Genomic DNA, 57,538 nt, shown 5'->3' with positions numbered 1-57,538 from the left:
TCGGCGAGGACGTCGCCCGCGGCGACCCTCTCTTCGAGGCGGGCCGTCGCCTCGGGCCCTCCGCGCTCGGACTGCTGCGGTCGGTGGGCGTCGAACGGGTTCCCGTGGCTCCCCGACCGACCGTCGGCGTCGTCCCCACCGGAGAGGAACTCGTCCGGGCCGACCCCGCGCCCGGCGAGATCATCGAGACCAACGGGCTGACCGTCTCCCGGTTCGTCGAGCGCTGGGGCGGGCGGGCAACACATCGGAACATCGTCGACGACGACCCCGAGGCGCTGCGGGTCGCGATCCAGCGCGACCTCACGAAGGACGTCGTCGTCACCACCGGGGGGTCCTCCGTTGGTGAACGGGACCTCCTCCCCGAGACCATCGAGGGGTTGGGCGAGGTGGTCGTCCACGGCGTCGGGATCAAACCCGGCTACCCGGTCGCTCTCGGAGTCGTCGAGGGAACGCCCGTGATCGCGCTTCCTGGCTACCCGGTCGCCGCCATCGTCGCCGCAAACGCCGTTCTCCGGCCCCTGCTCGCGTGGCTCCAGGGAACCACAGTCGAGACCCATCCCGCGAGGACGGCCAGGCTCGAGCGCAAGATCCCGAGCGAGCCGGGGATCAGGACGTACGCGCGAGTGGAACTCGCCGGGAGCGAGGACGAAGACGGCGGGAGCAACGAGCGGGTCGCGACCCCGATCCGGGCCGGCGGCGCGGGCGTGCTCTCGAGCGCGGCGCTGGCCGACGGCTGGGTGGTCGTGAGCGAGGCGAGCGAGGGGATCCCGGCGGGCGAGACCGTCGAGGTCGAGGACTGGGAGCCGTAAGGACGTTTTTGTCGATCGGCCGCCAACGGCCGCCATGGACAGAACGGAGTTTCGCGACCTCGCCTCCCCGGCGGAGGTCCGGGAGACGATCAATTCCCTCGCGCTGGAGGGAGGGGTCGACCGGGTCTCCATAGAGGAGGCACAGGGACGCGTGCTGGTCTCGCGGATCGAGTCGGACCTCGACGTCCCCGGGTTCGACCGGGCGAGCCTCGACGGCTACGCGCTGCGAGCGCGGGACACGTTCGGGGCCGACGAAGCGGATCCCGCCGATCTCGCGGTCGTCGGCGAGGTCCATGCAGGGGAGGAACCCGACGTCGAGGTCGGCGAACGGGAAGCGATCGAAATCTCGACGGGCGCGGTGATGCCCTCCGGCGCGGACGCGATGGTACCAGTCGAGCGCACCGATCCCGGCCAGGGGCGGGTGTTGGTCCGGACCGCAGTCGCGCCCGGGGACAACGTGATGGTTGCGGGCGCGGACGTCGCCGCGGGTGACCGGGCGCTCGGCCCCGGCACCCGCCTTTCGGCCCGCGAGGTCGGCCTGCTGTCGGCGATCGGGGAGAGCGAGGTCCCCGTTCGGGCGCGTCCTCGGGTGGGCATCGTCTCGACGGGCGAGGAACTCGTCCGGCCCGGCGGGGAGGTGGACAGTTCCCGGGGCGAGATCTACGACGTCAACAGCTACACGATCGCCGCGGGCGTCTCCGAGGCCGGCGGCGACCCGGTCCTCTATCGCCACGCCGGCGACGACCCCGAGGAACTCGAGGGCGTCCTCCGGGAGGCGGCCGGGGAGTGTGACCTCGTGCTTTCGTCGGGGTCGACCAGCGCGAGCGCGGTCGACGTCGTCTACCGCGTGATCGAGGAGCGGGGAGAGCTCCTGCTCCACGGCGCGGCGATCAAACCCGGCAAGCCGATGCTGGTCGGCGAACTCGGCGGCGCGGCCTACGTCGGCCTCCCCGGCTACCCGGTGTCGGCGATGACGATCTTTCGCGTGTTCGTCGCCCCGAAACTCCGCGAGGCCGCCGGTCTCCCCGAACCCGCGACGGCGACCGTCGAGGGACGGATGGCCGTCGAGGAGCGCTCCGAGGAGGGCCGGCTCCGGCTCGTCTCCGTGGGACTCGTCGAGGGCGGCGACGGCGATCGGCTGGTCTACCCCGTCGACAAGGGAAGCGGCGCGACGACGAGCCTCGCCGACGCCGACGGCGTCGTCCGCGTCCCCCCCGAGACGGCCTACCTGGGGGCGGGCGAGGACGTCTCCGTAGAGCTGTTCTCGCCCTCGACGCGTCCGCCCGCGCTCCTCGGCGTCGGCGAGGCCGACCCGACCTGGAACCGGCTGCTCGATCGCCTCGAGAACCCCCGATATCTCCCCGTCGGCTCCCGGCCCGCCCGCCGGCGCTTTCGCGAGAGAGTCCCCGACGTCGCCGTCCTCAGCGAGGCCGATGCCCGCGAGGCCGACGGCGACCGCCTGGCAAGTTGGGACCGCGAGTGGGGGCTGGTCGTTCCGCCCGGAAACCCCGACGAGCTCGAGGGCCTCTCGGATCTCGTCGAGCGCGACCTCCGGCTCGCGACCCGATCGACCGACGCCTCGCTCCGGGCCGCCCTCGACGACCGTCTCGAGGCGGTCGCCGACGAGCGCGGGGCCGATCCGCGGGAGCTCCGCGAGTCGATCGCGGGCTACGGGCTCGGCCTGGCCGGCGTCGAGAGCCCGGCCCGGCGGGTTCTCGCGGGCGAGGCCGACGCCGGGCTCGGGCTTTCCGACACCGCGGCCCGACTCGACTGCGGGTTCGTCTCGCTGGGCCACGAACGCCTCCGACTCGTCGCCGACCCCGACCGGCGGGCGAAGTCGGGAGTGGCGGAACTCGAGGCAACGATCCGGGAGAGCGACCTCCCGATCGAGCCCGCCTGACAGCCCCGCGGACAGTCTCCGGGAGCGGGGGCGCGCTATTTACCGGCGGACGGTATAGGTGGCGCGATGCCAGCGATCACGGAGTTCCGGCTGCCGGCGGCCGACGTCGCCCTCGAGACCACCCTCGACCGAGCGCCGGGAGCGACGATCCGCCTCGAGCGGTCGGTCTCGATCGGGTTCCCCGCGGTACTCGTCTCGGGGAGCGCCCTCGAGACGATCGACGCGGCGCTCGCGGCCGACGGCTCGGTCGACTCCTTCGAGCGCCGCTCCCGGAGCGACCAAACCCTCTACGACGTCGCCTTTGACCCGCCCGCCCGGGACCGCCTCGAGGCGGTGCTCGCGGGCGAGGGGACCGTCCTCGAGGCGACCGCCGCAGGAGGACGGTGGCACCTCGAGCTGCGATTCCCCGACCGCGAAACCCTCTCCCGGAGCCACGACCGCCTCGCCGAGCGCGGGATGGAGGCGACGATCGGGCGGATCGCGAACGTGACCGACGGCTCGGGGGCCGGCCGGGCCGGCACGGAGAGCCGGCTGACGCCCGAACAGGAGGAGGCGCTGTCGGCGGCGTTCGAACACGGCTACTTCGAGATCCCTCGGGCGATCTCGATGGAGGACCTCGCCGCCCGCCTGGGGATCTCCCACCAGGCGCTCTCCGAGCGGCTCCGGCGGGCCTACGGCACGCTCGTCGAGGCCGAGTTCCGGACCGCCGCCGGGGAGAGACCGAGCCTGGGAGCGCCCGGCTGAGACGCTCGGAGACGTCGTCCCGAAATCGCCCTACGGCAGCCCTATTAGTCCGCGGCCAGCTCGTCGAAGCTCTCGACGCGGTAGTCCCCGAGCACGCACCGCCCGCGCCGGTCGTGGCCGACCCGCTCGACGTGGATCGCATCGAGGCCGGCGTTCCAGGCCGCGCCGACGTCGTTCGAGCCGTCGCCCGCGAGCACGCCCCGGCTCCCGTCGGCGACCCCGAGGTCGGCCATCGCGCTCTCGACGGGTGCCGGATCGGGCTTCCAGCCGGTCTCCTCGGTACAGCAGACGACCGTGTCGAACCAGTCGCCGATGTCGAGACCGTCGATGACCGGCTCCGCGAGAAAGCGCTGACAGTGGGTTACCAGGCCCACCGGCCCGTCGAGATCGGCGACGAAGGCGGCGTCGGGATGGAGGTAGGTCTGTTCGGCCCGGACGAGGGGGTCCTCCTCGGCGTGAAACGCCTTCCAGAACGCGGTCGGCTCGATCCCCCAGGCCTCGAGCTGGCGGTCCCGCGAGCCGCTCAGGCCGTGCCAGAGCACCTCGGCCTCCCGATCCGAGAAGGGCCGGCCCAGCCGGTCGCCGACCGCGTCGAACACCTCGCGGGTGTAGGCCCACTCGACGTCGATCAGCGTGCCGTCCAGGTCGAGCAGCCAGAAGTCGTAGGCGGGGACCATGCTGTATGCAGGACACGGGAATTGGGTCCCCGAACGTAAGAAATTGTCGCCGGGAACGGACCGTCCGCCCGACTACTTTCCGGATACCGACGGGTGTGTCGGGCGGCTACTCGGCGAGTGTCAGCATTCCGCTCTCGGCGCAGTCGCCGGCGGTCACGGTCCACTCGTTGTCGCCGACCGAGAGCTCGCCACACGGGACGGCGTGGAAGCTCGCATAGCAGTCGCCGGGCACGACCTCCACGGTCACCGACTCGGAGACGTCGCCGGCCTCGAGGGTGATCGTGACGTCGGCGGCGTCCTCGCCGTGGTTCCAGACCCTGATATCGACGCTCGCAGACTCGCCGCGAGCGATCGAGTCGGGAGCCGACACCGAGAGCTCGAGGGACGGGTCCTCGTCCTGGCCGTCCTCGGGCTCGTCGCCTCCTCCGTCTTCGTCCCCTTCGGGCTCGTCTCTCGCCGGCTCCTCGTTCCCCGAGTCTTCGTCGGCGGGGTCCTCATCTTCGGGCTCCTCCTCGGGTTCGTCCTCCGAGTCCCCGGACTCGTCGTCTTCGGAGCCATCGCCGTCGTCGAGACCGGACCGAAGTGCGAGCAGTTCGTCATTGCGGCTGACGTAGACTGTGTCCTCGTCGGCAGCGACCCAAGTGAACCCGCCGTGGGACCATTCGGAGCCGTCGAACGCGTACTGCCACCGTTCCTCGCCGGTCGAGAGGTCGTAGGCCACGATCCGCTCATCCGTTCCTTCCCCTCCGACCTTCGGGGTAGCATGTGCCGTTACTCCGGTGTCGCCGACGACCACCGGGACGCTGTACGGGAAGATGGCATCACCCTCGTACTGCCACGTTTGCTCAACGCCGTCGGAAAGATCGTACGCCGTGAACTCGTAGGGTCCGTTGGTGAAGAAAACCCCATCCGTGATTAGTATGTCTTCTGCAAGGTCCGACACGACCCGTTCCTGGGCACCCATCGGATAGAGATACGCAATCTGGTCGCCGCCCGACCAGACGGCGACGTGACCCGACCCTGCAGTGAGCGTCTCTATGTCCATGAAATGGCTCAGCGACCATTCGGTCTCGCCCGTTTCCGGATCGAACGCTGCGATTCCCGAATTGCCGCTATCGGGAAGCGGTGAACTGGCGTAGACGCCCTCTTCATCTGCGTCCCCGAGCGTCACTTCCTCGCCGGTCTTCTCGAATTCGTCCTCACCGAGCTCCCAACTGACCTCGAAGCTGTCGCGTTCCCACCGGATCGAGCCGTCGTCGGCATCAAGGGCGTAGAGGGTTCCCTCGGCGGAGGTGTAGACCGTTCCGTGTGCGACCGCGATCCCGTTCCCGCCGACCTCGCTTTCCCATCGCTCTTCTCCCGTTTCGGCATCGAACGCCCGAATCGACTCCCCGGCAGTGTACACGGCGTCGCCCTCGACCACGGGTGCTCCGCTGGCCCCGATGTCGTCCGTCTCCCACTCGAGCGACCCGTCCTCGGCGTCGAGCGTCGAGATGCTCCCGTTCTCCTGAGTGTGGACCCGGTCGCCGGTCGCGACGGTCGTATCGATCCGGTACGATCCGTTGTATCGCCAGGCGACCCCGTCCGGCCGCCCGAAGTCCCCATTGCCGGAACCGCCGCCTTCCGCTCCGCCCTCGCCGTCGTCGCCCTTCTGGGCGGTCGCCGTCGACCCGAGCAGTCCACCCGCCGCCAGCGTCGTCCCCGCCGCCATCAGTGTTCGCCGATCGAGTTTCCGCATACTCGATGATTTCAGACTACCTACTTATCTCCTGTGCTCACATTCCAGTGACACGAACGGCGACGTCGGTCGTCGCCCCCCACGACGGTCCACTACCGACCCAATCTATGGCTCCCGGATCTCGAGGCTCGAGCCGAAATACTTGGTCAGCACCTCCGAGACGTTCTCCGCGTTGAACGCTTCCAAGTCGTCGGCGACCGCTTCCTTGAACCGCTCGAAGGAGTCGGGGTCGGCCTCCAGGGCCCGGAAGTCGACGGACTCGACTTCGATTCCGATCTTTTCGGCCAGCAAGCGCCGGACGTGCTCCCGATCGGAAACCTCCCCGCGCCAGACGAGTTCTCGAAACTCGAGCCAGCCCTCGCTCCCAGGTTCCGGCGCCGAGAGCAGACACCGGCGTTCGATCGTCGGCGGCTCCAGCGAGATTTCCGGGGGAGTCTCGGGACGCAGTCGGACGCCGAAGGCGTACCGAATTCCCATCTCAGTCGCCGTCGTAGGCGCCTTCGACCAGTTCCGCCATCTCGACGTCGGCATCGGTGATCCCGCCCTCCTCGTGGCTCGTAAATCGGACCTCGACCTCCTCGTACTCGATCCGGATCTCGGGGTGGTGGAACTCCTCCTCGGCGATCTCGCCGACCTCGCTCGCGAAGTCGACGCCCGCGAGGTAGTCGTCGAACCCGTAGCTCCGGACGATCTCGTCGTCCTCGCGGTGCCACTCGTCGGGAGCCTGCTCCTCGATCTCGTCATCGGAAAGGAGTTCTGCCATGTCCGATCGCTCGCCGGCCACGCGGATAACGGTTGTGCCGGCCGCGTCGGCCCGCCAGGGGCGACGACCGTCTCAGTCGTCGTCGACTGCCTCGAGGGGACGCTCGGAGCCGGAGTCCTCGAACGTGGAGGCCGGGGAGTCGGCCCCGAACTCGGGGTCGAACAGCTGGAGGGCCGTGCTGATCGTGGCCCAGTCGTCCTCGGCGGCGGCCTCCCGGAGGCTCTTCGTCGGTGCCGCGAGTAACTGGCCCACGAGCGAGTCGGCCATCGCCTTGAGGACCTCCCGGTGGGCGTCGGTCACCTCTCCGTTCTCCTCGAGCCGGGCGATCGCCGTCTCGACCTCCCGGCGCTTGGTCCGTTCGGCGCTCTCGTACATCGCGGCGATGACCTCGTCGGCCCGGGCGCGCTTGTACTGCTCGACGAGGCGGTCGAACTCCGCGTCGATCATCGCCTCGACCTCGCGGGCCGCCTCGACCCGCCGGCTGCGGGTGTTCTCCGTGACGGACTCGATGTCGTCCAGGTCGTAGACCGCGACGCCGGGCAGGTCGCCCGCGGCGGGCCGGACGTCCCTGGGCTGGCCGAGGTCGACGACGACCGCCTCTCCCCCCGACTCGAGGTCGTCGGGCTCGACGACCGGGTCGGGGCTTCCGGTGGCGGCGACGACGACGTCCGCGCGGGGCGCGACGCTCCCGACGGCGGGCAGGGCGACGGCCTCGCCGGGAACCTCGAGCTCGGAGACGACGTGTTCGGCGTGGGGCAGGGTCCGGTTGGCGACGATCAGCTCCCCGACCCCGGCCGCCGCGAGGCGTTCGGCCGCCAGGCGAGCCATCTCGCCGGCACCGACGACGAGGGCGGTCGCCCCCGCGAGGTCGCCGGCCTCCCGTCGGGCGAGCGAGACCGCCGCCGAGCCAAGCGAGACGACGCCCTCGTTGATCGCGGTCTCAGTGCGGGCGCGCTCGCCGACGTGGATCGCCTTCGTCACGCTCGTCTCCAGCAGGTCGCCGATCCCGCCGACCCCGCGGGCGTCCTCGTAGGCGGTCCGGACCTGGCCGATGATCTGGTCCTCGCCGACGACGACCGACTCGAGGCCCGACGCAACGCGCAGCAGGTGGCGCAAGCTCGCGTCGTGGCCGGCGTAGACCGTCGCCGCCTCAGGAACGCCCGCGAGGAACTCCGCGAGCACCGCCCGGCCGACGCTCTCGTCTGCGGCGACGACGTAGGCCTCGATCCGGTTGCACGTCGAGAGGACGTATGCCTCCTCGACGTCGGGGTGGGCGAGCAGGTCGGAGACGGCGGTCCGCTGGCTGTCGGGACTCGCCGCGGCGATGTCGTCGACGCTCGCGCCCTTGTGGGTCACCCGGGCGCTGGTCACGACGCCGGCGTCGATCACCCCGACTCACCCCCGCCCTCGAGCCGGTCGAGTACGTCCTCGATCACTTGCCGGTCGTTGGGGGCTCCGGTACGTAAACCTGTCCAAACGGCGGGCGAGGCGACCGCGTCGCCGACCAGTTTCCGGCGCCGGTCGGGGGCCACCCCTCGTGCCTTGAGCTCCGTCCGAAACTCCCCCAGGAACTCGGCCATCGCGCCCGCACCCTCGATCTCCTCTTCGAGTTCGCGCCGGAGGTGTTTGCTCAGTGCGGGGGCGGCACCGCCGGTCGCGATCGCGACGACGATGGGGTCCTCCCGGACGGTGGCGGGAACGACGACGCTCCCCTCGCCTCGATCCCCTCCCGCCCGATCCGCGCGGTTGACGAGGATCCTCCGGTCGCGGGCGGCATCGGCGACCGCTCCGTTCAGCTCCTCGTCGTCGGTCGCGGCGACGACCAGCGCCGGCTCGACGCGTTCGAGCCAGTCCTCGATCGCTTCCCGATCCGGTGCTCCCCGGACCAGTTCGGCGTCGCCGAACGACGCATCGGTGAACTCGGGGCTCACGACGACGGTCCGGGCCTCGCGGGCGAAGCGCCGGGCCTTCCGGGCGCCGACGCTCCCGCCGCCGACGACGAGCACCGTCGACTCGCTGAAGTCGTGAAAGAGCGGGATCATGAGTTCAGTTCGCGTCCGGAGCGCGCTCGGCGCCGGACCCGGCCCCTTCCGCCTCGCCCCCGCGATCGCCGTCGGTGTTGGCCGTCGCCCGTTCTTCCAGTCGAATCCCGGTCTTCTTCAGGATCTCCGTCGAAAAGAGGGTGTTCCAGTCGTCGTCAGCGACGTCCCAGAACCCCGCCATCCGCTCGCGGACCGCCTCGATGCGCTCCTCGCTCTCTCCCTCGCTCCGGCCGTGGGTCATCGCGAAGAAGTTGTACGGCCAGACGCCCTCGTGGCGCGGGCGCTCGTAGCAGTGGGTGACGAACGGAAGCGAGGCGATCGCGGGGCCGACTTCCTCCACCAGATCGTCGGGGACGTCCCAGACGGTCATCCCGTTTTCCGTGTAGCCGAGCGCGTAGTGGTTCGGGACGACGCCGACCCGCCGGATCTTTCCCTCCCGGTCGAAGCGTTTGATCGTCGCCCGGACCCACTCGGCGTCCCGCCCGATCGCCGCCGCGACGTCGGCGTACGGCGTCGGCGAGAGCGGAAGGCCCCCTTGAATCTCGACGACCAGATCGCGCTCGGCCGGCGAAAGCGTCGTCCGGTCCGTGGGTTCGACGTCGGGCCCCTCATCCGAAAGGTCGATCCCGTCCTCGAGTGGCCCATCGACGTAGAACTTCGCCTCGACGCGGAACTCCCGTCGTTTGGGGAGGTTGTAGACCTTCTGGCCGGTCTCAGCTTCGATCTCTGCGAGAACCTCGCCGACGCGATCTTCGTCCGCGACGCTGACGACGAACCAGACGTTGAGATACGGGTGTTCGCGCTCGTAGTTGTGTGCGACCTCCCGGAAGTCGTTGATCGCCCCGACGACCTCGTCGAAGCGCTCCTCGGGCGCGTGGGCCGCCACCAGGGTCGCGGTTCCACCGATCTCGCTCGCGTCCACGAGCGCGCCGAACCGGGAGAGCACGCCCCGCTCGTCGAGGTTCCGGATCGTCTCGAGGAGTTCCTCGGAACCGATCTCGACCCCCTGCTCGTTCATCGCTCGGGCGGCGACCGCGAAGGGGTCGGAAGCGACCGGGAACCCGCCCTGGAAGGCATTGACGACGGCCCGTTCGCGCTCGGTGAGGTCGACGCTGTCCATGGTCGGGCTGGGGGGTGGCGAGCCTAACCGTTGTCGGTTCCCTAGATCGCGAGCAGGGGAACCATGACGAGGACTCCGAGGGCGAACCCGCCTGCGAGTTCTCGGAGCCCGCCGCCGGGAAGTCCCTCGCCGATCTCGCGGGCCTCGGGGACGAACTCGCTGGCCACGAGGTAGATCATCGCGCCCGCGGCAAAGCCGAAGCCGACCGCCAGGAGGTCCCGGGCGAGTCGGACGAAGGCGAACGCGAGGACCGCACCGACGGGTTGGGGGAGACTCGAGAAGATCGCCCACCAGACGAGCCGCCAGTCGGCGATCCCCATCGACCGCAGCGGGATCGCGATCGCCGTCCCCTCGGGGACGTTGTGGATCGAGATCGCGACGGTCATGAAGAGCGCGAGCAACGGGACGGTGATCCCGAGAAGGGGGAGTCCGCCCTCAAGCCCGAGGTCGGCGAAGGAGACGCCGATCGCGACGCCCTCGGGGAAGCTGTGGACGGTCAGCACGCCCAGGATGAGCGCGAGCTTCCGGCGGTCGGCCTCCGCATAGGCCCGGGGACCGACGTCCGCCCCCGATAGGGCCCGGCGAGCGACGACGACGAGGACCACGCCCGCTACGATCCCGGCCCCGAGCTCGAGGGGCGTTCCCGCGGCCAACCCCTCGTCGAGCAGCCCGAAGGTAGAGGCCGCGACCATTACGCCCGAGGCGATCCCCCAGAGGACGACGTTGCGGCGGTCGCTGATCGTATCGAAGTAGAGAAAGGGGAGGGCGCCGATCCCGGTCGCCAGCGCGGTCACGAGGCCGGCGACGAAGACGATCGCGAGGTTCTCCGCGAGGCTCACGCCGGCTAGTCGGGAGAGGGGTACCTAAAGGCTCGTTCGCTCTCAGGCGGGCCGGAACGCCGATTCCTCGCAGCGGTCGCACTCGTCGCGGCCGTTCCGGATCGGGCCGCCGTCGGCCAGTACGTACATGACGAGTTCGGACGCGCAGTTCGTACACTCCCCGCGAACCTTCGTCACCCCGCCGTAGCGGTGCATATCTATAACGTTCGTTCTACTGGTATAAGCGTTACTCCTTCACACGCCCACTCGTCTCACGGGTGGACCTGGTTCCGCAATCCCTCCGTCGAGCCGTTCTCGGCGATCCGTTCGGCGTTTCCCGCGACGATGTCGGCCAGGCGATCGTAGTAGGCGGGGGTGTGGCCGGCGTTGTGGGGCGTGATCCGGACGTTCTCGAACCCCCACAGCGGGTGCTCTTCGGGAAGGGGTTCGGGATCGGTGACGTCCACGGCGGCCCCCCGGATCCGGTTCGATCGCAACGCCGAGACCAGCGCGTCGGTCTCGACGACGGGCCCCCGGGCGACGTTTACGACCACCGCGTCGGGATCGATCGTGACGAGTTCCTCGCGGCCGATCAACCCCCGGGTCTCGTCGGTCAGCGGACAGGCGAGCACGAGGTAGTCCGTCCGGGCCAGCGCCTCGTGGATAGCGTCCTCGCCGAAACCGACGACCTCGTCGGCCGGCCCGCCCTTCTCGGCGGTGTAGCGAACCCCGATGGTCTCGACGCCGAAGGGCTCAAGCCGCTCCAACACTGCTTCCCCGATCGCGCCCATCCCGACGACGGTCACCGTCGAGCCCTGAAGCTCCGTGGCCTGATAGTGGCGCCACTCCCGGCGGCGCTGTCTGCGCTCGCCGACGTGGAACCGACGAGTGAACGCGAGGATCGACCCGAGGACGTGTTCGCCGATGTTCGGTCCGTGCACGCCCGACGCGTTGGTGACCGTCACGCCCCGTTCTGCGAGGGCGTCCATCGGGAGGTGGCCGGTGCCCGCGTACGCACACGCGAAGACCGCCATTTTCTCGGCACGGGAGAGGAGGTCCTCGTCGATCGTCATTCCGGTGACGATCCCGGCATCGCGGATCTCCTCGCGTTCGGCCGCCGGGGTCCGGGCGAGCCGGACGTCGTAGTCGGGAAGCCGCTCGCGAAGCGCCTCGGCGTACTCCTCGACCGGCGTCCCGTGGGTGCCGGTCCTGAGGACGAGCAGGTCGCGTCGGGCCGTCATACCCCTTCGATGGAGGGTGGGGCCAAAAAGGTCCCTTCGTTCGTCAGTACCGACCGAAAGAGGGGGCGTCACGACGGCCGGGGCGATCGACGACCGCGCCGGCGGCCGACCGACGGAAACCCGGTAGGGGTTGAATCCGTTTGAACGCCATCCATCGGTACCCACCGTTATGGCGAGGGCGTCCGAATCGGCGATATGGAGCGCTCCGTCCACCTTCCCGTCGCCGCCCAACCGGACGTCGAAACGGTCGTCGGCTTCGCCCGCTCGTCCGAGCGCGAGGGCTACGACCGCGTCTGGCTCCCCGAGACGTGGGGCCGGGACGCCGTCACCATCCTAGCGACGATCGCCCACTCCACCGATGAAATCGGGATCGGCTCGAGCGTCCTCCCGATCTACTCGCGCTCGCCCGCGTTGCTCGGCCAGACCGCCGCGACCCTCCAGGAGGTTTCGACGGGGCGGTTCCGGCTCGGAATCGGGCCGAGCGGCCCCGCGGTCATCGAGGGCTGGCACGGCGTCGAGTTCGACCGGCCCCTCCGGCGGACCCGCGAGACCGTCGAGATCGTTCGGAATGTGCTCTCGGGCGAGACGGTCAACTACGACGGAGACTCGTTTACCCTCGCCGGACTCCGCTTGCGCTGTGACTCGCCCGAGGAACCCGTCCCGATCGACGTCGCCGCGATGGGTCCGAAGGCGGTCGAACTCGCCGGCCGCTTCGCCGACGGCTGGCACGGGATCGTGCTCACGCCCGAGGGGATCGAGGAGCGGCTGAAAGATCTCGCCCGCGGTGCGGAACCTCGGAACAGGGATCCCGAGGACGTCCGGGTCACGATCTCCGTGACCGCCTGCGCCCTCGAAGACGGCGAGCGCGCCCGCGAGCTCGCACGCCGGCACATGGCCTTCTACCTCGGTGCGATGGGGACCTACTACCGCGACTCCCTCGCCCGCCAGGGCCACGGCGACGTCGCCGAGGCGGTCGCGGCCGCCTGGGCCAGCGGCGACCGGGAGGAGGCGCTCTCGCTGATCTCAGAGGACCTCCTCGACGAACTGTGTGCGGCGGGCCGGCCGGAACGCGCCCGCGACCTGCTCGAGCGGTTCGCGGCGATCGACGGCGTTGACGACGTCGCCGTCGGCTTCCCGCGGGGCGCGACGGAAGCGGAGATCGAGGCGACGATCGAGGCGCTCGCTCCTTAGATCGGCGGCTCGTAGCGCTCGCGGCGGCCGTCGAGAACCGAAAACCGCTCCTCCCGATGGGTTTCGAGCCAGGCGAGCAGCCGCCCGGCCCACTCGAGTTTCTTCGCTTTCATCGGGTCCACCGAGGAGTCGTCGAGGTCCCAGCCGACGAACAGCAACCGAGACGCGCCGAAGTGATCCGCGAGGAAGGCGGCCCGATCGCCGTCGGTGAACCCGCCGAAGTTCTCGACGGGAGCTCGGGGTTCGGCCTGGGTCGTCGCCAGGACGGAACCCGGAGAGCAGTCGGGGACGACCTCGCGAACCAGGTCGACGTTGTCGCCGTGGGCGTGGACCGCGACGGGCGTCCCTCGCCGGGTGAGCCGGCGAACGGTGTCGGGGTTCTTGTCGAGGTCCGTGACCATGCAATCGACCCCGACGCCGCCATCCTCGAGCCGATCGACTGCCGTCGAGGCCGCGACGACGAGGTCGGCCCCGCGGGCGCGCTCGAGGGCATCCGGGTCCGTCAGCGAGGGACCCGCACCCGCGATCGCGACGGTCGCCCCCGAAAACGCCGGCAGGCGCTCGCGATCGAAGGGGTCCGTGAGACCGACGAGGACGTCTCGGGCGCGCTCGTCGGCTCGCCGGTCGAAGCCGAAGTCGGCGAGGATCTTCCGGTAGACCGGCTCCCACGTCTCGAACTCCATGCGTCCGGCGGTTGACGCCGACGGCACAAAAAGGGGTCCGTGCCCCGCCGTCACTCGAGCACGTCCCGAAGCGCCTCCCCGACCCCGTCGAGGCGGCTTCCGATCGAGCGCAGGTCCGAACGGCGTCCGGCGAGCGCAACCGTCCCCCCGAGGGAGACGGCGGTCGCTTCGGTCTCCCAGGCCGCCCGCTCGACGGCTCCCCGCTGGGCGGAGTCCAGCCCGTCGATCCGGACCAACCGGGGGCTCGCGTCCGCGATCGCGCCGTCGGCGTGGTCGGCCACCAGGGCCTCGAACTCGCTGGGTTCCATGGAGGTCACGCTGACCCCCCCGTCCTCGCTCGAGCGCCGATCGGCGAACTCGCGACCGATCGCCGCCGCGTCCCGGGTTTCGGCGACGTCGTGGGTCCGGAGGACGTGGGCGCCTCGCTCGACGGCGAGCGCGGTCGCCGCGAGGCTGACCGGCAGCCGTTCGTCGGTCTCCCGGCCCGCGATCTCGCCCAGGAAGTTCTTCCGGTTGATCGAGACCAACAGCGGGCGGCCGAGCGCACGGAACTCCGCCAGCCGGCGGAAGGTTGCCCGGTCGTCCGCGAGGGTCTTCGCCTCGCTCCAGCCCCCGAAGGCGGGATCGACGATCGTCTTCTCGGTTAGTCCGTTTCGCTTCAACGCCTCGTATATCATGTCGGCGTAGTCGGCCGAGTCGGCCCACTCCGGGGACTTCCTGGCGGCCCAGTCGATCTCCTCGACGGCGCCCGGCCGCCGTAGATCGTCGGGGCTCGCCATCTTCACGACGGCGGCGTCGTGATCCCGGCAAACGTCTGGCATCTCCGGGTCCGTGAAGCCACAGACGTCGTTGACCATGTCGAACCCCCGCGAGAGGGCCTCGTCGGCGACCGCGCCGTACCGGGTCTCGATCGAGAAGACGGCCTCGCCCGAGACCGCCTCGACGGTCTCGCAGGCGACGTCGAGCCGATCGAGTTCCTCGTCCTCGGAGAGGACCTCGAATCGCTTGTTCGCCGACTCGAGCCCGACGTCGACGATGTCCGCCCCCTCCCCGATCAGTTCCTCGTCGACGTAGGCGGCGGCCTCGTCGGGGTCGTCGTGGACGCTGGGATCGTACGGCGACTCCTCGCTCACGTTCAACACGCCCATGATCCGCGGGGGGTGGTCGTCCCCGATTCCCACTCCTGCGGCCTCTACGCTCTCCATGTTGGTGCTCCGGGAGCGCAGACAAAAATGGATCGCGGTTCCGGCCGGTCGGGAGTCATAGGAGCGGAGACGACGATGTGCCGTTCGGTTGCGCTACCGGTGTCGCGACCGACGGCGCACTGACTCGTTTCCGACCCGATCAGTGCTCGACGAACTCAAGGAGCACGCCCCCCGTCGAGGCGGGGTGACAAAAGGCGACCCGGTGGCCCCAGGCTCCCTCCCGGGGCTCCTCGTCGACGAGTTCGACGCCGCGCTCTCGGGCGCGCTCCATTGCGCCTTCGATCCCTCCGTCGCCGTCCTCGACGCGGACGGCTAGATGGTGGATCCCCGGGCCGCGCTCGGCTATGTAGTCGGCGACCGCTCCTCCGCCGTGGGGCTCGAGCAGTTCGAAATAACCGTTTCCGAGATCGAGAAAGACGACGTCCATCCCGTCGAAGCGTTCCTCGTGGACGACCGCACAGTCCAGCAGGTCGGCGTAGAGCCCGGCGAGGGAGGCGGCGTCGTCGGTTGCGATCCCGGCGTGGTCGAAGCGCATCGTCTCCCCTTTGTCCGACCGCGAGGTGAGCGTTACGCTCCCCGGTCGGCCGGTCTCGAGGGCGGGTCGGCCGAGGACACGAAACGGAGTTCGTACGGGTTGATGATGCGGTTTTCGGAGAGCCAGCGAGGGTTTCCGGCTGGCGGCTCCTTATCAGTAGCCGTCGTGAACGCCGAGTCCACCACCCGATGCCATCCGACCCACACGGCAGTTTCGAGGACATACGCGACGGAATAGACGGCGATCCGATACTGAAAGCGTTCGAGTACGCGATCCCCTACTGGTTCCCGCTGCTCGTCGGGTTCGTCTCGACGATGGTAAACCGCGCGGCGCGGCTGTTCCCGGCGCTGATGCTCGCCGCGGCGATCGACCTGGCGGTCCGACCCGGCGGCGGCGTCGACGAGTTGCTCGCGGCGACGGGGCTGATCCCGACCGAACCGCTCGCCGAGGAGGCCGTCGGCGACCGCCTCTCCCTGCTTTACTACCTCGGCGGGCTGACGATCGCGGCCTACGTGATCCAGTCGGTGACCCACTTCACCTCCCGCTACTTCTTCCAGACGACCGCCCAGCGCCTCCAGCACGACCTCCGGATCGACACCTACGACCACATGCAACGGCTCTCGCTTTCGTTTTTCAACGACCACCAGACCGGCGGGATGATGGCGATTCTCAACAGCGACGTCAACCGGCTGGAGGACTTCTTCAACAACGAGCTCCGCCAGATCACCGAAGCCGTGATGATCTTCGGGCTGGTCGGTGCCTGGATGCTGTACACCGCGCCCGAGCTCGCCGTCTTCGTGCTCGCGCCGGTGCCGATCATCGCCGTCGTCACCGCGAAGTTCATCATCTGGATCGAACCCAAGTACAAGCGCATCCGCGAGCTCGTCGCCCGGCTGAACACCCGCCTCTCGAACAACCTCGGGGGTGCAGCGATCGTCAAGTCCTTCGACCGCTACGACGTCGAGAACCGCCGGGTCGGGAAACAAAGCGAGGGCTACCGCGACGAGAAGATCGGCGCGATCACGGTCAGGAAGGCCTTCTTCGCCTCGCTTCGCCTGATCGTCGGCGCGATGTTCGTGATCACCCTCGTCGTCGGCGGCCGGTCGGCGATCACCGCCGGCGGGCTCACCGCCGGCACGTTCGTCACCTTCTTCCTCTACCTCCGGGAACTCGACGGGCCGATGACCCGGATCGGGAAGACCGCGAACAACTACCAGAAGGCCAAATCCAGCGCCGAGCGCGTCTTCGGCGTCCTCGCCCACGACTCCGAGGTTCAGTCGCCCGACGACGGCACCGAGCCCGACGAGATCGACGGCGAGGTCGCCTTCGAGGACGTCCGTTTCAGCTACGCCGACGACGGCGAGGAGATCCTCCACGGGGTGGACCTCGAGATCGAGGCCGGCGAGACCGTCGGCTTCGCGGGCACGAGCGGCTCCGGGAAGTCCACCCTGCTGAAGCTCCCGCCCCGGTTCTACGACGTAGACGAGGGCTCGGTCAGCGTCGACGGCACCGACGTCCGGGAGTACGATCTCCAGGCGCTTCGCGACCGGATCGGGGTCGTCGAGCAGGACCCCTACATGTTCTCGGGGACGATCCGGGAGAACGTCGCCTACGGCGACCGGGAGGCCTTCGAGGCGCTCGTCGATGGCGAGGCGGTCCCCGACGAGGTCGAAGGCCGGATCCGCGACGCCGCGAAGGCCGCCGGCGCCCACCGGTTCATCGCCGACCTCCCCGAGGGGTACGACACGATGGTCGGCGAACGCGGCGTGAAGCTGTCAGGGGGTCAGCGCCAGCGGGTCTCGATCGCCCGGACGATCCTGAACGACCCCGACGCGATCGTTCTCGACGAGGCGACCAGCGACGTCGACACCGAGACCGAGACGCTCATCCAGGAGAACCTGGACGAACTCACCGCCGACCGGACCGCCTTCATCATCGCCCACCGGCTCTCGACGATCCAGGATGCCGACCGGATCGTCGTCATGGACGAGGGCGAGGTGATCGAGACCGGCACCCACCGCGAACTCGTCGCGGAGGGTGGCGCCTATGCCGACCTCTGGGCGTCCCAGACCGGCGACGGCGAGAGCGAGGGGGTCGGCGAGGACGACCGCGACCGTCAGCGCCCCGTCGAGGCCGACGACTGACCGGTCGGGGCGAGATCGGCCGTGGCGCCTACACGGCGTCGGGCTGGTACTCCCCGAACTCCCCGCGGAGAACGTCACAGATCTCCCCGACCGTCGCGTACGCCTTCACCGCGGCGACGATCGGGGGCATCAGGTTCGCCCCGCCCGCCGCCGCGTCGGCGAGGTCGGCGAGGCGGGCCTCGACGGCCTCCCCGTCGCGGTCCTCGCGGACGGACTCGAGGCGCTCTCGCTGGCGGCGCTGGTCCTCCGCGGTGACCTCCTCGACGTCCATCTCCGACTCCTCGTCGACCTCGAACTCGTTGACGCCGACGATGATCCGCTCGCCCTCGTCGATCTCGCGCTGGCGGTCGAAGGCGGTGTCCTGGATCCGCCGTTTGACCCAGCCGCTCTCGACGGCCGGGAGCATCCCGCCCCGGTCCTCGACGTTCTCTAAGATCCCGTAGGCCTCCGCCTCGAGTTCGTCGGTGAGGCTCTCGACGTAGTAGCTGCCGGCCAGCGGGTCGATCGTGTCCGCGGCGCCGGACTCGTGGGCGAGGATCTGCTGGGTCCGCAGCGCGGTTCGAACGGACTTCTCGGTCGGCAGCGAGAGGGCCTCGTCTTTCCCGTTCGTGTGGAGGCTCTGGGTTCCCCCCAGAACCGCGGCCAGCGCCTGGTAAGCCACTCGAACGACGTTGTTCTCGATCTGCTGGGCGGTGAGCATCGAGCCGGCGGTCTGGGTGTGGAACTTCAGTTGCGTGGATTTCGGATCCCGGGGGTCGAAGTGTTCCTCGACGATGTCGTGCCACATCCGGCGGGCGGCACGGAACTTCGCGACCTCCTCGAAGATGTCGTTGTGGGCGTTGAAGAAAAAGGAGAGCTGGGGTGCGAAGTCGTCGACGTCCAGTCCCGCCTCGACGGCCTGCTCGACGTACTCGATCCCGTTGCCCAGCGTGAAGGCGAGTTCCTGGGCCGCGGTCGAACCGGCCTCCCGGACGTGATAGCCCGAGATCGAGATGGTGTTGAAGTTCGGGACCTCGGCGGCACAGAACTCGAAGACGTCGGTGATGATCCGCATCGAGGGCCCCGGCGGGTAGATGTAGGTGTTCCGGGCGATGTACTCCTTCAGAATGTCGTTCTGGATCGTCCCCCGCAACTCCTCGCGGGGGACGCCCTGCTCGTCGCCGACGGCGACGTACATCGCCAGCAGGACCGAGGCGGGCGCGTTGATCGTCATGCTCGTCGAGACCGAGTCCAGGGGAATCTCCTCGAAGACGGTCTCCATGTCCGCCAGCGAGTCGATCGCGACGCCCGCCTTCCCGACCTCGCCCTCGGCCAACCCGGCGTCGGAGTCGTACCCCATCTGGGTCGGGAGGTCGAACGCCATCGAGAGCCCGGTCTGGCCCTCGTCGAGCAGGTAGTGAAACCGCTCGTTGGTGTCTTCCGGCGTCGAGAACCCGGCGTACTGGCGCATCGTCCACAGCCGCCCCCGGTAGCCGGTGGCGTACACGCCGCGGGTGTACGGCTCCTCGCCGGGAAACCCCAGATCCTCGCCGTAGTCGAGGTCTGCGACGTCCTCGGGGGTGTAGAGCCGGTCGACCTCCTGGCCGCCAGTATCCGTCCGGAAGCTGTCCCGGCGCTCGCCGAAGCGCTCGAGGAGGGGCTCGACCGTCTCGGCCTCCCACTCCTCGCGGCCCTCGCGGATCTCCGCCAGGTCGTCGGCGTCGAACATACCGAACGTGTTCGCCGGCGCGGGGCTTCAAGGTTGAGAAACGGACCCGGAAGCCCGGGAGCCGGCCGCCGACCGGGAGGAACTGCCTCGCGAGAGTTTCACCGACCGGTGTCGTACTTGTAGGTCGCCGTGTCGGGATCGATCCCGAAGTCCTCGGGGGTCTCCTCGCTTCCCTCCTCTTCTCCGTCCTGCTCGCTCGCGTCCTTGAACGCCTCACGGAGCCGCTCGGGCATCCGGAACGTGGCGGGGTCGATCCGCAGCGGCACCGCCTCGGGATCCGAGCGGTCGCGTTTCTCGTCGAGGCGCTCGTCTACGGCCGCCGGTAGCTCCGACCGATCGATCCGTCGGAAGCCCAGCCGTTCGAGATAGTCGGCCTCGCCGGTCAGCGCGTACACCGCGTCGAACCCGTCGTCGGCTGCGTACTCGAGCAGGCGTTCGACGACGTGGGCGCCGACGCCCTGGCCGCGCCAACTCGAGAGGACGCCGATGCTCGTCAGCTCGCAGGCGTCGTCGCCGTCGTCGGTCGCCTCCGTGTGGACGCGGATCCGGCCGAACCCGGCCTTCTCGCCGGACTCCTCGTCGATGGCGACGACGTAGTCCCTGGAGCGAAAGGCGGTGTCGTCGAGGCCCATTCCCTCGATGTGGTCCAGAAGCCAGACCTCCTCCCGGTTTTTCGCGTCCCGTACGTACATGGTCGGCGGTAGAACCTCGCCGCCAAAAGCGTTTGTGGGCCGGCGCGAGGCGTGGAATTTATCGGGGCAAGCTACTTCCCCCGAGGTGAGAATTCGTGATATACGGATGCCAGACGACACCGCCGACATCGTCCACCGGCCCTCCCGGGAGTTCGCCGAGTCGACGAACGTCGCCGCGTTCATGGAGACCTACGGGATCGACGACTACGACGACCTGATCGAGCGGACCTGCGCGGTCGATGCGGAGGGCGAGGCCGGAATCGACTGGTTCTGGGACGAACTCGTCGAGTATCTGGGCATCGAGTTCTACGAGGAGTACGACGCCGTCCGGGACGACAGCGGGGCGCGACGCGCCCCGGAGGACGCGAACGGCGACGCCGTGAGCCGCGGGGGCCCACAGTTCACCGACTGGTACCCCGGCGGAAAGCTCAACGTCGCCCACAACACCGTCGATCGCCACGCCGAGGTCGGAAACCCGGCGAGAAACCGGGTCGCGACGATCTGGGAGGGCGAGGACGGCGCGGTCCGGGAAACGACCTACCACGAACTCCACCGCGAGGCGAACCGGGTGGCGAACGCCTTAGAGGAACGCGGGATCGAGACGGGCGACACCGTCGGACTCTACATGCCGATGGTGCCGGAGGTCGTCTCGATCCTCTATGGCTGTCTGAAGGTCGGTGCGATCGCGGTACCGATCTTCTCGGGCTTCGGCGTCGATGCCACGGCGACCCGGATCGCCGACGCGGAGTGCTCGGTCCTCTTTACGGGCGACGGCTTCTACCGCCGGGGCGATCCGGTCTATCTGAAGGGCGCGGCCGACGGCGCGATCGAGCAGGCGGGCCACGTCGAGCACACGATCGTCTTCGACAGGCTCGGATCCAAAGACGACGATCGAGACCAGATCCCCTGGACCGACGAACGCGATGAGTGGTGGGCGGAGACCGTCGGCGCCGCCGCCGACGCTTACGACACCAAATCGCTCCCCTCCGACCAGGAGTCGATGTTGCTCTACTCCTCGGGGACGACGGGTACACCGAAGGGAATTGTTCACACCCACGCCGGGGTCGGGACCCAGTGTCCCAAGGAACTCCACTTCGGCTTCGATCTCAAGCCCGCCGATCGCTTCTTCTGGGTCTCGGATATCGGCTGGATGATGGGGCCCTGGACACTGATCGGGGTCCACAGCTTCGGCGGGACGGTGTTCATGTACGAGGGCGCGCCCGACCACCCCGGGCCCGACCGGTTCTGGGAGATGATCGACCGCCACGGGATCACCCAGTTCGGGATCTCGCCGACGGCGGTCCGCGCGCTCCGCAAACACGGCACCGAACCCCTGGAGGGCCACGATCTCTCCTCGCTGCGGATCCTGGGTTCGACGGGCGAACCCTGGGACGCAGAAAGCTGGCAGTGGTTCTACGAACACGTCGGGGGAAGCGAGGCGCCGATCATCAACATCTCCGGGGGGACCGAGATCTGTGGCTGTTTCCTGATGCCGATGCCGAACCAGCCGCTGAAGCCCTGCACGCTCGGCGGGCCCGGGCTGGGGATGGCGACCGACGTTGTCGACTCCGCAGGCGAGAGCGTGGCCGACGAGGGCGAGCGGGGCTTTCTCGTCGCTCGGGACTCCTGTCCCTCGATGACCAAATCCCTGTGGTCGGGCGACGAGCGCTATATAGAGGAGTACTGGTCTACGTTCGAGGACCCGCCGCTGTGGGACCACGGCGACTGGGCCCAGGTCGATTCGGACGGGTTCTGGTTCCTCCACGGTCGGGCCGACGACGCGCTCAACGTCGCCGGCCGCAAGGTCGGCCCCGCCGAAGTCGAGGGCGCACTGATCGACCACCCCGCGGTGAATCAGGCCGCCGCCGTCGGCGTCCCCGACGAGACGACGGGGACCGCCGTCGTCGCCTACGTCATCACCGAGGCGGGAGTCGAAGAAAGCGACGACCTCCGGGAGGAACTACGCGCACAGGTCGCCGGTGCGCTCGGCAAACCGTTCCGGCCCCGCGAGGTCCTGTTCGTCACGGAGTTCCCCAAGACCCAGAGCGGCAAGATCGTCCGCCGGGCGATCGGGGCGACCTACACCGGCTCCGACCCCGGCGACATGAGCAGCATCGAGAACCCCGAGTCCCTGGACGACCTCCGGGAGGCACGCTGACCGGGCGGTCGGTGCCGGAACCGAAACCCCTACCCGCGAACTCGCCGTCCGGACGACAATGGTCCAGACGCTCCGAGAGGACCGCCGCGAGCGGACGACGACGCCGGCAGTCGCTCGCGGTCGCCAGGCCGCCCCCTGGGGCGCGACCGGACCGGAGGGACGTTCGTGAGCCGTCCCGGGAGCGACCGGTCGGTAAACGTCATCGACGGCGGTCTCGTTCGGCCGCTGGTCGTCCTCTCGGTTCCGATCGTGCTGACGAACCTGCTCCACGTCGGCTACAACCTCGCAGACACGTTCTGGGTCGGCCGGCTCGGCCAGGAAGGGGTCTCGGCGCTCTCCTACGCCTGGGCGATCGTCTTCCTGATCATCAGCTTCGCGATCGGCTTTACCGTCGCGGGCACCGTCCTCGTCGCCCAGAACAAGGGTGCCGGCAACGTCGATCGCGTCGCCGGCGTTGCGGGGCAGACGGTCACCTTCACCCTGCTCGCCACCGGAGTCGTCGGCGGCGTCGGCTACCTGTTCGCGCCCCAACTGCTCCAGCTGATCGGCGCCGATCCGGGTTCTCTGGAATACCGCTACGCCCTCGAGTACGTCCGGATGGAGTTCCTGGGGATGCCCTTCGTCTTCGCGTTCTTCATTTTCCAGTCGCTGCTCCAGGGCTGGGGCGACACCCGCACGCCGCTCTATCTGATGGCCGCGAGCGTCGGGATCAACGTCGTCATCGACCCCTTCTTCATCCTCGGCTTCGAGAACAACCCGGTCTTCGCTTGGGTCGGCGCGGAGAGCCTCGAAGCCGCCCTCTTCGCGACGACCGGCTTCGACGGCCTCGACGTGATGGGTGCGGCGATCGCGACCATCATCTCGCGGGCGCTGATCGCCGCGGTCGGCCTCTGGCTTCTGCTCTCCGGGCGCGTCGGGATCGAGCTTCGACCCTCCGACTTCCTGCTCGAGCGCGAGACGGTGAAAAAGATCGTTTCGATCGGTGCGCCCGCGAGCGTCGAGGTCAGCACGAAGGCCGCGAGCGTCACCGTCCTGACCGCGCTCGTCGCCCTCGTCGGCGCGGAGGCCGTCGCGGCCTACGGGATCGGGACCCGGGTGACCTCGATGGTCGTCCTTCCTGCCCTGGGACTGGCCCGTGGCGTCGAGACCGTCGTCGGTCAGAACCTCGGGGCCGGTCAGGTCGAGCGGGCCAAACGCGGCGTCTACACCGGGGTCGCGATCATCGCGGGCTCGCTCGCGCTCTTCTCGGCGTTCGTCTACACCTTCTCGACGCCGATCATCGCGGTCTTCGTCACCGGCAGCGGCGCCGACGTCGTGACCGCGATCGGCGCCGACTACCTCCGGATCGTCAGCCTCTCCTACGTCTTTTTGGGGGTCTTCTACATCGTCCAGGGAGGGTTCCGGGGCAGCGGAAGCACCCGCGTCGCGATGGCGTTCGCGATCGTCGGCTTCATCGTCTTTCGGGCGACGTTCGCCTACGCGCTCGCCGAACCCTTGGAATTGGGCGCCACCGGCATCTGGTACGGCGAGGCGATCTCCAACGTCTGCATGGTCGTCCTCGCCGGCGCCTACTTCCTCCGGGGGACCTGGACCGAGGGCGTCGTCGATGCCGACCGCGGGCCCGGCGGTCCCAACGAGGGTTCCGACCTCGAACCCGCAAGCGGTGCGGGCGGCGCCGGACCTACCGACAGTACGGATTCCCTCGAGAACCGCTGAGCCACGAGTCGAGTTCGATTCTCGAGAGCGAAACCCGATCCGGCCCATCCTCGTCGTCTCCACCACCGATCGCGACGTCGGCCTCGCCGTCGAGGACGACCGTTCCCCCCGCCACGAGCGGCGCGAGAACGCCTGCCGCGAACGCGCGGGGATCGGCGAACCCGCCGGCCGGGCGGACCCGCGTCCCCTCTCCGAACTCGTGTTCGGCGGCGACCGCGTGGGCCGTCTCGAACAGGTCGCGGTGGCTGTAGGTCGCCCCGCCGTCGGCCACCATGGGGGTGTCGGGGTCGAGATCGACGGGGGGAAACGAGGGGTTCTCGCTCCAGAGGCCGGCCTCGAGGTCGTGGACCGCGGGGTCGTCGGCCTCGCCGCCGTAACCGACCCGCTGGGCGCCCCGTGGAAGGTCGTACTCCTCAAGAGTGGCGACGGGCGCGACCAGGGCCCGGACCTCCTCGCCGAGTTTTTCCGGAGGGGCGAACCGCACGGTGCTCGAGAGCAGCGCGGTCCCGAACCCCGCGAGCAGGGCGATGGGGCCGTCGCCGACGACGCCGACGCTCACTCCCTCGCGGACGCCGGAGTGCCGGAGGAAGTTCCCCGCCTTCCACGTCGAGGTGAACAGCCAGTCGTAGTCGTAGGTCCGGCCCTCGCGATCGACGAGCGCGGGCGCCTCGCTCCGGCGCTCGCGGACGAACAGCTCTCCGGCCGTCTCGGTCATGGAGGGAGCTTCCGACGCGGCGAGCAAAAGGCCGCCGGTCGAACGGGAGGTCAGTCGGCCGCGACCGGCGCCTCGGATTCGAGGTCGGTTCCGAGCACCTCGAGGAACGAGGCGAGCCAGGCGGGGTGGTCGGGCCAGGCCTGGCCGGTCACCAGGTTACCGTCGCGGGTGACCTCGTCGCGCCACTCGCCGCCGGCGCCGACGACGTCGGCCTCGAGAGCGGGGTAGGCCGTACACGCCCGGCCGTCGATGACGTCCGCGGCCGCGAGGATCTGGGCGCCGTGACAGAGCGCCGCGACCGGCTTGTCCGCCTCGAAGAAGTGCCGGACGATCTCGAGTACCTCGTCGTAGGTCCGCAGGTACTCGGGCGCCCGTCCGCCGGGGACCACGAGCGCGTCGTAGTCGGCGGGGTCGACCGCCTCGAAGTCGTGGTTCAACTCGAAGTCATGGCCGGGCTTCTCGGTGTAGGTCTGGTCGCCCTCGAAGTCGTGTATCGCCGTCGGGCAGACGTCGCCCGCGGCCTTCTCGGGACAGACCGCGTGGACCTCGTGGCCAACCATCTGGAGGGCCTGGAACGGCACCATGATCTCGTAGTCCTCGACGAAGTCACCCGCGAGCAGCAGGATACGCTTGGCAGTCATGAGTTTGTAAACACCCACCACGGAAGACGGGGCGAGCGATAATAAAGGGGACGGGGGTCAGAAGGACCGCTTGATCTTCTCGAAGAAGCCCTCGTTGACGTCGATCTCCTCGCCGCCGGCCTCGGCGAAGTTCTCGAGAGCCTCGCGCTGTTCGGCGTTCATCGAGTCGGGGGTGACGATCTGGACCTGGACGTAGAGGTCGCCCTCGCCCCGGCGCTGGAGGCGGGGCATCCCCTTGCCCTGTAACCGGAAGGTCTCGCCGCTCTGGGTCGCCTCGGGGATCTCGAACTCGACGTCGCCCTCGAGGGTGGGGACCTGGACCGTGTCGCCGAAGGTCGCCTGCGGGAAGGAGACGGGCATCCGGTAGCGTAGGTCGTCGCCCTCGCGCTCGAACTCGTCGTGTTCGCGGACCGAGACGTCGATCAGGAGATCCCCACGAGGACCGCCCTCGGGGCTCGGCGCGCCCTCGCGGTCCATCCTGAGAGTCTGGCCGTCGCGGATCCCCTCGGGGACCTCGACCGAAAGGGTCGCCTCGCCCTGGACGTAGCCCTCGCCGCGACACTCCCCGCAGGTCTCGCTGTAGAGGCTTCCCTCGCCGTCACACCGGGGACAGGCCGTCGTCTGCTGGACCCGACCCAGGGGCGTCTGCTGGACCTGCGTGACTTGGCCCTGGCCCTGACACTCCGGGCAGGTCTGGACGTCGGCACTGGGGGGGTGGCCGCTCCCGCCACAGTCGGGACACTCCTCGGGCCGAGCGATGGAGAACTCCTTTTCGGCCCCCGCGTACGCCTCCTCGAGGTCGATCTCGAGGCCGGTCCGGAGGTCCTGGCCCTTCTGGGGGCGGCTTCGCCCCCGTCCGCGCCCGCCACCGCCGCCGCCGAAGACCTGCTCGAAGATGTCCCCGAGGCCGCCGCCCATCCCGCCGGCGCCACCGCCCATCCCGCCGAAGGGGTCCCCGCCCATCCCGCCACCGCCGGCGCCGCCGGCGTCGCCGGCGTCGTAGCCGTGTTTCTCGGCCTGCTGGTAGCGGTCGTGGCCCATCCGGTCGTAGGCCTCCCGCTTCTCGTCGTCGGTCAGGACCTGTTTGGCCTTCTGGATCTTCTTGAACTTCTCCTCTGCGTCGGGGTCGTCGCTGACGTCGGGATGGTACTCCGTGGCCTTCTCCCGGTAGGCCTGCTTGATCTCGTCGGCGGAGGCGTTCGACCCCACGCCGAGCACATCGTAGAAGTCCTCGCTCATTAGTTGTCCACCGATAATCCGTTGAGCCACTTGAAACGCCCGCTCGACGCCCGGCGGCCCGTTATCCGACCGCAACCGCGACGGACGGCGCGGCCGCGGCACGCGCGAGCGCGGCGTATCCCGGCCGAAAGGCGAGCGTATCGCCGACCTCGACCGATCCCGCGTCGGCGACGTCCACCACCGTGTGATCGCTGCTCGCCCCGATCACCTCGACGCCCTCCCGGAGCGGGGTAAGCTCTCCGATCGCACAGTCCAGGCGCCCAAGCGCGAGGATCGCCCGTCGTCGAACCCCGCGGTCCGCGAACGCGGGCTCCTGACCGAACGCGTCACGGCTCCGCTCTCCCTCCGGGAGGGAGGGCTTTCGCTTGCACTCGATGACCTCCGCGACCAGTTCGATCGCATCGGTCTCGAGCCCCGGAATCGCCTCGCCGGTGACCGGATCGGTCCCGAGCAGGATCCCCTCGCCGACTCGAAGCTGTGTCACCTGCCCGGGCAGGTCGCCCTCGAAAGCAAGCCCGAGCGCGTTCGTGCTCCCGCCAGAGACGACCGCCAGGCGCCGGCCGAGGCGCTCCTCCGCTCGCTCGACGAGTTCGACCAGTCGCCCGACGTTCTCCCGCGTCGGGACGACGCCACCGAACGAGCCGACGTGGGTCGCTAGCCCCGAGACCTCGACCCCCGGGAGGTCGATTGCGGCCTCGAGAAGTTCGTCGAACTCCTCGGGCAGAACGCCCTCCCGGCGGTCGCCGACGTCAATCGCCACCAGTACCCGGTGGACGACCTCCCTGTCGGTCGAAATCGCCGAGAGCGCTCTCAGGGTCGCGGCCTCGGACTCCATCGACCACGTCGCGTTCTCGACCACCGCCGAGCACTCGGTGCCCATCGGCGCCCGGAGCAAGAGGAGGTCACACTGGAGGGCCTCGCGGAGCCCCACGACATTCGCTACCCGGGAGTCGGCGATCCCGGCGGCGCCGCCGGCCAGCATCGCACGCGCGACCCGGGGATCGCCACAGACCCCTTTCGTCACGCCGACGACGTCGGGATCGACCCGATCGACGATCCGTGCGGCGTTTCGCTCGATGGCTCCCGAATCGATTCCCAGGACTGGGAACTCCGCCTCTCCGCTTCCCTCGAGGGCCACGGGAGCCACGGCCTCACCCCAGGTACGACCGCGCGGCTTCGACGATGATCTCGGCGACCTCGATCACGTCGTCGGTGTAGACGAACTCGCCGGTGCCGTGGATGTTCTCGCCGTCGGGGCCGAGGATCACGGTCGGAAGCTCCGCGCGGTGGCCGAAGTAGTTGAAGTCGCCGACGCTCGAGAAGTAGCTGATCGCCGGCTCGACACCCGCGACGGATTCGGTCGCCGAGGCGAGCGACGCCACGAGGGGATGGTCCTCGTCGGTGACGTACGGTCCGTAGCGCATGTCCTCTTCGGGGGCCTCCCGGAAGCCGACATCGACCTCGCAGTCGAGTTCGAGACCCTCGACGACTCGCTCTGCGTCGGCCAGCACGCTCTCCGCGTCCTCGCCGACGACGACGTGGCGATCGACCAGCAGCCGACAGCGATCGGGGACCGAGAGCGTCTGGCTCCCGCCCTCGATCGAGAGCGGGCAGACCGAGCCGTCGCCGAGTTGCGGATGGGTTCCGACGTCCATTCCCGCGAGCGCCTCGGCCAGCCGGCCGGCGTCCACGACGGCGTTCTTCCCCTTCTCGGGCTGGGAGCCGTGGGCCGCGTGGCCCCGAACGACCAGATCGTAGAGGAATCGCCCGCGGGCGCCGAGGATCAGCGCGGGGTTCTCGATCTCGGACTGGGCGAGGATCGGTCCCGGCTCGGTAACGATCGCCGCGTCGTAGGCGTCGGTGAGCCCCTCCCGGATCATCCGGTCGGCGCCCAGTCCGTAGGGACCTTCCTCGTCGACGACCGCCGAGAGGACGACGTCGCCCCGGAGGTCGGCATCCGCGAGTTCCCGGACGGCGACCATGATCGCCGCGAGCCCGCCTTTCATGTCGCAGGCGCCCTGGCCGTACAGCTTTCCGTCCTCGACCCGGCCCGAGAGCGGGTCCTCCTCCCAGCCCTCGACCAGTTGCACGGTGTCGACGTGGGCGTTCAACAGGAACGTCGGCGCCTCGGGGTCGCTCCCCTCCAGTCTCGCCAGGACGTTTCGCCCCTCGAAGCCGGTGATCTCGGGCTCGCTCACCTCCTGATACTCGGGTTCGAGCCCCGCCTCCTCGAGCCAGTCGTGGACGAACTCGACGATCTCCTCCTCCTCGAAGTAGGGGCTTCGAATCCGGACGAGTTCTTGGAGTAGCTCGATCGTCTCGTCGTGGTCGATCGCCGTCGTCGGGGAATGTGATGGGTCGGACATGGCTCTCAGTCGTCTGCGACGTCGTCGGCGATCGGATCGTCGGCGATCCGCGGGCTGTACTCGTCGGTCGGAACTCCCGGAAGGGTGTCGAGGATGGCGTCGACGTCGGTCTCGGCACGCTGGCCCAGATACCAGTAGATCCCGAAGACGACGAGCCCGATCGCGAGCCAGGGGACGTAGATCGTCATCGACCCCTGGTAGGCCTGCGAGAGCAAGAGAAGACAGCCCCCGAGGCCGAGCACGCCGGGGACGAAGATCCACGCGCCGGGGTCGAACGCGGCCTTCTCTCGCAGGGTCGGCCGGTTGAGATAGAGGTAGATCGCGGTAAAGGAGGTCCCGGCGTAGGCGATCAGGTAGCTGAACGTCGCGATGGCGATCACCTGATCGAGCCCGCCGGTCCAGAAGGTGAGTCCCGAGGAGACCGCAAACAGGGTGAACAGCGACCAGTGGGGCGTCCGCCAGCGCTCGTTGACCTCCGAGAAGCGCGTCGAGAACACCTCGTCCCAGGCCCAGCAGTACGGAAGCTTGATCCCCGCGGCCATTACGGCGTGGACGCTCGAGGCGGTCGCGAGCAACCCGCCGAAGCCGACGACGGCGGTCGCGTTCAGCGGGAGGAACGTCTCGGCGGCCGTCGACAGCGGCCGGTCGGAGTTCGCGAGGACGGTGTAGTCGCCGACGACGCCGTAGATGACCGCCGCGGTCCACATGTAGAGGACGATGAGAATCAGCGTCCCGCCAGCCATCGCCAGGGGCAGGTTCCGCGAGGGGTTCTTGACCTCCGCGCCGATCTCGCCTGCGACGGCGATCCCGATGTAGGCGTAGAAAAGCGGGACGGCGGCCGCGAGCGCGCCGTCGAACCCGCCCGTAAAGAAGGGAGTGTAGTTGCCGGCCTCGACGGTGAAGGTTCCGGGGACCACGAGCACGAGGATCGAGACCATCAGGAGGATGAAGATGGCGTTCTGTGAGATGCTGTACCGGCGGGCGCCGAGCATGTTGACGACGAAGAGGACGGTGATCAGCGCGACCCCCGCAAAGCGGGCGTCGACGGCCGGGTAGAACACCTGGAGGTAGCTGCCGAAGCCGAGTGCGAGCACGGAGACCGCCGCCATGTATCCCAGCCATAGCGACCAGGTCGCGACGAACCCCGCCAGCCGGTTGCGAAACACCCGGGTGATGTAGGAGTACGTCGAGCCCGCGGCCGGAAAGATCGTCGCGAGCCAGCTGTAGTTGATCGCGACCGCCATCGCGATGATCCCCGACAGCGCGATGATCAGGATCACGCTCGGGCCGGTCGTCGAACTCGCCGTCCCGAGCGTGACGAACAGGCCGGCGCCGAGCGTGCCGGCGACGACCGTCGCGATCGCCCCGAACGGCCCGATGTCCCGTGCGAGACTCCGGTCGGACTTCGTATCCGTTCCAGACATGGGTGGCGGTAACATAACGCATGGGGCTGATTAACTCCCCACCCTAGGTACACAGGGGGTCAGCGATCGTGCTCGGGGGAGTCGGGATCGAGAAGCTTGGATTCGGCCTTCCGGAGGTGCTCGAGCAGGGTCGCCTCGGCGATTCCCAGTTCGTCGGCGAGGTCGGCGGCGGCCACCGCCCGGGGCCACCGGTAGTAGTGGCGCCGTCGGGCGAGTTCGAACACCTCCCGCTGACGCTCGGAAAGCCGGTCGGTCCGGAACATTCCAGCCGTGACGCCACCGTGAAGGGTGGTCATCGACTCGACTCCGATCTCGGCGTCCTTCTCCGTGCGGACCTCCTCGAGACGCGCCTCGATCGTCGCGCGGTCCTCGTGGATGACGACGGTCCAGTGTTCGCGCCCGCCGGTGATCCGGACCGGCTCGTCGGGGATGAACCCCCGGGAAACGAGCGCGTCGTTGATGCTGTCGGCGAGGGCGTACTGGACGACCAGCCCCGTGGTGACGGTCTCGGTGCCGGGCGTCTCGACGCCGGTGGCGTACTGGTGGTCGACCTCCCGGACCGAGTCGGTCCGGGAGGAGGCCCGGATGGCCTCGACCAGCGTCTCCAACTCCGCGACCGACCGCCCGTAGGCCGTAAACCGGCAGGTCGCCTTCCCGTCGATCGCATGGACGCCGTGGCCGAGCAATCCGCCGGGCAGCCGTTCGGTGATTTCGAGGGTAAAGCAGTCGGGATGCCAGAGGTCGAGCTGGAGCCGCGATCCCTCGATCCGGTCGCCGGTTCGATACTCGCGTGCCACGATACCGTATCACGTACGGGGGCGACCGTCAAAAGCGTCCCGCACGGCCCCGGCAGCCACTGCTCGGTGGGGGCAGAGAACTTCACGGGAGGCCCGCGTCCTCCGAGGACGTCGAAGAGCTACTCGTCTTCGTCCTCGCTCTCGTCGTCCTCGACGTCCTCGAAGTCGGCATCGACGTACTCCTCGCCCTCGGCGCTTGCGCCCGCTCCGGCAGCGCCGCCCGGACCGGCCGCACCGCCGGGGCCGCCAGCACCGCCCGGACCCGCGCCCGCCGCGCCGCCGGCGGCACCCGCGCCAGCCCCACCGGCGCCGGCCGCACCTTCGGCGCCCGCGGCGTCCTGGTACATCTGCTTGCCGATCTCCTGGAGCTCCGTCGAGAGCTCCTCGGTCGCCTCCTCGATCTCCTCCGTCGAGGCGTCCTCGTCCTCGACGACCTCCTCCAGGTCCTCGATACCCGCTTCGATCTCCTCGCGGAGCTCGTCGTCTACCTCCTCGTTTTCCTCGAGGAGGGTGCGGGCGCGCTGGGCCGTCGCCTCCGCGGAGTTTCGCGCCTCGATGCGTTCGCGGCGCTTCTCGTCTTCCTCTGCGTGTTCCTCAGCTTCCTCCTGGAGCCGGTCGATCTCGTCGTCGGAAAGGCCGGCGCCGCCCTCGATCGTGATCTCCTCGCTCTCGCCGGTGCCCTGGTCTTCGGCGGAGACGTTGACGATCCCGTTCTCGTCGATGTTAAAGGAGACCTCGATCTGGGGCGTGCCCGCCGGCGCGGGGGGGATCCCCGAGAGCATGAATTCGCCGAGCAGTTCGTTCTCCTCGGCGATCTCGCGTTCGCCCTGGAACACCCGGACCTGCACCGACGTCTGGTTGTCCGCCGCGGTGGTGAACACCTTCGACTCTTCGGTCGGAATCGTCGTGTTCTTCTCGATCAGGCGCTCGAAGAGGCCGCCCTTGACCTCGATACCGAGCGAGAGGGGCGTGACGTCGAGCAGGACGATGTCGTCGACGTCGCCGCCGAGGACGCCGCCCTGGATCGCCGCGCCCAGCGCGACGGCCTCGTCGGGGTTGACGTTCTTCTGGGGCTCCTCGCCGACGATCTCCTCGACTTTCTCCTCGACCTGGGGCATCCGGGTCGAGCCGCCGACGAGGAGGACCTCGTCGATGTCGTCGGCGTCGTAGCCCGCGTCCTCGAGGGCCTGCTCGGTCGGGCCGACGGTGCGCTCGATCAGGTCGGCGGTCAGCGACTCGAACTTCGCGCGGGTCAGCGACTTCTCCAAGTGGACCGGGCCCTGGTCGGTCGCGGTGATGAACGGGAGGTTGATCTCCGTCTCCTTTCGGCTCGAGAGTTCGATCTTGGCCTCCTCGGCGGCGTCCTTGAGCCGCTGGAGGGCCTGGCGGTCCTCCCGTAGGTCGAAGCCGTGATCGGACTCGAACTCGTCGGCGAGCCAGTCGATGATCGCGCGGTCCCAGTCGTCGCCGCCGAGGTCGTTGTCCCCGTTCGTCGCGACGACCTCGTAGACGCCGCCACCCAGATCGAGCACCGAGACGTCGAACGTCCCGCCACCGAGGTCGTAGACGAGGACGGTCTGGTCGGAGTCGTCGTCGAGACCGTAGGCCATCGACGCTGCGGTCGGCTCGTTGATGATCCGCTCGACCTCGAAGCCGGCGATCTCGCCGGCGTCCTTCGTCGCCTGGCGCTGGCGGTCCGAGAAGTAGGCGGGGACGGTGATGACGGCCTTCTCGACGTCGTCGCCGAGGTACTCCTCTGCGTCGCGCTTGATCTTCCCGAGGATCATCGCCGAGACCTCCTCGGGGGTGTACTCCTCGCCGTCTACCTCGACCGTGTAGTCGTCCTCGCCCATGTGGCGCTTGATCGAGGCCACGGTCCGCTCGGGGTTCTGGATCGCCTGGTTCTTCGCCGGCTTCCCGACGAGGCGCTCGTCGTCGGTGAAGCCGACGACGGACGGCGTCGTTCGGTCGCCCTCGGAGTTGACGATGATCTCCGGGTCGGCTCCCTCCATCACCGCAAAGGCGCTGTTGGTCGTCCCCAGGTCGATACCGAGGATCTTGGAACTCGTCATTGGGGACGCCTAGTGGGCTCGATCCTTTAAAGGCTACTACACGCGCCGAAGCGACGAGTTCAACTGGCTCGAGTCGGCCGATCCGCGACCGGAACCGATCCCAGAGGCTCAGTCGCCGCCGTCGCCGCTCCCGTCGCTGACGGTCACTTGGGCCTCTCGGATCACCTTCTCGCCCATCTCGTAGCCGGCGGCGAACACCTCGTCGACCGTCCCCTCGGGGCGGTCGCTCTCGACCCGGACCATCACCTGGTGGCGCTGTGGATCGACGTCGCTTCCGGGGTCGGGGTCGATCTCCGCTACGCCCTCGTCCTCCAGCAACCGGTCGAACTCCCTGACGGTCATCTCGACGCCCTCGCGGAGGGCCTCGACGTCGCCGCTTTCCTCCTCCAGGGCCCGCTTTAGGTCGTCTCGCACCCCGACGAGCCGCCCCACGAGGTCCTCGGTCGCGCGCTCCTCGACCTGCTTGCGGCGCTTCTCGGCGCGTTTCTTGTAGTTCTGGAAGTCCGCCTGCTTGCGCTTGAGCTTGCTTTCCAGCTCCTCGATCTCGGCCTCGCGCTCCTCCAGGCGTTCCTGGAGGGAGTCGAGTTCCTCGTCGCGCCGATCGACTCCGATGACCGCCTCGACGTCGGCCGCGAGTTCCTCGTCGTAGTCGGCGGCCCGCTCGACGAGCTCTTCGGGGTCCGACTCCCGGTCGGTCCTCATGCCGGGGTCCCCGCTGGCGCCGGCGGCGTCGCGGGTCTCGTCGGACGGGGCGTCCTCGACGGCGTTCGTCCCCTCGTCGTCGCTCATATCGCCTTCAAGGCCGAGCGGCGACAAAAGGGTTGAGATACGGAGCCGTCGGCCGGAAGCCGTACCGCGAACGGGGTCGTACCACCTATATGCCAGCGCCGCCCACCTCCCGGGGTGGCGACGATCGAACTCCGGTACGACGAGGGGACGATCCGGGCAGACGGCCCCCTCGAGGACCCTCCCGACGCCCTCGAAGCCGACCCCCGCTCCGGAACCCTCCGTGCGCCCGCGTTCCGGTACGCGGAGCTCCGGGCGACCCTCGAGGAGCGGTACACAGTCGAGGACCGCGTCCTCGCGCTCGACTCCCTCCCCGAACTCGCCTCGGCCTACGAGCTCCGGGCCTACCAGCGGGAGGCCATAGAGGACTGGCTCGCGACCGATCGGTGGGCCGAAGTCGAGGAGCCGCCGGTCCCCGCCGCACCCGCGGGCGTCCTCGAACTCCCCACCGGAAGCGGGAAGACCGTGATCGGGTTGAAGGCGATCGAGTCCCTCGGGACGCCCACGCTGGTGGTCGTGCCGACGATCGACCTGCTCGACCAGTGGGTCCGGGAGCTCGAACGCGAGTTCGACTGCCCGATCGGGCGCTTCGGCGGCGGCGTCCAGCGCCGCGAGCCGATCACCGTCTCGACGTACGACTCGGCCTACCTCAAGGCGGATGCGGTCGGCGACCGGTTCGGCCTCGCCGTCTTCGACGAGGTCCACCACCTCGGGGGGGAGGGGTATCGAGAGATCGCCCGCCTGCTCGCGGCGCCCGCCCGACTGGGGCTGACGGCGACGTTCGAGCGTCCCGACGGCGCCCACGAGGTCGTTTCGGAGGTTCTCGGCCCGCTGGTCCACCGTATCGCGCCGGACGAACTCGCGGGCACCCACCTCGCGGCCTACGACCTGAAACGCCTCGAGGTCTCGCTTTCCCCCGAAGAACGCGAGGAATACGAACGCCACCGCGAGACCTACACCGGCTACCTCGCCCGCTCGAACATCGAGTTCCGGCAGGGCTCGGACTACCAGGAACTCGTCAAGCGCTCCGGGAACGACCCCGAAGCGCGGGAGGCCTTGCTCGCCCATCGCCGTGCCCGCGAGATCATGCTCGGGAGCGACGCCAAGATCGAGGCTCTCGAGGGAATCTTGGAAGAGCACCCCGACGAGCGCACCATCGTCTTCACCGCCCACAACGATCTCGCGTACGACGCGAGCGAGCGCTTTCTGCTCCCGGCGATCACCCACCAGACCGGAACCGAGGAACGCCGGGAGATACTCGAGCGGTTTCGGGAGGGGACGTACGGCCGGGTCGTGACCTCGAACGTGCTGGACGAGGGGGTGGACGTCCCCGACGCGTCGGTCGCGGTCGTCCTCTCGGGGTCGGCGAGCGAACGCGAGTTCACCCAGCGTCTAGGACGGATCCTCCGGCCGACCGGCGACGGCTCGCGGGCGACCCTCTACGAGGTCGTGAGCGAGGACACGGACGAGGCGCGGATCGCCGACCAGCGGCAGTGAATCGCCGGCAGGCGATCCCTGGATCTGGCCCCGAGTCCGCCGCCTGCAACTCCACCCCTTTTGGGGCTCCGGGCGCTCCGTCCGGACGACAACCGCGGCGACTCCGCCGCCGACCCCACACCCGATGACCACCGAACTACCGACCGACCCCGACGGTTTCGGCGCCTTCTTCCGGCAGTACACCAGAAGCTGGATCCACGCCGTCGCGACCGCCGGGCTCACCGCGTTCGGGACGCTCACCTTCATCAACCGCTGGTTCGCGCTGGCGGCCATCTCGTCGTATCTCCTCCCGCCTGTCGTCCTCTACGCCCGCAGTCGGCGGACGGAGGGAAGCGAGAGGCCCGACGCCGAGCGGACGGACACGGACGGCGATCGGTCCGGACGGGAGACGGCGAAGACGGAGCGTCCCGATCCCGACCTCGAAGCGAGCTCGACCGACGAGATGGCATCGGCTTCCTCCGGCGACGCCGCCGACGAACCCGCATCGCCGTCCGCCGCCGGCACCGACGAGCCCGAGCTGGGTTCCGCGGCTGATTCCGGAGACGGACCCGACATCGACGAGGACGAGTCCGGATCCGCAGGCGATTCGCCGGAGGAGGGGACGGAGCCCGAGCCACAGCCCGAACCGGCGGGCTGGGAGCTCACGGAGGCACCGACGGAGGCGACGCTCCGGGACGCCGCCGTCGCCGGGAGGAAGGCGTACGCAACGGGTGAGGGTGGCGTCGTCCTCGCGAGCGACGACGAGTGGTCGGCGGTTCTCGAGGACGGTCCGGGCGCGGACGGAAACGACCTCCACGGGATCGACGCGACCGACGACGGCGAGGCGGTGTGGGTCGCCGGGGAGAGCGGTGCGATCGGCCGGATCGACGCCGAAACCGGGCGTCACACCGATCACACCGCGCCGGGCGGCCGGACGGACAACCTGGCTGGGATCGCCGTCGCCGGCCCTGCGGGCGAGGAGACGATTCTGGCGATCGACGGCTCCGGGGGGGTCCTCCGGGGGCGCTACGACGGTACGGATGCGCGCTGGGAGGGTCCCGCCACGCCGGGAAGCGGCTCGAGCCTGAGCGGCATCGTACTCGAGGGCGAAACGGGCTACTGCTGTGATACGAACGACGCGATCTTCGAGACTGAGGACGGGGGCGGGAGCTTCGAGGCGATCGGGCCGGTCGGTGCCTCCGGGACGCTCGTCGCCGTCGCCATCGGGGCGGAAGGCCCGTTCGTCGGCAGCGACGACGGCGCCCTCCACTGCCGGGAGGGGAAAAACTGGACGCCCGAGCGCGTCGCCGACTCGCTCGCGGGACTGGCGTGCGACGGCGAGCGCACCGTCGTCTGTACGGGAAGCGAGGTCCTCGAGCGCGCCGATCCGGGCGCCGACTGGGAGGGGGCTGACCCGATCGGGGCCGAAGGGCTCCGGGCCGTCGCGGTCGGCACTGACCGCGCGCTCGCGGTCGGCGAGAACGGGACGGTCGTCGAGCGGCTCGCGCCCTCGGAGTGAGCTCGCGAAAAACGGGCTCTACGCGTCGGAGTCGGCGTCCGCGTCGCCGGAGCTACTGGAGCTCTCGCCGCTCTCGAGACGGGGCGTGTCGCCCTCGATGGCCGACTGGGTCAGACGCTTGAAGCCCTTCTTCGCGACGACGAGGCCCGCGACGCCGCCGGCGCCAGCGAGGATCGCGCCGGGGACGCCGTACTTCTTGTAGCCGAACTTTGCCGCTTTCTTGCCGACGGTGAGTGCACCGATCATACCCGAACCCAGACACCGAGGGGCGAAAGCATCGGGGCCTACCCACAAAAGCCCCTTTTCACTTCCCGGCCCGGACCGCTTTTGGCGGTGGAGTGCCGAGACCAGCCAGTGCTACGCAAGGAGCACCTCCGGGTCTCGCGCGCCGGTGGCGGCTACCACCCCCAGTTCGCCGGCCGCGAGCACCGGCCGCTGGCCGCACGGGTCATCGGCACCTACCAGGGCCACGTCGGCGAGCCCCGCAAGCGCCTGGACGAGGCCCTGGCGGACCTAGAGACCGACGCTTCGGACTTCAAGCTCGTCCGAGGGTTCTCGGCGCTGCTCGACCGCGAGGTCGTCCTCGAGACGCGGGCGCCCGTAGAGCCCCGCTCGGCCCGGACGGCCGCGTTCGAGGCCGCGGCGGACGTGGGGGTCGTGACGGGCGACGACCGGACAGAGGCCCTCACTAGGGCGGGCGAGTCGCTCGGGGCCGCCCCCGACGAGGTCGCGGAGTCGCTGTACGCCGATCTGGACGAACGGCAGACCCTCGCCTCGATCGAGGTTCCGTGGGGTCCAGACGAGTTGATCGACCGCTACAACCTCTCGCTGGCCCAGACCGCGCTGTTCGACGCGACCGAGATGCGGGTGCGCTCGGCGGAGCCGGCGACGCTCGTCTCGGCGGTCAAACGCCTCCGACTGATGTACGAGGTCCACAAAACGGACGAGGGCCGAGAACTCGTGGTGACGGGTCCAACGCGGCTGTTCCGGGCGACGCGGCGCTACGGCACCCGCTTTGCGCGCCTGCTTCGAACCGTCGCGAAGAGCGCGGAGTGGCGCGTCGAGGCGACGATCGACGACCGCGGGACCGAACGCACGCTTTCGCTCTCCCACGAGGACCCCGTTCGGGTGCCGGGGGACGAGCCGATCGCCGAGGTGAGCTTCGACAGCGGCGTCGAGGCCGACTTCGCCGCCCGCTTCTCGAACCTGAATCTCGACTGGGAACTCCTGCGGGAGCCCGAACCGCTGGCGACGGGTACTCGGGTGATGATCCCCGACTTCGCGTTCGACTATCGCCACGCCGACTTCCGGATCTACTTCGAGATCATGGGGTTCTGGACCCCCGAGTACGTCGCAAAGAAGCTCTCCCAACTCGAGAGCGTCGAGGACGTCGATCTGCTCGTCGCCGTGGACGAATCCCTGGGCGTCGGCGAGGAGATCGCCGCCCGCGACCACCGCGCGATTCCCTACACCGGCGGCGTTCGACTCAAGGACGTCGCGGGCGTCCTCCGGGAGTACGAGACCGATCTGGTCGCAGAGAGCGCCGCCGCGCTTCCCGACGAACTCGTCTCGGAGGAGGACGCGATTCCCCTCTCGACGGTCGCCGACCGCCACGGGGTGGGCGAGGACGCCCTCGAGGCCGTCGAGTTCCCCGAGCACGAACGGGTCGGGCGAACGCTGGTCCGGCCGGCCGTCCTTGCGGATCTGGAGGGCGAGATCGAGGCAGGGATGGCGCTCTCGGCGGTCGAGGCGGCGCTGGCGGATCGCGGCCTCTCGGACGCGAGCGCCGTCCTCGCCGAGTTGGGCTACCGGGTCGAGTGGGAAGGGCTGGACGGCGGGACTGTCAGGGAGAAATGAGAATCGGTGCGTCGAGACTGTCTGCTCACGCGTGACTCACGCTTTTGACCGCGAGCGTCCTCGGATAGGGGGAATGCTCGCTTCGCCCGCGGTGGAATCCGGATCGTTCGGCGAGAACCCGTATCTCCGGGTCGGCGACGGGCCGGGGACGCTCCTGGTCGTTCCCGGGCTCGACGACGCGCTGTTCGATGGAAGCTACGGTCGGGCCAAGAGGCGGACGACCGCGTGGGCCCTCCGGCGCTTCGCCGAGGAGTACACGGTCTACGTCGTCAGCCGCCCGCGCGGGCTCGATCCCGACGCCTCGATCGAGGGGATGGCCCGAGAGTACGTCCGGGTGCTCGAGGAACGGCTCGGTCCCGCGCCTGTCATGGGCATCTCGATGGGCGGACTGATCGCCCAGGAGATCGCCCGCGAGCGGCCCGACCTCGTCGACCGGCTCGTGCTCGGGGTCTCGGGCTGTCGGCTCGCTCCCGGGAGCCGGGAGATCGGCCGGCGGCTCCGGTGGTATGCGCTCGAGGAGGACTGGATCGAGCTCCGGGCGACCCTGTTCGAGGAGATGTATACGGGTCGGCGTCGGCGGCTCTACCCCGCGCTCGCCCGGAGCGTCGGGAAGCTTCGACCGCCCGAGCCCGCCGATCCGGGCGACGTCGTCGCCTCGATCGACGCCACCCTCGCCTACGACGGCTGCGATCGTCTGGGGGAGATCGAGCCCCGGACGCTCGTCATCGGCGGCGACGAGGACCCTTTCTTCCCCGAGTCGATCCTCAGAGAGACCCACGAGGACCTTCCCGACGCCCAGCTCGCGCTCTTTCGGGGCGGGCGCCACGGCGCCCTCCTCGAGCGAAGCGAGGGGTTCGACGGCTGGACGCTCGACTTCCTGGCCGGCGAGACGGCGCGGATCGATCAGGTCTAAAGGTCGCGCTGGCGCCCCTTGGGCACCATCGACCGCAGCTCGCCGTGGACGTAGAGACCGACGCCGATCGGCTCGCGACGCCCGACGAGATCGTGGGCCGCGATCAGGTATCCCCAGTCGCCGTCCCACGCGATCTCCCCGTCCTCGCCGGCGACGAACCGTCGGGCGGCGTCGGGTTCCAGGTCGATCACACAGCGGGTTGCCTCGCTTCCGAATCGCTGGGCGAAGTCCGTCGTCGGCTTCCAGTGTTCCTGGCGCGTCCGGAGGCAGGTCATCCCGATCGCCTCGACCTCGATGGGGGAGGGGGCCTCCCCTCGGTAGAGCCAGATCTTTCCGGCACCCTTCTCCCAGAACGTGTAGTCCTCGAACGTCTCCGGGGGGATTCCGAACCGGTCCTCGAAGTATTCGACGACCCCCTCGCGGCTGACGCGACCCTCGACCTCGCGGTCGGCATCGGTCTCCGGCAGTCGGTCGAAGCGATCCCCGATGTTCTCGCTCACGCGCCCACCTCCAACTTCGCGACGAAGAACCCGCCAGTATTGTTGTGGTGGGGGTAGATCCGGGCCGCGCGCTCGAGACTCGGGTCGTACTCGTCGCCCTCCCACTCCGTGACTCCGGGGGCGTACTCGAGTTCGATATCGACCTCCCGGAGCCGGCAGTCCTCCGCGGCGAGAGCCTCGTTGACGACCGCCTCGTTCTCCTCGGGCGCGAACGTACACGTCGAGTAGACGACCGTTCCGCCCTCTCTCGTTGCCTGGACCGCCCGCCGGAGGACGTCGCGCTGGATCCCCGACACCGAGTGGACGTGGTCCATCGACCATCCCTCGAGGGTGTCGGGATTCTTCCGGATCGTCCCCTCGCAGGAACAGGGGACGTCCACGAGCGCGCGGTCGAACTCGTCGAATCCGAAGGGGTTGAGCGAGTAGTTTCTGGCGTCCTGGTTGGTGACCGCGAGCGCGGTCGCCCCGAGGCGCTCGGCGTTGAATCGCAGTGCCGAGAGCCGGCCGAGGTTGTCGTCGTTGGCGATAATTGTGCCGGAGTCGTCCATCAGGGCCGCGAGCTGGGTCGCCTTTCCCCCGGGAGCCGCACAGGCGTCCCAGACCCGCTCGCCGGGTTCGGGGTCGAGAACGAGCGGCGGCACCGTCGAGACCTCCTCCTGGCCGTACGTGAGGCCGTGAAACGAGGCCAACGTCGAGCCCGGACCAGGGCCCTCCTCGGCGAGCGTGAACAGCTGTGGGTTCCACCCGCGGCGCTCGAACTCGACCCCCTCTCTCTCGAGGACCGCGGCCGCGCGCTCGACGGTGGCCTTGATCGTGTTCACGCGGACGGCACGGGGAAGCGGCCGTCGACACGCCGCGAGGAAGGCCTCGAAGTCGTCGACGATCGGCCGGTAGCGCTCGAGCGGGTCCAGTGGGGCCTCCATCGGGCGGAGTTCGGCGGGCGGGCGTTTGGGGGTTTCGAAGCGACCGGACCGCCGCCGATCTGCCCTCTCTGATGGATATATTTATACATCAGTGTACTATACAGTTCGTTATGGACGGCCCCGACGCTTTCGAGGTGCGCGACGTCGCCGTCATCGGACGGACCTTCGAGGAGTATCTGGCGATGTTCGACCTCGAGGCGCGTGACCTCGAGGGCGAGCGGGTGCTGGACTGTCCCTCGGGGGCGGGCTCGTTCGCCGCGGGGGCGGCCGACCGAGGGGTGTCGGCCGTCGGCGCCGATAGGGCCTACCGCCGCCCCCCGGCGGAGCTCGCCCGCCGGTGTCGGTCGGACACTGCCGCGGTCGCCGACCAGCTTCCCGAGAAGCGCGAGCTCTTCGACTGGGAGTACTACGGGAGTGTCGAGGGACGGATCGAACTGCTCGAGCGCGCCTGCGAGACGTTCCTGGGGGATTACCGGGCGGCGTCGGGCGGCCGGTACGTCGCCGGGGCGCTCCCCGACCTCCCCTTCGCCGACGACGCGTTCTCGCTCGCGCTCTCTGCACACCTGCTCTTTCTGTACGACGACCGGTTCGACCGGGCGTTTCACGCCGCGAGCCTCCGGGAACTCGCCCGGGTCGCCCGCGAGGTCAGGGTCTACCCCCTCCAGGGGCTCGACGCCGAACCCTCGGGGCTTCTCGACGGCCTCATAGAGGAGCTCAGGGCGGAGGGCTACGACGCCGAGATCAGGCCCACTCCCTTCGAGTTCCAGCGGGGCTCGACCGACCAGCTCGTGATATCGGGGTGACGCGCCTGCCGCCCTCGATTTTAAGAGCCAGCCCGCGAACCACTCGCGTATGGCAGAGATTCGCGTCCACGGCGAGGAAGCCGACCTCGAGGAATCGACGCTGGTCGAGGGGTTTCCGGGCATCGGGCTCGTCGGAAAGATCGCGACCGACCACCTGATCGAGGCGTTCGAGATGGACCACTACGCGAGCGTCCACTGTGACGGACTCCCCCGGATCGGCGTCTACCGCGAGGGCGATCCGACCGTCCGGCCGCCGGTCAGACTCTATCGCGACGCCGAGCGGGATCTGTTAGCCCTCCAGAGCGACGCCCCGATCGCCTCGCAGGCGGTGGGCAGCGTCGCCGACTGCCTCTCGGGGTGGCTCGACGAGGCGGGCGTGACGCCGATCTACCTCAGCGGCTTTCCCGCCGAGAAAGACGGCGTCCCGGCACTGTACGGCATCGCGACCGGCGACGGCCGGGATGTCCTCGACTCCGCCGGAATCGACACCCCCCGCGAGGACGGTGCCGTCAGCGGCCCCACGGGTGCGCTGCTCAATCTGGCCGCCCAGCACGACCGAACGAGCGTCGGCCTCGTCGTCGAGACCAACCCGCAGTTCCCCGACCCCGAGGCCGCCCGGGTGCTGATCGAGAGCGGAATCGGCCCGATCGCCGACATCGACGTCGATGTGAACGCGCTCGTCGAGCGCGCCGAGGAGATCCGCAACCAGCGTGAACGGCTCGCCCAGCGGATGCAGGAGGCCGGCGACGAGGAGAGTTCCCAGGCGCGGCCGCTGCGGATGTATCAGTAGCGGTTCGAGCCGGGAGATCGGGACGGCGATGACTTCAGAGCAGGTACACGGTTGCCCCGTAGGGCTGCAGCGTCGCCCCGCTCGGGTCGGCCGGCGCGTCCGCCGCGTTCGCGAACAGCAGGTCGGCGTCGTCGGTCGCGACATCGAGATCGGGCACGTGGGCGGGACTGGCCGACCAGTTGAGCACGACCAGTACCGTTTCCGCGTTACCGGTTCGGACGTACGCGTACACCTGCTCGTGGTCGGGCGCGAGCAGCTCGTAGTCGCCGTAGACGAGCACATCGAACCGTTGCCGGAGGTCGATCAGCCGCCGGTAGCCCGCCAGGACGGACTCCTCGCCGGACCGCTGGACGCCGACGTTGACCGCGGGATAGTTCTCGTTGGCGGGGAGCCAGGGCTCGCCGCCGGTGAAGCCCGCATGGGGGTCGTCGGACCACTGCATGGGGGTCCTGGCGTGGTCGCGGCTCCGGGCGTTGACGACGCCGGCGACCTCCTCGAAGGAGTCGACGACGCCGTCCTCGAGGAGCGCCTCGACCCGTCCGACCGTCTTCGGGTCGTCCAGCGCGTCCAGGCTCTCGAACTCCGTGTTGGTCATCCCGATCTCCTCGCCCTGGTAAATGTACGGCGTTCCCCGCATCGTCAGCAGGAAGGTTCCGAGCAGCGTCGCCGATCGCTCGCGGTAGGAGTCGGTGCCGAACTGCGAGACGATCCGGGGCACGTCGTGGTTCCCGAGGAAGATCGCGTCCCAGTCGAGTTCGCGCTGTTTCTCGGTGACGACCCGTTTGAACTCCGGGAGGTCGATTCCGCCCGCGTCGCTGCCGGCGTCGTCCCCGTCGGATCCGTCGGTCCCGTCGTCGAACTCCCAGTCCTCCGTGTGGCCGCCGACGTCAAGGTGGTCGAACTGGAACACCATGTGGATCCCGTTGTCGGCCGCGTTGACGTAGTCGGCGGCCTGGTCGACGGTCGTCATTCCCATCTCGGCGACGGTCATCGCGTCGTACGCCGAGAGCACGTCCGCGTTCAGTTCCGCGAGGTACGACTCCAGGCGCGGGCCGTGGCTGTAATGTTCGGCGCCGACGGGCGAGTTCGACGGATCGCCGTCGGGAAGCCCGTCGGTTTTGGACATGTGGCTCACGGCGTCCATGCGGAACCCGTCGATACCCCGTTCCAGCCACCACTCGACGACCGCCTTCATCTCCTCTCGCACGGCGGGAGTTCGCCAGTTGAGGTCGGGCTGTTTCTCGTCGAAGAGGTGGAGGTACCACTCGCCGCGGGCCTCGTCGTACGACCAGGCCGGACCGCCAAAGATCGACTCCCAGTTGTTCGGCGGCTCGTCTGGCTCTCCCTCCCGCCAGTGGTAGTAGTCCGCGTAGCCGTCCTCTTCGCGCCGCGAACGCCGGAACCACTCGTGCTCGTCGGAGGTGTGGTTGAGGACGAGATCCATGACCAGCCGGATGCCCCGCTCGTGGAGCACGTCGCGCAGGCGCTCCCAGTCGTCGACGCTGCCGTAGGTGTCGGCGATCGACCGGAAGTCCCGGATGTCGTAGCCGTTGTCCGCCATCGGGGAGTCGTAGACGGGACACAGCCAGACGACGTCGACGCCCAGGTCGTCGAGATAGTCGACCTTCTCGACGATCCCCCGGAGGTCACCGATCCCGTCGCCGTCGCTGTCGTTGAAGCTCCGCGGATAGATCTGATAGACGATCGCTTCCTTCCACCACTGGCGGTCGAACGCGGCGTCGGCGGTTCGGGGGGTCATCGGCCCACACCACCCTCCTGCGAGGGCGTCAGATACACCCGTGCCTCGTAGGGATCCAGGTCGAGGGTCGCTGGGACCGTCGCCGGCGCGTCGTCAGCGTTGGCGATCACTAGCTCGAGGCCGTCGCGGTCGACCTCGGCGGGTACGTCGAAGCTCGTGGCGTCGGCCGCGACGTTGAGAACGATCAGGCCGCGCTCGCCGTCGAGGCGCCGCGAGTAGGCGAAGACGTCGGGGTCGTCGGGAGCGAGCAGTTCGAACTCCCCGTAGACAAGCAGGTCCCGCTCGTGGCGGAGCGCGATCAGCTCCCGGTAGTAGCTCAAGACCGAATCCGGGTCCGAGCGCGCGCGCTCGACGTTGACCTCCGCGTAGTTCGGATTGCACTCGATCCACGGCTCGCCGTCGGTAAAGCCCGCGTGGGTATCGTCCGACCACTGCATCGGCGTCCGGGCGTTGTCCCGGGCCGTTGCCTCGACGGTTTCCCGGACGTCCTCGTAGCAGTCGGCCTCGCCGTGTTCTACGGCCCGTTCGACGTAGTTTTTCGCCTCGACGTCCCGCAGCTCATCGGGCGACTCGAAGGGGGCGTTCGTCATCCCGATCTCCTCGCCCTGATAGACGAACGGGGTTCCCTGGAGCGTGTGCGTGAGCGTTCCGAGCAACTTCGCGGACTTGCGCCGATACTCGCCGTCGTCGCCGAACCGGGAGACCATCCGGGGCTGGTCGTGATTGCTGAGGTAGACGCTGTTCCACCCCTCGTCGGCGAGCCCGGCCTGCCATTTCGCGATGATCTCCTTGAACTCGGCCAGGGGCACGTCCGCCGTCGTCCACTTGTCGTCGCCGTGGTCGACGGTCACGTGCTCGAACTGGAACACCATCGAGAGGCCGTCGCCGTTCGGCCCGACGTACTCGCGGGCGTCGGCGACGGAGGCGCCGGGAGTCTCGCCGACGACGAGGAGGTCCCGGTCGTCGAGCACCCGGTCGTGCATCTCCCGGAGACGGTCGTGGACGCGCGGCCCGTTCATGAAGTGCTCGGCCCCGGTCAGTCCCGCCTCCGGGTCTCCGTCCGGGAGCCCCTCGGTCTTCGAGATGAGGTTGATCACGTCCATCCGGAAGCCGTCGACTCCCTCGTCGAGCCACCACTGCATCATCCCGTGGACGTCCTCTCGTACCGCGGAATTTCGCCAGTTGAGATCGGGCTGTTTCTCGTCGAAGAGGTGGAGATACCACTCGCCGCGGGCCTCGTCGTACGACCAGGCCGGACCGCCAAAGATCGACTCCCAGTTGTTCGGCGGCTCGTCTGGCTCTCCCTCCCACCAGTGGTAGTAGTCCGCGTAGCCGTCCTCTTCGCGCCGCGAACGCCGGAACCACTCGTGCTCGTCGGAGGTGTGATTGACGACGAGGTCCATCACCAGCCGGATGTCCCGCTCGTGGAGCACGTCGCGGACTTGCCGCCAGTCATCCATGTCGCCGTAGGCAGGATGGATCGACCGGTAGTCGCTGATGTCGTAGCCGTTGTCCGCCATCGGCGACCCGTAGACGGGACACAGCCAGACGGCGTCGACCCCCAGGTCGTCGAGGTAGTCGGCGCGCCGCGCCAGTCCCGCGAGATCGCCGATCCCGTCCCCGTCGCTGTCGTTGAAACTCTTCGGGTACACCTGGTAGACGACGGCTTCCTTCCACCAGGGGTGGTCGTCGTCCCCGCCTGCGTTTCGTCGGCTCACTGGCCCCCACGGGCGAGACGCCCATCGACCTCGCCGGTCGGCCAGTCACGGCCGCCACTCGGAGCGAACGGTCCGGCTTCGGACGGCGGTGACGAACTCGTTCGACTCCCGGCTCGTACGCCAGCAGTACGGGCAGACGACTGGGGTGCCGTACGTGCCGGCCCATCGGAGCTACGCCGGCTCACGTCGAGGTTCTCCGACCGTTCGAGACGGTCCCGGCGACGAGCCGATCCGGTGAGGTTCTCGGTCGATGAGTCCTTCATTCGAGTCGTGTCCACTCGGATCGAGGACTTAACGCTGGCTAAAATCTTGAAGAACGGGTTCTACCAGAAGTTTTAATACACCGGTCTATAATGACAGTGGACGATGCCAGAGAACGCTGACCAGCCGAACGCGCCGGCGCTATCGCGCCGCCACATGCTGATAGTCGGCACGACGGGGCTTGCGACCGGCCTTGCCGGCTGTGGAGGCCAGGAGGCGACGGACGATTCGGGCTCGACCGGGGACGGCAACGGCGGTGGCAACGGCAACGGTAACGGAAACGGCAACGACACCGAGGCCGGAAACGACACCGCTGGAAACGACAGCGACGGCGGCAACGAGACGAACCCGGATCAGTTCGAGAGCACGTCGCTGGCGATGACCCAAGAGCTGGCGTACGTGACGAACCAGACGTTGCCGGTGTTGCCGGTGATGGAGAAGCTCGCCCAGTCGTTCCAGGCCACCGACGACTGGAACGTGCCGCCGGCCGACGACGAGCGGATGCAGGTCTACTGGCCGACGAGTTGGCTCCCGCGGACGGGCGACTGGACGCTGAAGGAGGACGCCGAGGACGACCGGCTGACCCTCTCGCAGTGGGCGGTCCCCGCCGACTCCCAGTACAACCCCTGGAACGGGACGAACGACGGCGAGGCACGCCGGACCCTCTTCGACCGGTTCATGCGGTACAACGTCTCCACCAGGGAGTACCATCCCTACCTCATCAGCGACTGGACGATGGACGGGACGACCGTGACCCTGCAGGTCCGGGAGGGACAGACCTGGCACAACGGCGATCCCGTAACGGGGACCGACGTCGCGAACCAGCTCAAACTCGACCTCTACAACAGCGGTGGCGCGGGCGGGATCGGCCCGTACGTCCTGCCCGACGGCGACCTCAATGCCGTCCCCGACCGGGTCCAGGGGGCCGACGAGACGACCGCCGAGATAACCCTCGACCGGGAGATAAACGAGGACATCCTCCTCTCGCTGCTCGCACCCACGCAGTTGCGTGCCTACGACGGTACGTACGGCGAGTTCGTGCAAGCGCTCGACGACGCCGAGAGCGAGGACGAGCGCTCGACGGCTCTGGGCGAACTCACCGACTTCACCGATCCCGAACCGGTCGGAAACGGCCCCTTCCAGTGGGAGGACGCAGACAGCCAGCGGACGCTCGTCACGAAGTACGAGGACCACCCGGACGCGGGAAACATCAACTTTCCCGAGGTCGAATACCTCTACAAGCCGGAGAACTCCGGACGGTGGAACTCGCTCAAAAACGGCGAGACCGACGGCTCGGCGACGCTGTTCATGCCCCAGAACCAGACGAGTCAGCTTCCCGATCACATGCAGACCGCGCTGGTCTCCCGTCACTGGGGGATGGGGATCGTGTTCAACCACGACCAGGAGCCGGTCGACGACGTGCGGGTCAGGAAGGCGATCGCACACGTCATCAACCGGGACGACGCCGCGAAGAACTCCGGCGCGGGCACCGGGTCGAAGGTTGCGGTCACGTACCCGAGCGGCCTGACCGGCGAGTTCGACGACCAGATCGAGGGCCACTGGCTCGAGGGCGTCGTCGACCAGTTCGAGACCTACGGTCGTGCCGAACAACAGACCGATCGAGCCGCCGAACTGCTCCAGGAGGCGGGTTACGAGCGCCAGGACGGCACCTGGCAGATGGACGGCGAGCCACTCGAACTCCCGATCAAGGGGCCCGCGGGCTTTTCCGACTGGGTCTCGGGCGTCGAGACGATCGTCTCCCAGCTCCAGGAGTTCGGCATCGAGTCCGAGCCGGTCATGCAGGACTCGGCGACCTACTGGGGCGGCGACTACAGCGAGGGCAACTTCAAGCTCGCGCTCCAGGGGTGGGCCTCCTACGATCACACACATCCGTACTTCCACTTCGACTGGATCTTCCAAAGCGGGGACGCCACCGACTCCTGGAACGTCCCCTCGGAGTTCGAGGCGCCCGTACTGCACGACGATCTGCGCGACTCCGAAACGATCGCCCCCGGCGACTACATCTCCGAGCTGGCAACGCCCGAGGAGTAGGGTCCCGATGATGGCCACCGCCCTCCAGTCGTCGACGCTCCACCACCACCGAACCCGCTCATGAAATACATCGTCAAACGACTCGCACAATCCGTCCTCACCGTCTTCGCGGTGGTGTCGTTTAGCTTCGCGCTCATCAGGCTCCTCCCGGGGGGGCCGATGGACTACCTGCGCGCCCAGATCATCCAGCAGGGAGGGAGCGACCTCTCGCCCGAGGCGATCAACATGCGCATCGAGGCCCAGTCGGGGATCGACCCGGACCGGCCGGTGTACGTCCAGTACGTCGACTACATGATCGGGCTCGCGCAGGGCGATCTGGGACGGTCGGTCTGGTACGGCGAACCCGTGGCGGATATCGTCGGCCCGGCCATCCCGTGGACGGTCTTCCTGACGGGGTCGTCGCTGTTTCTCGCCTTCGTCATCGGCGTGAGCCTCGGCGCGCTCATGGCGTATCGCGAAGGGTCGACGTTCGACGTGGGATCGACCGGCATCGGACTGGTCCTGAACTCGACGCCCAGCTACGTCGTCGGACTGCTGGGGTTGACGTTTCTCGGATATCAGCAGGGTCTGTTCCCGACCGGCGGCCGGTACGCCTCCGAGGTCACCGTCGGGTTCAACCTCCCCTTTCTGGCGAGCGTGCTCCACCACGGCGCGTTACCCATCCTCTCGATGACGGTCGTCGCGTTCGGCGGGTGGGCGCTGAACATGCGGGGCAACGCCATCCGCATCCTCGGGGAGGACTACCTCCGGGCGGCCCGCCTGCGCGGACTGCCGACGCGTCGCATCGCGATCCGGTACGTCGCACGAAACGCGATACTGCCGATGTACACGGGGCTGATGATCGCCATCGGCACCGTCTTCGGCGGGGCGGTCATCATCGAGAACATCTTCGCGTACCCCGGGATCGGGTTCTACCTGATCCGGGCCATCGACGCCCGCGATTACCCGCTGATGATGGGCGGGTTCATCCTCATCACCGTCGCGATGGTCATCGGAATCACCGTCGCCGATCTGACCTACGGGCGACTCGACCCCCGGGCGAAAGGAGGTGAATCACGTGAGTCCTACTGAGGGCGACGACGGGAACGATCCTCTCGTCGACGCACTCGGCGACGACGGGGACCACGAGGACGCGCCGGAACGGGCGGCGATCACCGGCCACGGGCGCCGTGGCCGAGTCGCGGCCGACGGCGGCTCTACGGTCTCGGAGTTCGAGCAGACCGCGGAGATCACGATGACCGAGTCGGAGCGACGCCGCCAGTGGCTCGAGGAGCGCGTCCTCGCGCCCGCCCGGATCATCTGGGACGACTGGCGTGCCCGGACGGGCGCGCTCATCGTCGCGTTCTACCTGTTCATGGGCATCGTCGGCCCACGGCTCGTCGACGCTCCGAGCACGAACCAGGGGCCACGGCTCCGTGGGGCGTTCCGAACGCTCGAACACCCGCTCGGAACGACCGCGTCGGGCGTCGACATCCTCTCGCAGACGGTCCACGCGACGCCGGCGATGTTGATCATGCTCTCGAGCGGCGCCGTGTTCACGGTCGTCCTCGGAACCGCCGTCGGCACCGTAAGCGGGTACAAGGGCGGACGGTTCGACAGCGTCGCGATGACGATAAACGACATGGTGATGACGGTCCCGGGACTGCCGCTGACGATCGTCCTCGCCGCCGTCCTCCAGATAGAGGGGAATCCGGCGGTCATCGGGATCCTCATCACGATCAACGCGTGGGCGGGACTGGGGCGGGCGATCCGCTCGCAGGTCCTCACGCTCCGGGACGCGGAGTACATCGAGGCCTCCCGGATCATGGGGATCGGAACGCCGAGGATCGTCCTCGGCGACATCGTTCCGAACCTGATGCCGTACATCACGATGAACTTCGTCCAACAGGCCCGTGCCGTCATCTTCGGCTCCGTCGGGCTCTACTTCCTCGGCGTCCTCCCCTATACGAGTACGAACTGGGGCGTCATGATGGACGCCGCGGTCAACCGAGCCGGGGCCACCTCCTCGGCCGCGGCCCTCCACTGGCTCGTGGTGCCGATGGTGACGGTCATCGTCCTCGCGCTCGGGCTGACGCTGTTCGCACAGGGTACCGACCGGGTGTTCAACCCACGGGTGCGCGCACGCCACGCCGAGACCATCGAGGACGACGAGGACGAGGGCGGCAAGGGCGGATCGACGACGACCACTGCAACGGCTACAGGAGGGGTTTGAATGGCACACACACGGAACGATTCCGATTCACTCACCCAGGAGGAATCGACCGCCGGCGCCGGCGACGAAACCATGGCCGATTCGGCGGATCCGATCATCGAGGCCCGGAACGTCAGCGTCACCTACGACTTGGAGAGGCGAGACGCGATGGTCCTCGACGACGTGAGCGTCGACCTCAAGCGCGAGGAAATCCTCGGCGTCGTCGGGGAATCGGGTTCGGGCAAGTCCATGCTCGCGAACTCGATGATGGACGCCGTCGAGGAACCCGGGATCACGACCGGCGACGTGCGCTACTACCCCGAACAGGGGGCCGACCCGGTTCACGTCCTCGATCTCGACGGCGACGACCTCGAGAAGTTCCGCTGGGAGGAGATCGCGATGGTGTTCCAGGGCGCACTGTCGTCGTTCAACCCGACGATGACGATCCGGGGCCACTTCGAGGAGACGCTCGACGCCCACGAGTACGACGCCGAGGCGGGGATGGATCGGGCCCACCAGCTGCTTTCGGATCTCTATCTCGATCCCGACCGGGTGCTCGACTCCTACCCCCACGAGCTGTCGGGCGGGATGAGCCAGCGCGCGCTGATCGCCCTCTCGCTGGTTCTGAAGCCGAAAGTGTTGCTGATGGACGAGCCGACGGGGGCGCTCGACCTGCTGATGCAGCGTTCGATCCTCAGCCTGCTGGACGACCTAAAGGAGAAGTACGAGCTCTCGATCCTGTTTATCACCCACGACCTGCCGCTGGTCGCGGGACTGGCCGATCGGCTGGCCATCCTGTATGCGTTCGAACTCGCGGAGGTCGGGCCCAGCGAGCGGATCGTTCGGGAGTCGGCACATCCCTACACGCGGGCGCTGCTCACGGCGGTCCCGAACCTCGACGCGCCGCTGTCGACGATGACGCCCATCGAGGGGACGGCCCCGAACCCGGCTCATACGCCCGACGGCTGTCACTACGCCCCGCGGTGTCCGCTCGCGACCCAGGAGTGTTTCGACACGGTCCCGCCGTGGTTCGAGGCCGGTCCCGACCAGCGGACCGCGTGTTTCCATCACGAGGAGGCCGCCGACGCCGTCCCGTTCGATCCCGGCGAGGAGTTCGCCGCCGACGTCGGCGACCACGGGTTCGACGAGAACGGGGACGGGAACGGCGAGACGTCCGGGCCTGCGACCGCCGGCGCGACCGTGGAGAGTGACGACGACGTCGTCATGTCGCTCGAGGACGTCTCGGTCCACTTCGAGACGGAACAGGGCCTGTTCGACTCGCTGTTCGACGAGCCCGAAACGGTCCGGGCCGTCGACGACGTCTCGCTGGATATCACGGAAAACGACGTGGTCGCACTGGTCGGCGAGTCCGGCTGTGGCAAGACGACGCTCGGCAAGACCGTCATCGGCGTCCAGCGGCCGACCGAGGGCTCCGTCACGTACCACGGCCAGGACGTCTGGGACGCCAAGGACGACACGGGTGACGTCGACATCGAGTATGGGGAGATCCGCCGGGCGCTCCAGATCATCCACCAGGACCCCGGCGCGTCGCTCAACCCCAACAAGAAGGTCCTGACGTCGCTCGAGGCACCCCTGAAGCGCTGGGAGCCCGACATGTCGACGGAGGACCGGCAGGCCCGCATCTACGCGCTTCTCGGGCGCGTCGGGATGACCCCGCCCCAGGACTACGCTAACCGCTTCCCACACCAACTGAGCGGGGGCGAACAACAGCGGGTCGCGCTCGTGCGGGCACTGCTGATGAACCCGGACGTGATCCTCGCCGACGAGGCGGTTTCGGCGCTCGACGTCTCGCTTCGCGTCGAGACGATGGATCTCCTGTTAGAGCTCCAGGAGCAGTTCGACACGTCGTTCGTGTTTATCTCTCATACGCTGTCGAACGCCCGGTACCTGGCCGAGAAATCCGGCGGGCGCATCGGCATCATGTACCTCGGCGAGATCGTCGAGATCGGGCCGCCTGAGGAGGTCCTCGGGAACCCCCAGCACCCCTACACGAAGGTCCTGCGGTGGGCGACCGCCGACCTCGATCCGAGCGCCCAGGAGATCGCCGACCCGCCGGTGCGGTCGATCGACATCCCTGACCCGGTGGACCCGCCCTCGGGCTGTCGATTCCACACGCGCTGTCCCGAAGCCCGCGAGGCCTGTACCCGAACCGCCCCCGCTCTCGGGGACGACGGGTCGACGGGCCGTGCGGTGGCCTGTCACCGGTCCGACGAGGACCACGAGTACTGGGAGAGCGAGCCCCTCGAGGGAGTTGAAGAGTCTTCGACGCCGGCGACCGACGGGTGATCGACGGTGGTGTACGCCTCCGATACGAACCGCCGATCGGGGTCGTTCGGAGCGGAAGGCCACCGACGCTCGCCATGATTCCACGCGCACCGGCTCGTGGTCGGATACCGAAGGAATCGCCGAGGGACCGCTCTCCGTCGGCGATGGGGGCCGCTTCGGGCCGGAGGACGGTCCCGTGACGGCCGTGTGGCGCGTCTTCTTCGGGTGTAGCGTCGTCCTGCTCGCCTTCCTCGCGCTGTCGGTTCCCTTCGTCGAACGGGGCACCGGGTCCTACGTCATCGCGGTCGTGAGCACTGCGATGCTCCTGGTGATTCTGGTCAGTTCCGCGACGTTCATCTACCTCGACTGGGACCCGTTTGAGGACCTCCTTCGATGACGAACCCCAGGACGGAGAAGGTCGACGAACGGTAATCGACGCGTGCGCGCGACCGCAGTACTCGGTCATACCGATCGACCGAACGTCGGCTCCCGACGTCTCGCCGGCCCGGCGATACGCACTAACCGAATGACACAACTACGCACCCGGTCCTATGAGGGATAGATGACGGAACCGAGTCGAGCGGACGACCTGCGCGAGGAGCTGGGCGCCTTCGGCCTCTCGGACACGGAGATCGACGCCTACCTCACCATTCTCTCGACCGGCGAGACGACGACGCGGGAGGTTTCCGAGGAGTCCGACGTCACCCAGCGTGCGGTCTACAGCATCGCCGAACGCCTCGAGAACCGGGGCCTCGTGCGCGTCAACGATCACGCATCGCCGACGACGATCCGTGCGGTCCCGCCGGACGAAGCCATCGCCACGCTCTCGAAGCGGCTCGAGTCGATCCGGCCGGTGCTCGAGGCCCGGTACACCGAGACCGCGCCCAAGGCACCGGAGATCCAGATCGTGAAATCCCGCGAGACGGTGCTCAAACGGTTTCGAAACGCGATCGCCGACGCCGACCACGAGATCGTGGTCGCGATCCCCCACGACGTGTATCCCGAGATCGAATCCGAACTCCGGGCCGCCCACGAGGACGGGACCCTCGTCTTCTTGCTCGTCGGGGAACTCGACGACGCCGAAGCGAGCCAACGGACGTTTGCGGACGCGGCGGACGTGGTCAGACAGTGGGGCGCGGACCTCCCCTTCCTCTATGCGGTCGACGACGAGGTCTCGATGATCGGCGACTCGGGACTGCCCAGGGGAACCCACGAGGCCGGGGAGAACGCGGTGTTCGTCTCGGAGAGCAACCTGGCGGGGGCGGTCTTCGGGCTGTATCTGGGCACCTACTGGCCGGCGTCGACCGAGCGGTACGTCACCGACCCCGACCCGCTCCCGAACCACTACGACTGGTTCCGGACGGCCGTCTTACACGCGTTCCTCCACGATCGAAACGGACGAGAGCTGTGGGCGGACGTCGAAACCGTCGACGGGGAGCGCGTTTCGGGACGCGTGAGTCGGATCAGACAGCCGTTCGTCGAACCGGCCACGAGCGAGTTCGCCCTCGAGAACAGCCTCTTTCTCGAAACCGAAGAGGGAGAGGTCAGCATCGGCGGCAGCGGCACCTTTCTGGAGGACTACGAAGGCATCGCGGTCACGCTCCGCTCGGCGTGAGGCGATCTCTCGATCCGTCGGTCGCGGCGGGAATCCCACGAACGTCCGTGTCTATTCCCCACCCTCCGGTTGTTATCCTACTAGGAATACTAGCACGTCGGTGGTGTATGCCCACTAACCTTATATACGATTTGCCGGTATCACGAGCCACTCATGTACGAACAGACGGTCGAGAACGTCACCGTCGGTCTGCCGCCGACGGTCACCCCCGAGACGCCGGTCTCCGAAGCGGCCGAGTACCTCCGCGGGATCCGGGTCCCTGCACTTCCGGTGCTCGAGGGCGACACCGTAGTCGGGATGGTTACGGAGTCCGACTTTGCCGCACTCGTCACGGAACCCGACGACCGGCCGACGGTACGATCGATCATGTCCGCACCGGCGACTACGATCTCGCCGTTCACGACGCTCGGCGAAGCCGCCGCCACGATGCGGTCGGCCGGTGTCGAGCACCTCCCCGTCATCACCGACGGCGTCTATTCGGGGGTGTTGTCAGCCGAGTCGCTCGCGCCGTATCTCTCCCGTCGGCGCCTCAATCTCGAGCGCCGGAACGAACCACTTCGTGTCAACTCGGCCATGAACCAACCGATGCGAGCGAGCGACTGAATCCGGCCCTCGACGCCGGATACTCACTCGACACCACCGCTCCGTGGTCGAACAGGTGGTGAGGATCGGCTGCTCAGTAGTAATACTCGATTACTTTCTGCCATAGAGTGATTTCAATATAAATTATAGTACAAAATTACTTATGTATGGGTGTATTTGCCTTCCCACTCGTGACTCGCTCGCTGTGGTCGTGACGCGTGGAGCGGCGATCGAGGGGCCCCTTCCCGACGAGATCGGTATCGACAAGCGAATCGAGATCCGGCTACAGTCCTCCATGAGTTATCTCTGTCTTGAAATAGATATTCGGATCGATTGGCCAGACGGTTGATCGCCACCAGCGACCACGTATTGCAAGTCCCGCCGAAATCCAACGGGTGTATCCATGGGTGGAAGCTCTACCACCGTTACCATTGGATTCGTCGATCCATCGCTTCCTATGCGTTTGGCACTCCATACCCCGATCTAAGGCACGCTTTCTGGACGGTAGGGAGCTTCTACGATCCGAAAGTCAGTATTCCGTGTCTGTTAGATACCCGCTACTTGCTGACAGTCACCGGATATTTAATATCGTAACCCCGGACGAGGTGATTGCGATCTGAACCGACACCAGCGGAACGGGGCTTACCACCATGTTAGCACGAGCTACGCGTCGATGTCTTCCTGTCGATATCGTGAGAGGTGTCGTCAGTTCGGCTTCGACGCTCGCGAACGCGGCTCACCGAGGGTGTGCGTCAAGCCCGGCATCGGCGACGAGCCGTGTCATCGGTCGGGGAGGATCCGTCGAAGAGATCTCAGAACACGTCGGCCCACGGACGTGTTATGAGAGCCTTACACATGGAGCGATCCACACAATGACTAACGGAAACAACGAATCCGATCGACCCCTCGAGTGGTCACTGCAACACCTGAATATCCAGAAGGAACGTGGCGATCTAGTTCTCAGCGACGCTCGGACGCTTGTTTAATCGGGAAATCCACTCGTGGTGAGAAGCGCTTTGAGCCGGAGCCTGTGATGCGTATTCATCCATTGCGCTAATCACTCAACCTCGAGGCGGTTCGCGAGGCCGAGGGCGTCGACCCGGGGACGACGGGGGTCGACACGTCGGTGATCGAGCCGCTCGTCTTGCGGGCCAACGAGGGCGACACGGTCGAGATCGAGTTCGTCAACAGTCTCGGTTGCCATCCCGAACGAGACGACTTCGAGAAACGACCGGCTTCGATCCATCCGACCGGGATCGCCTACGAGGTCGACGAGAGCGACGGGATGGCCGTCGGCTACAACGAGAACACGGCCGTCGATCCGGGAGAGTCGACCACCTACACGTGGCATGCCGACAGCCAGGGAGCCTATTTCTTCCAGGACGGTGCCTACCAGGCGTGGGATAGTATCCCCGAGGACGGCAACAACGAGGAGATCAACTCGATGGCTCGAGGGCTGTTCGGCGCGCTCATGGTCGAGCCCGCAGGATCGACCTGGACCGACCCCTGTACGGGCGCTCCGCTGCGAAGCGGAACTCGTGTCGACATCCACCATCCGGAGTTCCCCGATCACCGCGAGTTCGTTCCGATCTACCACGATCACGGCCGAACCAGGCCGGAGGGACTGACCGTCCCCGGGACGGACATCGAGCAGATGCTTCACGCGATCAACTATCGGGCCGATCGAACGAGCGAGCGGATCGGCGAGACCGGCGCGGAAGGCCGGACGTTCTACAGCTCGTGGCTCCACGGCGATCCCGGTGGCGGCGACAACGTCTTCGAGGCCTACCAGGGCGACCCGCTCAAGTTCGCCGTCGTCGGTGCGAACCCCGAGGAGAACCACGTCCATCACCTCCACGAGCACCGATGGGACCAGATTCCCCTCAACGGCGAGAGCGCGACGCTCGACTCCCAGAATCTCGGCATGGGCGAAGGATACCGTCAGTATATCACCGTCGCGCACGGAACTCGATCCCTTCGCCCGGCTCTGTTGAATCGCCATAGGGCGGTGGAATTCACTGTTTCACAGCTCGCTTGATGTTATAGACGACACACATCAGCGCAATCTCGCGGAACTCACGGAACCAGGAACGCGCTCGCACGGCGAGAGTGATCACTGTAACACCTGAATATCCGGGAGGAAAGTTTCAATCCAGTCACTAGCGAAGCTTAGGCGGTGGCTCAATCGGAGAAACGTCTCGGTGAGGAATTCGCGGAAGTGCTCTTTGTCCGCGAAAATCTTTGGTGAGATTTCGCGTTTGAGATCTTTCCAGAGCGGTTCGATCGCGTTCAGCGTCGGCGAGTACGGCGGGATGAAGACGAACTCGATGCCGAGTTCGTCGGCCCGCTGTTGGGTGAGATGAGCATGG

50 protein-coding genes and 3 pseudogenes (1 of these 53 cut by a window edge) are annotated in these 57,538 nt (G+C 68.3%); 21 read left to right on the top strand and 32 right to left on the bottom strand.

Features of this window, described 5'->3' with window-relative positions; translation table 11 throughout:
• From LCF40_RS17835 to LCF40_RS17825, 3 genes are all read left to right on the top strand, one after another.
• Positions 1-809: the 3' portion of a molybdopterin molybdotransferase MoeA gene (locus tag LCF40_RS17835; protein WP_224829539.1), read on the top strand. It extends 433 nt beyond the left edge of the window; 809 of the gene's 1,242 nt are visible here — the last part of the coding sequence; its start codon lies off the left edge, out of view; the stop codon is at positions 807-809.
• A gap of 34 nt (positions 810-843) precedes the next feature.
• Positions 844-2,709 carry a molybdopterin biosynthesis protein gene (locus LCF40_RS17830; protein ID WP_224829538.1) on the top strand — a complete coding sequence of 622 codons (1,866 nt, stop codon included), beginning with the start codon at positions 844-846 and terminating at the stop codon, positions 2,707-2,709.
• Positions 2,710-2,775: 66 nt separating this feature from the next.
• Entirely contained in the window at positions 2,776-3,453 is a 678-nt protein-coding gene (locus LCF40_RS17825; protein WP_224829537.1) for a helix-turn-helix domain-containing protein, read from the top strand.
• A 44-nt stretch (positions 3,454-3,497) separates the two neighbouring features.
• On the opposite strand, the gene LCF40_RS17820 is transcribed toward LCF40_RS17825, so the two are convergent.
• From LCF40_RS17820 to LCF40_RS17775, 10 genes are all read right to left on the bottom strand, one after another.
• Positions 3,498-4,130 (bottom strand): HAD family hydrolase, encoded by a 633-nt coding sequence (locus LCF40_RS17820; protein WP_114575436.1) that lies wholly within the window; start codon positions 4,128-4,130, stop codon positions 3,498-3,500.
• Positions 4,131-4,236: 106 nt separating this feature from the next.
• Entirely contained in the window at positions 4,237-5,868 is a 1,632-nt protein-coding gene (locus tag LCF40_RS17815) for a PQQ-binding-like beta-propeller repeat protein (protein WP_224829536.1), read from the bottom strand.
• A gap of 105 nt (positions 5,869-5,973) precedes the next feature.
• Positions 5,974-6,345 (bottom strand): LWR-salt protein, encoded by a 372-nt coding sequence (lwrS, locus tag LCF40_RS17810; protein ID WP_114575434.1) that lies wholly within the window; start codon positions 6,343-6,345, stop codon positions 5,974-5,976.
• Between the two features lies 1 nt (position 6,346).
• A complete protein-coding gene (locus tag LCF40_RS17805; protein WP_224829535.1) occupies positions 6,347-6,631 on the bottom strand; it encodes a 4a-hydroxytetrahydrobiopterin dehydratase in 285 nt (94 codons plus the stop codon).
• Between the two features lie 72 nt (positions 6,632-6,703).
• Complete coding sequence (gene hemA, locus LCF40_RS17800) at positions 6,704-8,017, bottom strand: glutamyl-tRNA reductase (protein ID WP_224829543.1); 1,314 nt, start codon at positions 8,015-8,017, stop codon at positions 6,704-6,706.
• Positions 8,017-8,673 (bottom strand): precorrin-2 dehydrogenase/sirohydrochlorin ferrochelatase family protein, encoded by a 657-nt coding sequence (locus LCF40_RS17795; protein ID WP_224829534.1) that lies wholly within the window; start codon positions 8,671-8,673, stop codon positions 8,017-8,019. Before LCF40_RS17795 ends, hemA begins: the two co-directional genes overlap by 1 nt.
• 4 nt (positions 8,674-8,677) lie before the next feature.
• Positions 8,678-9,793 (bottom strand): siroheme decarboxylase subunit beta, encoded by a 1,116-nt coding sequence (ahbB, locus tag LCF40_RS17790; protein ID WP_224829533.1) that lies wholly within the window; start codon positions 9,791-9,793, stop codon positions 8,678-8,680.
• 41 nt (positions 9,794-9,834) lie between these two features.
• Positions 9,835-10,632, bottom strand: coding sequence for a ZIP family metal transporter (locus tag LCF40_RS17785; RefSeq protein ID WP_224829532.1), 798 nt, complete (start codon positions 10,630-10,632; stop codon positions 9,835-9,837).
• Positions 10,633-10,674: 42 nt separating this feature from the next.
• Entirely contained in the window at positions 10,675-10,827 is a 153-nt protein-coding gene (locus LCF40_RS17780) for a hypothetical protein (protein ID WP_224829531.1), read from the bottom strand.
• A gap of 56 nt (positions 10,828-10,883) precedes the next feature.
• Entirely contained in the window at positions 10,884-11,852 is a 969-nt protein-coding gene (locus LCF40_RS17775; protein ID WP_224829530.1) for a D-2-hydroxyacid dehydrogenase, read from the bottom strand.
• A 195-nt stretch (positions 11,853-12,047) separates the two neighbouring features.
• Here LCF40_RS17775 and LCF40_RS17770 point away from each other — a divergent pair, with 195 nt between their 5' ends.
• Entirely contained in the window at positions 12,048-13,043 is a 996-nt protein-coding gene (locus LCF40_RS17770) for a TIGR04024 family LLM class F420-dependent oxidoreductase (RefSeq protein ID WP_224829529.1), read from the top strand.
• Here the strand turns inward: LCF40_RS17770 and LCF40_RS17765 are convergent.
• The 3 genes from LCF40_RS17765 to mce form a co-directional block, all read right to left on the bottom strand.
• Positions 13,040-13,726, bottom strand: a complete 687-nt coding sequence (locus tag LCF40_RS17765) for a 6-hydroxymethylpterin diphosphokinase MptE-like protein (protein WP_224829528.1) — start codon at positions 13,724-13,726, stop codon at positions 13,040-13,042. The two genes, LCF40_RS17770 and LCF40_RS17765, sit on opposite strands and share 4 nt — an antisense overlap.
• A 50-nt stretch (positions 13,727-13,776) precedes the next feature.
• Positions 13,777-14,931 (bottom strand): dihydropteroate synthase, encoded by a 1,155-nt coding sequence (gene folP / locus LCF40_RS17760; protein WP_224829527.1) that lies wholly within the window; start codon positions 14,929-14,931, stop codon positions 13,777-13,779.
• A gap of 139 nt (positions 14,932-15,070) precedes the next feature.
• Positions 15,071-15,466 carry a methylmalonyl-CoA epimerase gene (gene mce, locus LCF40_RS17755; protein ID WP_114575425.1) on the bottom strand — a complete coding sequence of 132 codons (396 nt, stop codon included), beginning with the start codon at positions 15,464-15,466 and terminating at the stop codon, positions 15,071-15,073.
• 188 nt (positions 15,467-15,654) lie between these two features.
• On the opposite strand from mce, the gene LCF40_RS17750 reads away from it, so the two are divergent.
• Positions 15,655-17,610 (top strand): ABC transporter ATP-binding protein, encoded by a 1,956-nt coding sequence (locus tag LCF40_RS17750; protein WP_114575424.1) that lies wholly within the window; start codon positions 15,655-15,657, stop codon positions 17,608-17,610.
• Between the two features lie 28 nt (positions 17,611-17,638).
• Here the strand turns inward: LCF40_RS17750 and LCF40_RS17745 are convergent, their stop codons facing one another.
• Entirely contained in the window at positions 17,639-19,318 is a 1,680-nt protein-coding gene (locus LCF40_RS17745) for an acyl-CoA mutase large subunit family protein (protein ID WP_224829526.1), read from the bottom strand.
• Positions 19,319-19,416: 98 nt separating this feature from the next.
• Positions 19,417-20,010: a GNAT family N-acetyltransferase gene (locus LCF40_RS17740; RefSeq protein WP_224829525.1), complete on the bottom strand. Its 594-nt coding sequence runs from the start codon at positions 20,008-20,010 to the stop codon at positions 19,417-19,419.
• Between the two features lie 106 nt (positions 20,011-20,116).
• On the opposite strand from LCF40_RS17740, the gene LCF40_RS17735 reads away from it, so the two are divergent.
• Entirely contained in the window at positions 20,117-22,168 is a 2,052-nt protein-coding gene (locus LCF40_RS17735) for an AMP-binding protein (protein WP_224829524.1), read from the top strand.
• Positions 22,169-22,333: 165 nt separating this feature from the next.
• Positions 22,334-23,884 carry an MATE family efflux transporter gene (locus LCF40_RS17730; protein WP_224829523.1) on the top strand — a complete coding sequence of 517 codons (1,551 nt, stop codon included), beginning with the start codon at positions 22,334-22,336 and terminating at the stop codon, positions 23,882-23,884.
• Here the strand turns inward: LCF40_RS17730 and LCF40_RS17725 are convergent.
• The 9 genes from LCF40_RS17725 to LCF40_RS17685 form a co-directional block, all read right to left on the bottom strand.
• A complete protein-coding gene (locus tag LCF40_RS17725; protein WP_224829522.1) occupies positions 23,850-24,599 on the bottom strand; it encodes a hypothetical protein in 750 nt (249 codons plus the stop codon). The genes LCF40_RS17730 and LCF40_RS17725 overlap by 35 nt on opposite strands.
• 50 nt (positions 24,600-24,649) lie before the next feature.
• Positions 24,650-25,240: a DJ-1/PfpI family protein gene (locus LCF40_RS17720; protein ID WP_224829521.1), complete on the bottom strand. Its 591-nt coding sequence runs from the start codon at positions 25,238-25,240 to the stop codon at positions 24,650-24,652.
• Between the two features lie 57 nt (positions 25,241-25,297).
• On the bottom strand, positions 25,298-26,479 hold the full coding sequence (gene dnaJ, locus LCF40_RS17715; RefSeq protein WP_224829520.1) for a molecular chaperone DnaJ: 1,182 nt from the start codon (positions 26,477-26,479) through the stop codon (positions 25,298-25,300).
• 61 nt (positions 26,480-26,540) lie between these two features.
• The gene (locus LCF40_RS17710) at positions 26,541-27,626 is read right to left on the bottom strand and encodes an alanine racemase (protein WP_224829519.1); all 1,086 of its coding nucleotides are present in this window, start codon (positions 27,624-27,626) and stop codon (positions 26,541-26,543) included.
• 4 nt (positions 27,627-27,630) lie between these two features.
• Positions 27,631-28,845, bottom strand: coding sequence for a M20 family metallopeptidase (locus LCF40_RS17705; protein WP_224829518.1), 1,215 nt, complete (start codon positions 28,843-28,845; stop codon positions 27,631-27,633).
• A 5-nt stretch (positions 28,846-28,850) separates the two neighbouring features.
• Positions 28,851-30,269: an APC family permease gene (locus tag LCF40_RS17700; RefSeq protein ID WP_114575414.1), complete on the bottom strand. Its 1,419-nt coding sequence runs from the start codon at positions 30,267-30,269 to the stop codon at positions 28,851-28,853.
• A 59-nt stretch (positions 30,270-30,328) separates the two neighbouring features.
• Entirely contained in the window at positions 30,329-31,066 is a 738-nt protein-coding gene (locus LCF40_RS23470; protein WP_224829517.1) for a helix-turn-helix domain-containing protein, read from the bottom strand.
• 119 nt (positions 31,067-31,185) lie between these two features.
• Positions 31,186-33,138, bottom strand: coding sequence for a molecular chaperone DnaK (gene dnaK / locus LCF40_RS17690; protein ID WP_224829516.1), 1,953 nt, complete (start codon positions 33,136-33,138; stop codon positions 31,186-31,188).
• Between the two features lie 108 nt (positions 33,139-33,246).
• A complete protein-coding gene (locus LCF40_RS17685; RefSeq protein WP_224829515.1) occupies positions 33,247-33,927 on the bottom strand; it encodes a nucleotide exchange factor GrpE in 681 nt (226 codons plus the stop codon).
• Positions 33,928-34,041: 114 nt separating this feature from the next.
• On the opposite strand from LCF40_RS17685, the gene LCF40_RS17680 reads away from it, so the two are divergent.
• Together LCF40_RS17680 and LCF40_RS17675 are read left to right on the top strand one after the other, a co-directional pair.
• Positions 34,042-35,421 (top strand): DEAD/DEAH box helicase family protein, encoded by a 1,380-nt coding sequence (locus tag LCF40_RS17680; protein ID WP_224829514.1) that lies wholly within the window; start codon positions 34,042-34,044, stop codon positions 35,419-35,421.
• Between the two features lie 124 nt (positions 35,422-35,545).
• The gene (locus tag LCF40_RS17675) at positions 35,546-36,919 is read left to right on the top strand and encodes a WD40/YVTN/BNR-like repeat-containing protein (protein WP_224829513.1); all 1,374 of its coding nucleotides are present in this window, start codon (positions 35,546-35,548) and stop codon (positions 36,917-36,919) included.
• A gap of 18 nt (positions 36,920-36,937) precedes the next feature.
• Here the strand turns inward: LCF40_RS17675 and LCF40_RS17670 are convergent, their stop codons facing one another.
• On the bottom strand, positions 36,938-37,165 hold the full coding sequence (locus tag LCF40_RS17670) for a hypothetical protein (protein WP_224829512.1): 228 nt from the start codon (positions 37,163-37,165) through the stop codon (positions 36,938-36,940).
• 108 nt (positions 37,166-37,273) lie between these two features.
• Between LCF40_RS17670 and LCF40_RS17665 the strand changes: the two genes are divergently transcribed.
• On the top strand, positions 37,274-38,776 hold the full coding sequence (locus LCF40_RS17665; RefSeq protein ID WP_224829511.1) for a DUF790 family protein: 1,503 nt from the start codon (positions 37,274-37,276) through the stop codon (positions 38,774-38,776).
• Between the two features lie 73 nt (positions 38,777-38,849).
• Complete coding sequence (locus LCF40_RS17660) at positions 38,850-39,689, top strand: alpha/beta fold hydrolase (RefSeq protein WP_224829510.1); 840 nt, start codon at positions 38,850-38,852, stop codon at positions 39,687-39,689.
• On the opposite strand, the gene LCF40_RS17655 is transcribed toward LCF40_RS17660, so the two are convergent.
• Both LCF40_RS17655 and LCF40_RS17650 read right to left on the bottom strand, forming a co-directional pair.
• On the bottom strand, positions 39,686-40,189 hold the full coding sequence (locus tag LCF40_RS17655) for a DUF7122 family protein (RefSeq protein ID WP_114575406.1): 504 nt from the start codon (positions 40,187-40,189) through the stop codon (positions 39,686-39,688). The two genes, LCF40_RS17660 and LCF40_RS17655, sit on opposite strands and share 4 nt — an antisense overlap.
• The gene (locus LCF40_RS17650; protein WP_114575871.1) at positions 40,186-41,100 is read right to left on the bottom strand and encodes an RsmB/NOP family class I SAM-dependent RNA methyltransferase; all 915 of its coding nucleotides are present in this window, start codon (positions 41,098-41,100) and stop codon (positions 40,186-40,188) included. The genes LCF40_RS17655 and LCF40_RS17650 overlap by 4 nt, the downstream gene beginning before the upstream one ends.
• A 122-nt stretch (positions 41,101-41,222) precedes the next feature.
• Between LCF40_RS17650 and LCF40_RS17645 the strand changes: the two genes are divergently transcribed.
• Positions 41,223-41,915: a hypothetical protein gene (locus LCF40_RS17645; RefSeq protein ID WP_224829509.1), complete on the top strand. Its 693-nt coding sequence runs from the start codon at positions 41,223-41,225 to the stop codon at positions 41,913-41,915.
• Positions 41,916-41,964: 49 nt separating this feature from the next.
• Complete coding sequence (locus LCF40_RS17640; protein ID WP_224829508.1) at positions 41,965-42,705, top strand: proteasome assembly chaperone family protein; 741 nt, start codon at positions 41,965-41,967, stop codon at positions 42,703-42,705.
• A gap of 34 nt (positions 42,706-42,739) precedes the next feature.
• Here LCF40_RS17640 and LCF40_RS17635 read toward each other — a convergent pair whose 3' ends face one another.
• On the bottom strand, positions 42,740-44,464 hold the full coding sequence (locus tag LCF40_RS17635) for a glycoside hydrolase family 13 protein (RefSeq protein ID WP_224829507.1): 1,725 nt from the start codon (positions 44,462-44,464) through the stop codon (positions 42,740-42,742).
• Positions 44,461-46,182 carry a glycoside hydrolase family 13 protein gene (locus LCF40_RS17630; RefSeq protein ID WP_224829506.1) on the bottom strand — a complete coding sequence of 574 codons (1,722 nt, stop codon included), beginning with the start codon at positions 46,180-46,182 and terminating at the stop codon, positions 44,461-44,463. The genes LCF40_RS17635 and LCF40_RS17630 overlap by 4 nt, the downstream gene beginning before the upstream one ends.
• 366 nt (positions 46,183-46,548) lie before the next feature.
• On the opposite strand from LCF40_RS17630, the gene LCF40_RS17625 reads away from it, so the two are divergent.
• The 7 genes from LCF40_RS17625 to LCF40_RS17595 all read left to right on the top strand — a co-directional run bounded on the left by LCF40_RS17625 (position 46,549) and on the right by LCF40_RS17595 (position 55,190).
• Positions 46,549-48,495, top strand: a complete 1,947-nt coding sequence (locus LCF40_RS17625) for an ABC transporter substrate-binding protein (protein WP_224829505.1) — start codon at positions 46,549-46,551, stop codon at positions 48,493-48,495.
• A gap of 60 nt (positions 48,496-48,555) precedes the next feature.
• Positions 48,556-49,566: an ABC transporter permease gene (locus tag LCF40_RS17620; RefSeq protein ID WP_114575400.1), complete on the top strand. Its 1,011-nt coding sequence runs from the start codon at positions 48,556-48,558 to the stop codon at positions 49,564-49,566.
• Positions 49,544-50,707: an ABC transporter permease gene (locus LCF40_RS17615; protein WP_114575399.1), complete on the top strand. Its 1,164-nt coding sequence runs from the start codon at positions 49,544-49,546 to the stop codon at positions 50,705-50,707. The genes LCF40_RS17620 and LCF40_RS17615 overlap by 23 nt, the downstream gene beginning before the upstream one ends.
• Positions 50,708-52,993: an ABC transporter ATP-binding protein gene (locus LCF40_RS17610; protein WP_114575398.1), complete on the top strand. Its 2,286-nt coding sequence runs from the start codon at positions 50,708-50,710 to the stop codon at positions 52,991-52,993.
• Positions 52,994-53,168: 175 nt separating this feature from the next.
• The gene (locus tag LCF40_RS17605; protein WP_114575397.1) at positions 53,169-53,369 is read left to right on the top strand and encodes a hypothetical protein; all 201 of its coding nucleotides are present in this window, start codon (positions 53,169-53,171) and stop codon (positions 53,367-53,369) included.
• Between the two features lie 165 nt (positions 53,370-53,534).
• Entirely contained in the window at positions 53,535-54,587 is a 1,053-nt protein-coding gene (locus LCF40_RS17600) for a TrmB family transcriptional regulator (RefSeq protein ID WP_224829503.1), read from the top strand.
• A gap of 153 nt (positions 54,588-54,740) precedes the next feature.
• A complete protein-coding gene (locus tag LCF40_RS17595) occupies positions 54,741-55,190 on the top strand; it encodes a CBS domain-containing protein (RefSeq protein WP_224829502.1) in 450 nt (149 codons plus the stop codon).
• Between the two features lie 136 nt (positions 55,191-55,326).
• Here LCF40_RS17595 and LCF40_RS23790 read toward each other — a convergent pair.
• A pseudogene (locus LCF40_RS23790) lies at positions 55,327-55,574 on the bottom strand (PadR family transcriptional regulator).
• A gap of 712 nt (positions 55,575-56,286) precedes the next feature.
• Here LCF40_RS23790 and LCF40_RS17585 point away from each other — a divergent pair.
• A pseudogene (locus LCF40_RS17585) lies at positions 56,287-57,207 on the top strand (multicopper oxidase domain-containing protein); the annotation flags it as partial.
• On the opposite strand, the pseudogene LCF40_RS17580 reads toward LCF40_RS17585, so the two are convergent.
• A pseudogene (locus LCF40_RS17580) lies at positions 57,185-57,274 on the bottom strand (IS5/IS1182 family transposase); the annotation flags it as partial. The pseudogenes LCF40_RS17585 and LCF40_RS17580 overlap by 23 nt on opposite strands.
• An 8-nt stretch (positions 57,275-57,282) precedes the next feature.
• The coding region (locus LCF40_RS17575; protein ID WP_224829500.1) for a transposase at positions 57,283-57,538 on the bottom strand (256 nt) is incomplete at its 5' end.

The organism is Saliphagus infecundisoli, assembly GCF_020177375.1.
Classification (GTDB): Archaea; Halobacteriota; Halobacteria; order Halobacteriales; family Natrialbaceae; genus Saliphagus; species Saliphagus infecundisoli.
This window is presented reverse-complemented; position numbering and strand designations above follow the sequence as displayed.

Bases quoted from the DNA above. Each gene is read 5' to 3' on its own strand.
- LCF40_RS17645 (WP_224829509.1), top strand. From the start codon at position 41,223: ATGGACGGCCCCGACGCTTTCGAGGTGCGCGACGTCGCCGTCATCGGA.
- dnaJ (WP_224829520.1), bottom strand. From the start codon at position 26,479: ATGAGCGAGGACTTCTACGATGTGCTCGGCGTGGGGTCGAACGCCTCC.
- LCF40_RS17720 (WP_224829521.1), bottom strand. From the start codon at position 25,240: ATGACTGCCAAGCGTATCCTGCTGCTCGCGGGTGACTTCGTCGAGGAC.
- LCF40_RS17820 (WP_114575436.1), bottom strand. From the start codon at position 4,130: ATGGTCCCCGCCTACGACTTCTGGCTGCTCGACCTGGACGGCACGCTG.
- mce (WP_114575425.1), bottom strand. From the start codon at position 15,466: ATGCGCTTCGACCACGCCGGGATCGCAACCGACGACGCCGCCTCCCTC.
- LCF40_RS17620 (WP_114575400.1), top strand. From the start codon at position 48,556: ATGAAATACATCGTCAAACGACTCGCACAATCCGTCCTCACCGTCTTC.
- LCF40_RS17610 (WP_114575398.1), top strand. From the start codon at position 50,708: ATGGCACACACACGGAACGATTCCGATTCACTCACCCAGGAGGAATCG.
- LCF40_RS17600 (WP_224829503.1), top strand. From the start codon at position 53,535: ATGACGGAACCGAGTCGAGCGGACGACCTGCGCGAGGAGCTGGGCGCC.
- ahbB (WP_224829533.1), bottom strand. From the start codon at position 9,793: ATGGACAGCGTCGACCTCACCGAGCGCGAACGGGCCGTCGTCAATGCC.
- LCF40_RS17635 (WP_224829507.1), bottom strand. From the start codon at position 44,464: ATGACCCCCCGAACCGCCGACGCCGCGTTCGACCGCCAGTGGTGGAAG.
- lwrS (WP_114575434.1), bottom strand. From the start codon at position 6,345: ATGGGAATTCGGTACGCCTTCGGCGTCCGACTGCGTCCCGAGACTCCC.
- dnaK (WP_224829516.1), bottom strand. From the start codon at position 33,138: ATGACGAGTTCCAAGATCCTCGGTATCGACCTGGGGACGACCAACAGC.
- LCF40_RS17595 (WP_224829502.1), top strand. From the start codon at position 54,741: ATGTACGAACAGACGGTCGAGAACGTCACCGTCGGTCTGCCGCCGACG.
- LCF40_RS17825 (WP_224829537.1), top strand. From the start codon at position 2,776: ATGCCAGCGATCACGGAGTTCCGGCTGCCGGCGGCCGACGTCGCCCTC.
- LCF40_RS17625 (WP_224829505.1), top strand. From the start codon at position 46,549: ATGCCAGAGAACGCTGACCAGCCGAACGCGCCGGCGCTATCGCGCCGC.
- LCF40_RS17805 (WP_224829535.1), bottom strand. From the start codon at position 6,631: ATGGCAGAACTCCTTTCCGATGACGAGATCGAGGAGCAGGCTCCCGAC.
- LCF40_RS17745 (WP_224829526.1), bottom strand. From the start codon at position 19,318: ATGTTCGACGCCGACGACCTGGCGGAGATCCGCGAGGGCCGCGAGGAG.
- LCF40_RS17725 (WP_224829522.1), bottom strand. From the start codon at position 24,599: ATGACCGAGACGGCCGGAGAGCTGTTCGTCCGCGAGCGCCGGAGCGAG.
- LCF40_RS17775 (WP_224829530.1), bottom strand. From the start codon at position 11,852: ATGACGGCCCGACGCGACCTGCTCGTCCTCAGGACCGGCACCCACGGG.
- folP (WP_224829527.1), bottom strand. From the start codon at position 14,931: ATGGAGAGCGTAGAGGCCGCAGGAGTGGGAATCGGGGACGACCACCCC.
- LCF40_RS17640 (WP_224829508.1), top strand. From the start codon at position 41,965: ATGGCAGAGATTCGCGTCCACGGCGAGGAAGCCGACCTCGAGGAATCG.
- LCF40_RS17770 (WP_224829529.1), top strand. From the start codon at position 12,048: ATGGAGCGCTCCGTCCACCTTCCCGTCGCCGCCCAACCGGACGTCGAA.
- LCF40_RS17795 (WP_224829534.1), bottom strand. From the start codon at position 8,673: ATGATCCCGCTCTTTCACGACTTCAGCGAGTCGACGGTGCTCGTCGTC.
- LCF40_RS17740 (WP_224829525.1), bottom strand. From the start codon at position 20,010: ATGTACGTACGGGACGCGAAAAACCGGGAGGAGGTCTGGCTTCTGGAC.
- LCF40_RS17705 (WP_224829518.1), bottom strand. From the start codon at position 28,845: ATGTCCGACCCATCACATTCCCCGACGACGGCGATCGACCACGACGAG.
- LCF40_RS17660 (WP_224829510.1), top strand. From the start codon at position 38,850: ATGCTCGCTTCGCCCGCGGTGGAATCCGGATCGTTCGGCGAGAACCCG.
- LCF40_RS17830 (WP_224829538.1), top strand. From the start codon at position 844: ATGGACAGAACGGAGTTTCGCGACCTCGCCTCCCCGGCGGAGGTCCGG.
- LCF40_RS17685 (WP_224829515.1), bottom strand. From the start codon at position 33,927: ATGAGCGACGACGAGGGGACGAACGCCGTCGAGGACGCCCCGTCCGAC.
- LCF40_RS17815 (WP_224829536.1), bottom strand. From the start codon at position 5,868: ATGCGGAAACTCGATCGGCGAACACTGATGGCGGCGGGGACGACGCTG.
- LCF40_RS17735 (WP_224829524.1), top strand. From the start codon at position 20,117: ATGCCAGACGACACCGCCGACATCGTCCACCGGCCCTCCCGGGAGTTC.
- LCF40_RS17750 (WP_114575424.1), top strand. From the start codon at position 15,655: ATGCCATCCGACCCACACGGCAGTTTCGAGGACATACGCGACGGAATA.
- LCF40_RS17700 (WP_114575414.1), bottom strand. From the start codon at position 30,269: ATGTCTGGAACGGATACGAAGTCCGACCGGAGTCTCGCACGGGACATC.
- LCF40_RS17780 (WP_224829531.1), bottom strand. From the start codon at position 10,827: ATGCACCGCTACGGCGGGGTGACGAAGGTTCGCGGGGAGTGTACGAAC.
- LCF40_RS17765 (WP_224829528.1), bottom strand. From the start codon at position 13,726: ATGGAGTTCGAGACGTGGGAGCCGGTCTACCGGAAGATCCTCGCCGAC.
- LCF40_RS17675 (WP_224829513.1), top strand. From the start codon at position 35,546: ATGACCACCGAACTACCGACCGACCCCGACGGTTTCGGCGCCTTCTTC.
- LCF40_RS17670 (WP_224829512.1), bottom strand. From the start codon at position 37,165: ATGATCGGTGCACTCACCGTCGGCAAGAAAGCGGCAAAGTTCGGCTAC.